The following is a 57671-nucleotide window of genomic DNA, read 5'->3' on the forward strand; positions in this document are numbered from 1 at the left end:
AGGAATGATTATAATAATGAAAAAAATACAATTGATGATCTTGACAAATGCACTTATGCTGACTATGGCTGTATCTGCGGGGACCGCTCTTCTCGCTCCTGTGGAAGTTCGTGCTTCTGAAGTGAGTGAAATGACAATGGAGGTTTCTGAGAAGTCGGTTCCTGCTATGGAAAATTTCATGAAAAGCAGAAGGCATGAGTATCACAAAGCGCTTATGATGGGGCAAGATGTACCGGGAAATGGACAAAAAAATGGAATCTACAATTGTCCGATTGAAAACAATCCCAATGTCCACCACTGTCAGATGTAGAGGCTGAAAAAACACAGGATTACTTGAGAAAAAACAAATTTTTGACACAAATGGATCATATGATGTAATCAAAGAACAACCAAAGGAGGAAATAAAAATGAACAAAATCAGTAAGATTATTGCAGGCAGCACATTGGCGGTGGCTATGGGAATCACATCCCTCACAGTATTTGCAGCAGCAAAGTACGACAATCCCTGGGAGGCCCTGGCTGGTATCACAGGAAAGTCCATTGAAGAGATTGAAGAAGAACATTTCGAAGAAGGAAAAATGCTCTATGAAATCGCGGAAGATGAGGGAAAATTGGAGGAATTCAGAAACGAAGTTCTGGAGCAGAAAAAAGATGTCATTGAAGAACGTGTGAAGGAAGGTTCGCTATCCAGAGAACGCGCAGATCAGATTCTTGAGAATATTGAAAATGGTACTGGTCCATGCGGTGGTGGAGTCGCTGGTCAGAACTATGGTCTCGGATTCGGAAGAGGCATGGGACGTGGTATGATGAATGGTGGTTTCGGAGGATTTGGTAGAAACAGATAGTTCATATAAATAAAAGGAGATGCTGATGCATCTCCTTTTATTTATGATGTATCAGAGCTTCTTTCCAGATCTTTTCTAGCATCTCTTCTGAAAATCTTGCATTGGCTGGACTGGTGCTTGGTAACTGAAGCACTTCAATCGCATCCCCTATCAAAGTCTTTTGAAATCTATTATATAGTTTGTAAGCGGTTGTGCCATTACATAGAATGCGCCGGATGTCCAAGTTTTCGAGAAGGAAGGTCAGGTCATTGGGGACAGCATCTTTGATGCTGCTGTCTGAGGAACCTTCTATCGTGCAGGAATGAAGAACATCCCAAAGTGCGATTCTCCGTTCCAGTAAAAACTGAGTTTTCTCCTCGTTCGTCTCCAGCGTCTTATGATAGTTAAAAATTCTTGGCAAGATCCTCCAGAATCGATTCTGAGGATGCGCGTAATAAAACATGGATGCTCTAGACTTCACCGAAGGAAAACTGCCAAGAATGAGAGTCTTAGAATATTCATTATAGATTGGTGAAAGTGGATGTATTTGATTTTCCGTGATTTGAACCCTCGTTTCCGTGTTTATTTACTCTTCACAAGGTATTGAAACCTTGATATAATGGTTTAAAATAACGTTTGATAGGAGATTATTATGGAAAACACCTTGGTACTGATCAAACCTGATGCGGTGGAAAGAAACCTCATCGGCAACATTATAGCACTTTATGAGGCAAACAGCCTGAAAGTCACTAAACTTCGTATGGTTCATGCGGATGTGGAGACTGCGACGGAGCATTATAAGGAACATGAGGGAAGAGACTACTTTGAGCCTCTTATTACCTACATCACAAGAAGTCCTTTGGTAGCCATGGTGCTTGAAGGTGAGAATGCCATCCAAAAAGTGAGAGAACTGAACGGAAAAACCAATCCTGCAGATGCAGAAACTGGTACGGTCAGAAAGCTCTACGGTGTCAGCTATCGTGAGAATACAGTTCATGCTTCAGACTCTAAGGAAAGTGCAGAAAAAGAAATCAATATCTGGTTTTAGAAGACCATGAGAAAAGACCGCTTTAAGTTTTAGAACTTGAAGCGGTCTTTTGATCTTTAGCTATTTCTTATTTCTGCGAAGTACTTGTGACAGCCTTGTTTCGGTACCCAGTTTTATTCTTCTGTAATTTTTAAGGTGAAGAGACATACTAAGGAATGCTCCTAGGATTGACAGAACCAGCGGACCTGGCCCAAAATCTTTCAGATAAGTCAGCACTACCACATAAGTGGTCAGTGCTGCTGTTCCTAGCACAATATAGTCTGTTAGCAAAGTGGTGGATGCAATAAGAAGGATACCGATGAGACCATATATAGGATTCAAACCAAGCAGGATGCCTATGAGGGTTGCTGTACCCTTCCCTCCCTTAAAATTCATATAAAATGGATAGATATGTCCTAAAATCGCTGTATAGCCAGCTAAATAAAGGATAAAGGCGCCTTCTGAGTTCAGCTCCACATCAAAGAGCAGCTTGACTAGAAAAATGGATGCTGCACCTTTTAGCACATCAATGAAAGCAACAAGTGCCCCGAACTTCCAGCCAAGAGATTCTACGGCGTTGGATGCCCCTGCGTTTCCCTGGCCCATGGTCCTGATATCCACTTTCTTGATCAGTTTTCCAAGTATATAGGCAGCTTGGATGTTGCCAAGCAAATATCCGATGACAGCGGAAATAATAAATTCTTTCATGTGTCTCCTAAGGAACTATGTCCGATTCATATATTCTGTGTTGAGGTGATGGTGTTTTAACAGTCTAGTAATCTAATGCACTAGAGCAGTCTAAAGTTTTATGGACTGTTTTCTGCAGTGGTCTTAAAACTTACTCGTCCAAAAACAGTTCGGGTTCAAGATCCTCATCAGAAATCTGATGACCGCTCATGAGAAAATCTATAAGGTCCAGATTCCGGTATCCTTCCTTATATCGTTTCAAAGTTTTTGTGACCGTTCTGAGAAGGCTTGCAGAGAGATGGATGGTGGATTTAATCTCCTCTTCCTGATAATATGGTTTTTCAAAAAGAAGATGCAGTTTCTCATAGAGCATTTTTTTATAGGAAGCATCCACCTGAGGATCTTTATGGGGACCGTGAGGTCCCCGGTGATGCTCATCACACAGATAGATCCTGTTCAGCGGATAGTCAAGCCCACCCTCTTCTTTATGAATGATGTGATGCCTGTCTCCTTTTTTTCCACAAACATAGCAAGGATTCAAAACTTTAGTTCTCACCCTTTGTTTCATCAGCTTTTTTAGCAAAATGATAGTTGAACTTGTTTTCATCTTCCATGACAATTCGGTTGATGAAATCTTCCATGGAAACCTTGCCTTCATCACCCTTTTCTCTGCTGGTTACAGATAATGTACCGTCTTGCTGTTCCTGTTCTCCAATGACTACAAAATATGGAATCTTTTCATTTCTAGCCTCTCGAATTTTGTAGCCGATCTTTTCATTTCTTTCATCCATTTCTGCGCGTATTCCCTTTTTCTTCATGAGCGCCAGCACTTCTTCCACATAATCATGATATTTTTCTGAGATGGGGAGAAGTCTTACCTGGACTGGAGCAAGCCAAAGTGGCATTGCGCCCGCATACTTTTCAATGAGGATGGCCAAAGTTCTTTCATAACATCCGATGGAGGTTCTGTGAATGACGATGGGGTGTTTCTTCTGCCCGTCTTTATCCACATAAGTCATGTTGAATCTGCCAGGAAGAGCAAAGTCGATCTGTACTGTGATGATGGTATCTTCCTTACCATGTACATTTTTCATCTGCAGGTCCAGCTTTGGACCATAGAAGGCCGCTTCCCCTTCTGCTTCCACATAGTTCACGCCCGCATGGTCGAGAATCTCTCTCATGGTATTTTGTGTCGCTTCCCAAGCTTCAGGGTTATTGATGTATTTGTGTGTATCCTTTGGATCCCATTTGGAGAATCTATAGGTAATGTCATCTTTAATACCCAGGACTTCCATGACATAATTGGTAAGATCAAGAACCCCTTTGAACTCTTCTTCCAGCTGATCCGGTCTTACGATGAGATGACCTTCTGAAATGGTGAACTGGCGGACTCTTGTTAAACCGTGCATCTCACCTGAGGATTCATTTCTGAACAGTGTCGAGGTTTCTCCCATTCTTACGGGAAGGTCTCTATAGCTGTGCTGATCAGAATTATAAATGGCAAATTGGAAAGGACAGGTCATAGGTCTTAAAGCCATGACTTCCCCTTCAACGTCATCACCGAACAGGTCTCCATGACCATGAGGGTCCTGACACATGATGAACATGCCATCCTTGTAATGATCCCAGTGTCCGGAAATTTTAAACAGATCAGACTTAGACATCAGGGGTGTTTGAGTAAATTCATAGCCTCTGCTTTCTTCCAGATCCTCGATGAATCTCTTCATGACCTGGAGAATCTTGGTTCCGTTTTTCTTGAATAGAGGAAGGCCCTGACCAATGAGCTCAGAAGAAGTGAAGATACCGAGCTCTCTTCCAATCTTGTTGTGGTCTCTTTTCTTTGCTTCTTCTACTCTCAAAAGGTATTCATCCAGGTCTGCTTTCTTAGGGAATGAGGTGCCGTAGATTCTTGTCAGCATTTTGTTCTTTTCAGAACCTCTCCAATAAGCTCCTGCCACCTGGGTCAGCTTAAATGCTTTCACCAGCTTTGTGGATGTGATATGAGGTCCAGCGCACAGATCCACGAACTCTCCCATCTTGTAGAAGGACAATACTTCATCTTCAGGAAGATCTTCAATGAGCTCCACTTTATAAGGCTCATCGATCTCCTTCATGAGCGCGATGGCTTCTTCTCTAGAAAGAGTATATCTTTCCAGTTTCAGATCTTCTTTTACGATTTTCTTCATTTCTTCTTCGATCTTCAGCAGATCCTCCGCAGAGAAACTGCCTTCTTTATCGAAGTCATAGTAGTATCCGTCTGCGATGGCTGGTCCAATGGCCAGTTTCACTTCTGGATATAGTCTCTTCACTGCTAGCGCAAGTATATGAGAAGAGGTATGCCGGAACGCATGCTGTCCGTCTTCATCATCAAAAGTTCTGATTTCAAGAGTACAGTCTTCTTCCAGCGGGAACCGAAGGTCTACACGCTCCCCGTTGACCCTTCCTGCCATGGCAGCTCTGCCGAGGCCAGATGAGATTGCAAATGCGGCATCTTTTACTGTGGAGCCTTTTTCAAGCTCTATGACATTTCCGTCTTTTAATGTAATGTTGATCATTTCCATTCCTCCTGTATAAATAAAAATAGACCCGTCCCAAAGAAAGGGACGAGTCGTCGCGGTTCCACCCTAATTAAAATAAAGATATACTTTATTATCACTCTACGCCTTAACGCGGCAAACGGAAGCACTTATATAAAAAGTATCCTCGTGCTCCACTCCCAGGGGGTCTTCGTTAGTAGAACTCACTGGAAACTTCCAGCCTAGGTTTCCTTCTCTTTGAGAGTTCTAATAAGTACTCGTCCTGTTCATCATGTTGATGGTATTGAATTTCCTTTATTATAGCGGATAAAAAAAGCATCGTCAACGGAAGAAGTCATCTAATGCAAGGATTTAGGTGTCTTTCTTTTTTGGAAAACTTCAGCACCGTAATCTTCTTTGGAACCAAGAAAAAATAAACGTTTACAGTCTTTTTTTAGGACACTTTTCAAAGTATAATGAAGGAGTATAAGGAGGTTTTCAGATGCTTACTATTTCACTTCATTTTCCGCGGTGCAGTGGCCATGAAAGAAAAAACCGGCTCATTAAAAGCATCGTCTTTCGTGTGGCAGGACGCTTTTCCTTGCCCGATCAGGACGTTCGTGTCATTTTTTATGAATCGGAGTTCCGATCTGATATGGAGCCTAATTTAGGAGATTTCATTCACATTGATGTGGTTTCCTGTCCTCCACTAGTGCTGGAGGAGAAAAAAGCTTTGGCAGAGATTCTGAAAGATGAAATCAATATTTTTTCTGGCACCAAAGTAGATGATGTATCCATCTTTATCATGAACAGCGATTGTGAATCTTTTTTCGAATAATAGCAGACAGAACAGGTAGGACTTCTGGAGTGGATGATGGTACTTCTCGGAGAGTTCCCGCCTGTTTTTGTTTATGAAAACCGTTGAAAATGCTGGATTTCTTAGTGTTTTAGTAGGAAATAAAAATCGTGTTTGCCCCATTTCTCATAGCTTCCACTGACAACAAATGCTTTTTTCTGAATTAAAATGACAATAATTTGACAATAATGTAAATTGTACTGAATTGAAGCGCTTTCCATTGATTTGATGATACTCTCGGGCTATAATTAATATTGTTTGGCAATTATTTAACAAGGGGGAGAATTAATGTGTAGTTTACTTGAAAATCCAAAAATCCAGGAGCTGGACACTTTTATTGATGAAATTCATGCAAAAGAATCTGACCTCATCGAAGTGCTTCATAAGGCCCAAAACCTCTTCGGATACATTTCGGAAGAGCTGGTAGCCCATATCAGTGATAAGCTTGGGGTCCCAAGAGCCAAGATCTATGGCGTGGTGAGCTTCTATTCCTATTTTACAACGGAACCTAGAGGCAAAAATGTCATCAATGTCTGTATGGGTACCGCCTGCTTTGTACGTGGTGCAGATAAGATTCTGAGAGAACTGGAATCCCAGTTGAGATTGAAATCAGGAGAAACCTCCATTGACGGTCTCTATACCATTGATTCCTTACGCTGTGTAGGAGCTTGTGGATTGGCTCCAGTTGTCATGGTCAATGATAAAGTCTACGGAAGAGTTGAAAGCGCTGATGTAGCTAAGATCATCAGTGAGTGTGAGGTGTAATATGCTAAGAAGTATTGAAGATCTACAGAAAGTAAGAGAGCAAAGCCAAGGCCTTCTCTTCCTGAGAAAGAATGTGGAAGCGGTCACTGGAAAAAGAGAAATCCTTGTATGTGCAGGAACTGGCTGCCACAGCGCCATGAGTAAAGAAATCGTACAGGAGTTCAATGACGAGCTGAAAAAGCGCAACATGTCGGATAAAGCGACTTGCCATATAACCGGCTGCTTCGGTTTCTGTGAAAAAGGTCCCATTGTTAAAGTATATCCTGATGATGTTTTTTATACTGAAGTTAAGGTGTCCGATGTGGATGAGATCATCTCCAACCATCTTATGGAAGGTGAGATTGTAGAGCGTCTTCTCTATGTGGATCCAAAGACCAAGAAGAAAATCGATACTCAGCATCATATGGACTTCTACGGCAAGCAGAATCGAATTGCTTTAAGAAACTGCGGTCTCATCGATCCTGAAAGAATTGAGGAGTATATCGCCAATGATGGATATGTTGCTTTGGCAGACATTCTTTCAAACAAGCAGCCCATCGATGTGGTGAACCATCTTAAAGATTCAGGACTGCGTGGACGTGGAGGCGGCGGATACCCTACAGGATCCAAATGGGGTATGACCTTAAGAAGCCCGGGTTCAGAAAAGTATATGGTTTGTAATGCTGATGAAGGAGATCCAGGAGCTTTTATGGACCGTTCCATTCTGGAAGGAGATCCGCACAGTATCATCGAAGCCATGGCCATTGGCGGGTTTGCTATAGGGGCGAACAAGGGTATTGTTTATATCAGAGCAGAATATCCCCTGGCCATTAAGAGACTCAAGATTGCCATAGCACAGGCGAAAGAATATAATCTTCTCGGCAAAAACATACTGAATACCGGATTTGATTTTGATCTTGAGATCAAGTATGGCGCAGGTGCTTTTGTATGTGGTGAAGAAACTGCTCTCATACAGAGTATAGAAGGTCACCGTGGAGAACCTGTATCAAAGCCTCCCTACCCTTCTGAGTCAGGTCTTTTCGGAAAGCCTACCTGTGTAAACAATGTAGAGACTCTTGCGAATGTTCCTGTGATTTTCCAGAAAGGTGCAGAGTGGTATGCTTCCATCGGAACAGAGTTCTCAAAAGGAACCAAAGTATTTGCTTTAGCAGGAAAGATCAACAATGTAGGTCTTGTGGAAGTTCCTATGGGCATCACCTTGAGAGAAATCATCTATGAAATCGGTGGTGGCATTAAAGGTGGACATGCTTTCAAGGCGGTCCAGACAGGAGGACCTTCAGGTGGTTGTATCACAGAGAAAGATCTGGATACTCCGATTGACTATGAGTCTTTGAACCGCATCGGATCCATGATGGGTTCAGGTGGAATGATTGTCATGGATGAAGAGAACTGCATGGTGGATATCGCTAAATTCTATCTGGACTTTACAGTAGAAGAATCTTGCGGTAAATGTACTGCATGTAGAGTTGGTAACAAGAGACTTCTTGAAATCCTCGAAAGAATCACTCAAGGAAAAGGTGAAGAAGCGGATCTTGAGAAGCTTAAGAACCTCTCGGAAACCATTAAGGACACCTCATTGTGTGGACTTGGACAGACCGCGCCAAATCCAATCTTAAGCACGATTAAGTTTTTTGAGGATGAATACCGTGCTCATATTATAGAGAAACGATGTCCTTCAGGAGTATGTAGAGACCTGATGCGCTATGTGATTTCAGATGCATGTATCGGCTGTACAAAATGCGCTAGAGCATGTCCAGTAGATGCAATTTCAGGAAAAGTCAGAGAGAAACATGTTATCGATCAGGAAAAATGCATCAAATGTGGTGCTTGTTACACCGCTTGTCCAGTGAAGCCTATTAAGGCAGTTCAAATTGTTTAGGAGGAATCGTTATGGTCAATATCACCATTAATAATAAGGAGATTCAGGTTCCTGCAAATTTCACCATTTTGCAGGCAGCAGAAACTCTGAATATCAAAATCCCTACCCTTTGCCATTTGGACCTTCACAACATCAAGATGGTGAACAAAGTGGCATCCTGCAGAGCTTGTGTTGTGGAAGTGGAAGGAAGAAGAAATCTTGCTCCAGCTTGTTCCACGCCAGTATATGAAGGCATGAAGATCAAGACAGATACCATCCGTTCCATTAAAGCCAGAAGAACCATGGTGGAGCTTCTCATATCCGATCATCCAAAGGATTGTCTGGTGTGCTTGAAGAATCAGGAATGTGAGCTGCAGAAGATTTCAGCAGATTTGGGCATAAAGCAGGTTCATTTCGAAGGCGAGATGTCTCTGTTCCCTGTGGATATGTCTTCTAAAGCCATTTATCGTGACTCTTCCAAATGTATCCTTTGCAGAAGATGTGAAACCATGTGTAATGAAGTGCAGACGGTACATGCGCTTTCCGGTCTTGACCGTGGGTTTGATACTGTTGTCGGTCCTGCTTTCCACGCACCGCTTGGAGAAACGGTCTGTACATTCTGTGGTCAGTGTGTAGCTGTATGCCCTACTGGCGCACTTGTTGAAATTGACAATGTGTCCAAAGTATGGAATGCACTGGCGGACAAGTCAAAAACAGTGGTTGTGCAAGTGGCTCCTGCTGTGCGTGTAGCCATTGGAGAGCTGTTCGGTCTCGAGCCCGGAGCTGTAGTGACTGGAAAGATGGTCACAGCCCTCAAGAATCTTGGATTCAGTTATGTTTTTGATACGAATTTCGCTGCGGATTTGACCATTATGGAAGAAGCCCATGAGATGATCAATAGGATCCAGAACAATAAAAAGCTGCCAATCCTTACCAGCTGCTGCCCTGCCTGGGTCAAGTTCTTTGAACATCAGTTCCCAGATCTGCTGGATATTCCATCCAGCTGCAAGTCCCCTCACGAGATGTTTGGGGCCATCACAAAACATTACTTCGCGAAGAAGATGAACATCGATCCCAAAGATGTTGTGGTGGTTTCAGTCATGCCTTGTGTAGCGAAGAAATATGAGGCAGAAAGACCAGAACTTGAGTATGACGGAGTAAAGGACGTGGATGTCGTTATCACCACCAGAGAGCTTGGAAGAATGATCAAAGAAGCTGGAATGAATTTCCTCATGCTGGAAGACTCCGAATATGACAATCCACTAGGAGAATCTTCAGGTGCAGCGCAGATCTTCGGCACCACAGGTGGCGTTATTGAAGCGGCGCTAAGAACCGCAGCAGTTCAGCTCACAGGAGGCGCAATTGATAAGATTGACTACAATGAAGTGCGTGGAATGGAAGGACTCCGTGAGGCAACCGTTGAAATCGGAGACCTCAAACTGAACATCGCCATTGCCAATGGCCTTGGAAACGCCAGAACGCTTCTGGAGAACATCAGAAAAGGAAAGAGCAACTACCATGCCATTGAGATTATGGCTTGTCCTGGAGGCTGTATAGGCGGTGGTGGACAGCCCTACCATCATGGAGACCTGGAGATTCTCAAAGAGAGAGCAAAAGGAATCTATGCCATCGACCAGAGTCAGAGCATCAGAATGTCCCATGAAAATCCATACATTCAGGATCTTTATAAAGAATTCCTCGGAGAACCTGGTGGAGAGATGGCGCACAAGCTCCTTCACACCAAGTACTTTGAAAGAGAAAAGTAAAATAACCCAAGCAAAAAGAGCAGCAACCGCTGCTCTTTTACTTTGAATTACTTTTTACTTGTTGATGATATCCTTGAGGTCTTTGCCTGCTCTGAATGCTGGCTGCTTGAACTCTGGAATCTGAATTTCTTCGTTGGTCTTAGGATTTCTTCCTACCCTAGCTTTTCTATTCTTAACTTCAAAGGTACCGAATCCGGAAAGCTGTACTTTATCACCTTCTGTTAGAGCTTCTACAATGCTCTCGATGGTAGCTTTCAGAACCTTTTCAGAATCCTTTTTTGTGAAGTTTGTTTTTTCTGCAATTTTGGTTACGAGTTGTGCTTTATTCATTTACATAGTCCTCCTTATTTCTGAACACAAAGATTATTAAAACAGAATTCACCTTAGAAATCAAGTGCTTCACGAGATTTTGTTCCTGAACCGTACTCTTTTTTGAGTTAAAGGGTTTCAAAATACTGTATCAATATTCAGGAACATGGACTCGGTGTTAGTCCTTTCTGATTTCTTTGAGTAGATTTCCAATATCTTCATGAGTGAAATCATACTTTGTGTTACAGAAATGGCAGACCAGTTCTTCTTCTTTGTTTTCGTCATAAAGCTTAGTCAGTTCTTCTTCTCCGATGGAGATGAAGGCTTTTTCAACTCGCTCTCTAGAACAGTCACAATAAAGGACAGGTGTGCCTTCTGTAAGAACCTGAAGGTCCATGTCTTCGAAAATAAACTGAAGTACCTCTAGAATGGAATTCCCATCACGAAGCAGTGTGGTTAAGTTTGGGATTTCTTCCAGGCGGTATGTGATGAGATCTGCCAGCATTTCGTCGGCGCCAGGCATCATCTGTATGATAAAACCTCCGGATTTCATCACACTGCCATCTACATCGACCAGAACCCCCAAAGCTACAGCAGATGGAGTCTGTTCAGAAACCGTATAGTAATAGGCTAGATCTTCTGCGATTTCACCAGTATAGATCGGTACAGAACTCACATAGGGCTCTTTCATTCCTAAATCTGTAATCACCGTGAGTTTGCCATCCAGACCGATGATTCCGGAAACATTGAGCTTTCCAAGATCATTGTGTACCATATCCGCATCCGGATTCACGATATAACCTTTCACCCGCCCTTCGGAGCGTCCGGTGACAAGAATGCCGCCAGAGATGCCCCCACCGTTTATCTGAACGGTGACAGAGTCTTGTTCTCCTTTCAGCATGGAACCCATCATAGCACCAGCTGTAAGCATTCTTCCATAAGCAGCCGTTGCTGTAGGCATCGTGTTGTGGTTTTTTACTGCCTCGTTCACGAGTGCAGTTGTTTCAGCAGCAATGATTCTAACACTGCCTTCTTTAGCCATTGCGTGTATCAGTTTGTCCATTTTATTCCCTCTTTCTTGCAATAATCGTCCATCGTTCTGTGGTTTGCATTGGTTTATTTTTTGAATAATTGTCATATAGTTCGATACTTTTGAACCCAGCAGAGTTCAGCATTGAAACCAAAAGATCTGACTCATAGGCACGTTCCATGTGAAACTCCTCAATACGCTCATAAAGATCTCCATTTTGAATGAAGAAGTTCAAAGACATCTCCACCGTGTCATCATCCAGGAAATTCTCCCAGGTATAGACCAGATCCTCCGTGGTATACACAAAGTCGTGATTTCCAAGGATCTCTTTTATTTTGTACGGAGACTGGACATCAAAGATAAATACACCATCTGGTGTAAGATGGTCAAAAACCTTGTTGAACACCTCTTGTACCTGGTCTTCCTCCAGAAGATAATTAAGCGCATCGATGGAAGAGGTCACAAGATCAAATTCTTTCCGGAAATCAATCTCCTCCATGGACAAGGCATAGGCTTTATGGTGCAATCCAGCTTCAGTGAATTTAGATACTGCTTCCGTAAGCATATCCGGTGACAGGTCCACAAGATAAGTCTCCTGAAAATGCCTGGCGATGAGCATTGATAAAGTGCCAGTTCCGCACCCAAGGTCCAGGTATCGGTTTTTATTTTCTGTGTATTCTAAGATAAAAGATGCGATATCCTCATAGCAGATATCCTCCTGAATCAGCATATCATAAATTCTCGAAAAATCACGATAACTTTCCATTTCATCACAGTTCCTTCCAAATTACTATATGCAGTTATGATTCTAGTATTTTATCATAAATCACCATATTATCCTAGGGCTGAAACAGGTGCAAAAAAAGACTGCTGTTCAGCAGTCTTTACCGGTTGTGCTATTGAGATTTCTTCTTTCTCCCAGTCAGAGAATAAACAAGAAATACAAAACCAATGGCGATGTACAGGATGCCTTGCAGATAAGCCTGATCCAGAATGAAAAGTACAGCTGCGAAAAGCATCAGGAGTATCACTACGCCTTGGATTAGAAGTAAGCTCTTATCCATAAATATCCCTCTATTCATCTATAATATGTAATTATAGGCTCATTAGAAAGGATGTCAATATGAAAATTATGATATATTCAGATTTTTATCATTCTCTTCAGAATCTTCATCATTTCCGAATAAATCGTTTACAGAACTTGCTTTCTGTATCGAAGATGATGAAACCTCATAGGCGACTTTATCTTCTGTCCGTCCATCAGGATAGGTTTTCGTATATCCTCGGGACTGGAGCCTTCCAGTGATTCTCAGCATATCCCCTACCTGCATATTCTTAGTGAACTTCGCGTTACGACCCCAGGCAATTACAGGGATGTAGTCGGTTTTATTGAACTGTCTGTTCACAGCCAACAATAAATCTGTAATTTCTCTGCCGAATGGTGTCATTCTATAAATGGGATCCTTGCAGATATATCCTGTAAGCTCAATAAGATTAGGCTCTTCTGCATGCTCTTCTGGAAACTCAATATCCCTTGCAAAAACGGTAAGGAGCAGCTTGTTTTTTGATCCTACCACTTTATTGTAGCTTCTCAGCTGCCCAGTGATTTTAGTGTATCGTTCCAAGAGGCTTTCGTTCTCAGGCAGCAGCTTTTTGGATATGGTTATGTTTAAAATATCCTTTGAATCACTCAACCGGTTTACAGAGAATAATCCGGTATAGAACTCTTCCCCAAAGAGTTCATGGCTGAATTCAGGTGGTTGTACAAAAAGACCTTCCAGGATGACAATGTTATCATTTGTTGCTTCCAAGTTGCGATTCCCCCCATTTGTTCCATATACATGTCACTTTTGTAAAAGTTCTACATTTAATTATAACAAACTTGTATTCGATTACAAGTCATCTCCGAAATATATCATAAAAATATGGAATTATTTCACAGAGTCTTCTACTGCTTTTTCAGTTGTCATGACCGTGTTTTTTGAGTATCATGGAAATAGTGTTAAGGAGGAGATTATGGACAACGCTTTAGCAGAGAATAAACTATTAATTTTGTATACATTGAATCAGTCCAAGCTGATTCTTACGAAAACTCAGTTTTCCAATATTATTCTGGAATGTATGTACATCAATTATTTTGAACTGCAACAGTACATTGAGGAACTCATAAAGACTGGACTGGTGCTTCTGGATGTTGTTCATGAGAAGGAAGCTGTGGTGATTTCAGATCAGGGAAAGAGTGTTCTTGGCATGTTTCAGGATAGAATACCGGACCGGAAGAAAAAGGTCATTGATACCTATCTCACAGAAAACATCAACCATCTAATCAGAGAGACCACCATTACTCATGAAATCAGTGAGGGTCCTCACGGTACATTCCAGGTGATACTGAGTGCCTTTGAAAACAAAGATGAACTGATACGGATCAGTATGAATGTGCCAACGAAGGAAACTGCGGAAAAATCCGTTCAGACCTGGAAGAAAGAGTCCACTAAGATTTATGAACTTCTTTATAAGGAGCTCAGTAAAAAAGGACAGTAGAAAAGTCCGAAGGAAGCAGTATGGCTGTTTTCCTTCGGACTTTTCTACTATTGAGATTATTTGACGGTTTCTTTTTGAATCTGTTCTGCAGCAGTCCTCATAGCTCCAATGGTATAGAGGGACCCTGTGGAGAGTATGAGATCTCCTTCTGTAAAATCCTCTACAGCTTTACTGTAAGCTTTTGCCACTGTATGACAAAGAAGGTATGGTTTTTCAGATGGCAGGTAGGACGCCAGTTCGTCCTCTGGAAGTGCCCGGAAATCATCTGGTGTGTGAAGATAACATTTTGATGCAGCCTCGGTAAGGAGCTTTGTGACAGCAGATACATCCTTATCTTTCAGCATACCCAGCAATAGAAGTATTTTTTTATTCGGAAAATAGGTCTGGATGCTTTCTATGAGCCGTATTGCCCCATCCTCATTATGAGCCCCATCCATCAGAGTCAAAGGCTCCTCTGCTACAATTTCCATACGACCGATCCAAGTGACTGTTTCTAGTGCTTTTTTTATGGATTCCACAGTGAGGTTCCGGTAGCCCAACTTTTGAAGTGTCAGCAGCGCCAGCACTGAAGTGGCGGCGTTCTCCAGCTGATAGGTGCCAAGAAGATTCAGTCTTGCAGTAAAAAGTGGAATGTCATCCATCTTAAAACGGAGTTTCTGTCTGAACCCTTCCAGTTCAAGAAATTCATACATGGTCGGTTCCACAAAGGTGATGCCTGTTTGTTTTTTAGTCGCTTCACTGCAGAGAACCTCTCGTGCTTCCTGCTTTTGTGTAGAAGAAATCACTGGAGCTGATTTTATGATACCAGCTTTATGGAAGGCGATTTCACGAAGCGTACTTCCAAGCTGACTCACATGATCTATGGAAATGGACGTGATCACCGATAAAATGGGTAACAGCACATTGGTCGCATCATAACGTCCCCCGATCCCAACCTCCATGACACAGACATCCACATTTTTTTCCTTGAAGTACAGGAAGGCCATGGCAGTGACCACTTCAAATTCTGAAGGATGACCGAAGCCTTCCTGAAGAAGCGTTTCGATTCTCTTTTTGACAATGCTGTAGTAGTTTATCACCTCTTCTTCTTTGATGAAGTTTCCGTTCACAGCAATTCTTTCTCTGAACTCAATGATATAAGGTGAGGTGAACAGCCCAACGGTATACCCGCTGGTGGCGAGACTATGGGCAATCATTTTGGAGATGGATCCTTTTCCGTTTGTGCCCGCAACATGAACACATCGGAGAGAGTTCTGAGGATCACCAAGAAGCTCCATAAGCCTTTCCATTCTCTTTAAATCATTTTCTTTTTTTCTTCTAGGAATACTATGCAGATTCTGTAATGTTTCCTGATAATTCAAGGCATTCACCAATTTCCTTCCAGTTTTCTATCTCCATTATAATGAACTCTGCCGTAGAATCAAGAAAAAGGAAGATGTTTCCATCTTCCCTCTCTGTACTTAGCGTAGGGCGCCAATTCTTTCAAGGACAGCATCCAGCATTAACTGATACTTCTCCCCTTTGGCTCTTTCTTCCTGAACCACATCTTCTTTTGCGTTGGCCAGGAATTTTTCATTGTTCAGTTTTTTGCTGACACGTTCGATTTCTGACTGCAGCTTCTGTTTTTCTTTTTCGAGACGTTCCAGCTCTTTTTCTCTGTCCACAAGATCTAGAAGCGGAATATAGATCTTTGCCGTGGATGTGACCAGAGTGACACTGCCCTCTTCTGCAGGTGCTGTCTCAAGCAGAGTGATGTCTTCTGCATAAGCAAGCTTTATAAGGTAGTCTCTGGAATTTTTGAATGCATCTTCCTTTCCGCTGTTTGGCAGAATGTTCAGCATGGTCTTTCTCTTGTTTGGCACATTCATTTCAGCACGGAGATTTCGGATGCTCTTGATGGCTTCAATGATGCCACCCATGGTGTCTTCAATGGCAGGATCCATGAAGGCTTTCTCTGCTTCTGGCCATGGTGCTTTCATGATGGTTTCTTCATCATTCAGGAAGGAATAAATCTCCTCAGTGATAAATGGCATGGTTGGGTGAAGAAGCTTCAGGGACTTGATGAGAACTTCCCGAATCACGCGGTAGCTGACGCCCTTCTCCTCGTCGGTTCCATTATAGAAAACAGGTTTCACCAGTTCTATATACCAATCACAGAGCTCATTCCAGATGAAGTCATAGACTTTTGCCAGAGCAATGCCTAGCTCAAATTTCTCGAAGTTCTCCGTGACTTCTTCGATCAGATGGTTCATCTTGGATAGGATCCAGCGGTCGGCTAAGCTGTAGTTCTCGCTGTCTTTGTAGGTTTCAAGCAAGGTATCATCCAGATTCATAAGTACAAATCTGGAAGCATTCCAGAGCTTGTTGGCAAAGTTTCTTGCTGCTTCTACCCTTTCTGGATAGAATCGGATATCACTTCCTGGAGCATTTCCTGTAATCAGCATGAATCTCAAGGCATCTGCGCCATACTCATCGATGGTGAGAAGCGGATCCACACCGTTGCCTAAGGATTTACTCATCTTTCTGCCCTGGGAATCTCTCACGATACCATGAATAAACACCGTATCAAATGGGATTTCCTTCATGTTGTAAAGACCGGAAAACATCATTCTCATGACCCAGAATGGAATGATATCATAGCCGGTGACCAAAGTGGATGTTGGGTAGAAATATTTGAGATCTTCTGTCTCATTGGGCCATCCCAGAGTGGAAAAAGGCCATAAAGCAGAACTGAACCAGGTATCTAGCACATCTTCCTCTTCTCTCAGATTTGTGCTTCCACACTTTTTGCAGGAGGAAGGAGCATCATTGGACACGTTGATCTCATGACAGTCATCACAGTACCATACGGGTATTCTGTGGCCCCACCAGAGCTGTCTGGATATACACCAGTCTTGAATATTTTCCAGCCAGTGGAAATATGTTTTTTCAAAACGCTCTGGGACAAAGTTTGTTTTCCTGGATTTTACCGCTTCAATGGCAGGTCCTGCCAGTGGCTTCATTTCAACATACCACTGTTTGGACATGATGGGTTCTATGACAGTGCCACATCTGTCATGGGTGTTGACGTTATGGACATGGGGCTGGATTTTATCCAATAGACCAAGCTCTTCCATATCCTTGACAATGGCTTTTCTTGCTTCATATCTGTCCATCCCATGGTACTTTCCACCCAGTTCGTTGACAACACCACGATCATCCAGAACTTTGATGGCTTCCAGATGATGCCTTGCACCCACATGGAAGTCATTTGGATCATGGGCTGGGGTAATCTTTACACAGCCTGTACCAAACTCTTTGTCCACGTAATCATCAGCCACAATGGGAATGATTCGGTTCATGAGGGGCAGTGTCAGCGTTTTTCCAACCAGGTGTTGGAACCTTTCATCTTCAGGGTGAACCGCAACAGCCGTATCACCAAGCATGGTTTCAGGTCTTGTGGTAGCGATGACCAGATATCCGGTTCCATCTGTCAGAGGATATCTGAAATGCCAGAAGTTGCCTTGTGTCTCCACATATTCAATCTCTGCGTCTGAGAGAGCTGTCTGGCACTTTGGACACCAGTTGGTGATTCTGTCACCACGGTAGATCAGTCCATCATTGTATAGTTTTACAAAAACCTCTCGGACAGCTCTGGAAAGATTATCGTCCATGGTGAAAGCCTCTCTTGTGAAATCACAGGAAGAGCCCAGTTTCTTGATCTGATCTCTGATTTTTCCGCGGTATTCTTCGGACCATTCATACACTTTCTCGAGAAAAGCTTCTCGGCCGATTTCTTTTTTTACGATACCTTCCTTCAGAAGCTCATTTTCCACTCGTACCTCTGTGGCGATGGATGCATGATCTTCTCCGGGAAGCCATAATGTCTCAAAACCCTGCATTCTTTTGAATCTGATGAGCATATCCTGAAGTGTGAGATCCAGTGCATGACCCATGTGCAGTTTACCGGTGATATTTGGTGGTGGCATCACGATGGTGTATGGTTTTTTGTCCGGATCCACCTTGGCTGTGAAGTAGTCTTTCTCCAGCCAGTGTTCATAGAGTCTTTTCTCGAAATCCTTTGGGTTGTACGTTGTGTTGAGATTTTTCTTTTCCATAAGTTCCTCCTAGTGAATTGCTCCGTCCCACATGGACAGAAAATGTACAGACATAGCTATATACATACTGAAAAATGTGTAAAAAAAAAGAGTCTTCATCCTGTAAAAGGACGAAGACTCGCGGTACCACCTTTATTCCCACTTCCATGGGCTCTCATAACATAACGGTTGGGAACAACCGTCTGGACTTACAGATAAAAGTTCAGTCCAGAAGCTCAAAAGCTACCTTCTCCACGGTTCAAATGAGAAAACCTTTCAGCCTCGGGGTTTTCCTCTCTGGCACATCCTCATGGATACTCCTCTTTTTCAGCGCATTTCACATATATTCTCATTATATCTGCCTCTTGAGGATTGTCAAGCGGTTTTCCTTGGCATCGATGTCCTGATTCTTTTCCAGGTTCTTGAATGCGATGGAGAGCATAAGCTTGATTCGGTTCAGCTGATTGACCTCGCTGGCGCCTGGGTCATAATCGATGGCGGTGATATTCACGTTCTCATTTTCTTCACGGAGTTTTTTGATGACCCCTTTTCCGGTGATATGATTTGGAAGACACGCAAAGGGCTGCATGCAGATGATGTTCTCTACCCCTTCTTCAATAAGCTCCAGCATTTCACCCGTCAGAAACCATCCTTCACCCGTCTGATTTCCAATCTGTACGATATCTTTTGTGATTGTAGCAAGATGTTCAATTCTGCTGGGTGCATGGAACCTCTTGGATGCCATAAGTGCTTCTTTCATCGGTCTTCGGATACTCTCAATCAGTCCGATGACAGCTTTGCTTGCCATGGCCTTCCCAAGACTGAGATGAAGCTCCTCATGCTTTGCCACATTATTATAGGCACAGTAGAGAAGAAAATCTGTCAGGTCCGGCATTACCGCTTCACACCCATTCTCTTCAATGACCTGAACAACAGAATTATTGGCTGTAGGATGGAATTTCACTAGGATTTCTCCCACAAGACCCACTTTGGGCTTCACAGTCTCTTTCAGCTCTAAGGTATCAAAAAGATCTACGATTCTGCGGACTTGTTTTTTGAAGGACGAGACGGTTGGATTCTTGAGAGCTTCTTCCACTTCTTGGCTCATGGTCTCGTAGAGTGCATTGGCAGAACCTTTGATGACTTCATATGGGCGAACCCGATAAAGCACTCTCATGAGAAGATCGCCATATAGCAGCGCCTGAAGAGCGCCGCTCAGTGTTTTCAGATCCAGCTTCATTCCAGGATGCTTCTCAAACTGCTGGACGGACAGTGGAATCACTGGGATTTGTGAAAATCCGGCATCTTTCAGTGCTTTTCTGAGAAATGCCACATAATTTGTAGCCCGGCAGCCGCCTCCAGTCTGTGTAATAAGACAGGATGTGTTGTTTACATCATATTCCCCGCTTTTCAGTGCTTTGATCATCTGCCCCACCACTAGAATAGAGGGATAACAGGCATCGTTATTAACATATTTCAGTCCTTCATCTACTGCTGCAAAGTCCGTATCCGGAAGCACCACCACATGGAAGCCCTGATTCTTGAGAACAGCTTCCACGAAACGGAAATGTATGGGTGACATCTGTGGGCACAGGATGGTATGTTTTTCTTTCATTTCTTTAGTGAAGAGAGGCCGGTCATAGGTCAGAGGCGCATCAGTTGAATGGATTCCGTTGCGGATCCGTTCTTCCATGGTTGCCTTGAGCGACCTTATTCGGATCCTTGCAGCACCAAGATTGTTGCCCTCATCAATCTTCAGGAGAGTGAACAGTTTGTTTTTGCTTCTGAGTATTTCTTCCACCTGATCACTGGTTACTGCATCAAGACCACAGCCAAAGCTTGTGAGCTGAACGAGCTCCAGATTCTCTTTTTTGCTTACATAGGCAGCCGCACGGTAGAGCCTGTTATGGTAGGTCCACTGATCCACCACACGAAGGGGCCGTTCTACCTGAGACAGATGCGCTACAGAGTCTTCTGTCAGTACAGCCATCCCCTGCTCTATGATCAGATTCGGAATGCCATGATGCACTTCTGGATCCACGTGGTAAGGTCTTCCTGCAAGAACAATACCCTTATGACCAGTTTCATCCAGATAACGGACCACTTCTTCACCTTTCTGTCTCATATCCTTCTTATAGGATTCCACCTCAATATACCCTTTTCGTACAGCTTCCTTTACTTCAGAAAAAGTGATGGAGTAGTGCTTTGAAAGGACATCGTGTAGTTTTTTCGTGAGGTGCTTCTGATCCTGAAGGTTTAGGAATGGATGAAGAAATTTCACGTTGTTCAAGTGAAGAACATCCATATTATTTTTGATCACTTCTGGGTAAGAGGTGACCACAGGACAGTTATAATGGTTGCTGGCACCTGTGTCTTCTTTCTCTTCGTAGGGGATACAGGGATAGAATATAAAATCCACATTCTTCTCCGCCAGTGAAGCGATATGTCCATGGGTAAGCTTACCGGGATAGCACACAGATTCTGATGGTATGCTGCTCATCCCTTTTTCATATAGAGTCTTGGAGGAAGCGGGTGAAAGCACCACCCGGAACTTCAGACTGTCAAAAAAAGCAGCCCAGAACGGATAGTTCTCAAAAAGATTCAGCACCCTTGGGATTCCAACAGTACCTCTGCTCTCCTCCACTTTTGTGGAAGGTTTATAGCGGAAGGTTCTCTGGTATTTGTAGTCATAAAGATTTGGGAGTTTTTCACGTGTGTTTTTGGATGCCAGTGGTCGTTCACAACGGTTTCCAGTAATATACTCCTCTTGTCCTTCTTTAAAGAAGGTGATGGTCAGAGGACAGTGGTTATTGCAAAGTTTACACCTTCTCATTTCAGTTTTGGGATGAAGGGAGTCGAGTTCTTTTAGAGAAAGCAGTGTGGTCTCTTTCCCGGTATAACGATCCCTTGATATTTTTGCTGCGCCAAAGGCACCCATGAGTCCTGCAATATCCGGACGTATGGCTTCCCTTTCAGAAATAAGCTCAAAAGCACGAAGAACGCTGTCATTATAGAAGGTACCACCTTGGACAATGATTTTCTCTCCCATGGATTTGGGGTCTCTGGCTTTAATGACTTTAAAGAGCGCATTTTTGATGACAGAATAAGAAAGTCCAGCACTGATATCAGAAAGACTTGCACCTTCTTTTTGGGCTTGTTTTACTCTGGAGTTCATAAAAACAGTACATCTGGAACCAAGATCCACGGGTTCACTGGAAGATACTGCAGCTTTCGCGAAATTCTTCACAGTGCTTCCCAGGGATTCTGCAAAACTTTCAATAAAGGATCCGCATCCTGAAGAACAAGCTTCGTTCAATAGAATCGAATCGATGGCACCATCTTTGATCCGGAGGCACTTCATATCCTGTCCACCAATGTCCAAGATGAAATCCACTCCCGGAAGAAAGTGGTTTGCTGCCTCGTAGTGGGCTATGGTCTCAATCTCGCCAGTGTCAATCCCCAGTCCAGCCTTCAGGAGTCCTTCGCCGTAACCAGTTACTGTTGAATGGGCGATATAAACATCGTCAGGAAGAAGATGATAAAGCTCCCTCAGAACTTTCAGAATCTCTTGCAGAGGGTCACCCTGATTGCTTCCATAATAGGAGTACAGGATATTGAGGTCCTCATCTGTGAGCACCACCTTGCTTGTGGTGGAGCCGGAATCGATGCCTAGAAAAGCAGCTCCTTTATGAGAGGCAAGGGGCTTTCTGACGGCCTGTGCGCTGTGATGCCTTTCCTGGAATGCTTGGTAGTCCTCCTCGTTCTGAAACAGGGCGGGAAGTCTGTGGACTTCTTTCTGGAACACATCTTTCAGTTTCCCTGCTCTTTCCATCAGGAGATTCAGCTCATGAGGATAGTTTCCTTCTGAGCTTAAAGCAGCCCCTAATGCAACATAGAGCTCTGCATTTTCAGGCTCCAGGATATCCTCCGCCTTCAACTGAAGAGTCTCTATGAAGCGTTTTCGCAGCTCTGGAAGAAAATGCAGTGGCCCTCCAAGAAAAGCAATCTTTCCTTCGATTTTTCTTCCGCAGGCAAGACCAGAGATGGTCTGATTCACCACTGCCTGGAAGATGGAAGCGGCTAGGTCTTCCTTTCTTGCTCCTTCATTGAGCAGCGGCTGAAGATCTGTTTTTGCGAATACACCGCATCGTGCGGCGATGGGATAAATATAGGTGGCATTTTCTGCCAGTTTGTTCAGTCCTTGGGCATTTGTTTTGAGAAGAGAGGACATCTGATCGATGAAAGCACCGGTACCACCTGCACAGGTACCGTTCATTCTCTGTTCTACAGCGCCTTTGAAATAGGTGATTTTCGCATCCTCTCCCCCCAGTTCGATGGCAACATCTGTATCGGGAATCATGGCTTCTACAGCCTTTGTTGATGCAATCACTTCTTGGATGAAGTCAATTTTCAGCCAGGATGAAACAGACAGACCGCCGGAGCCTGTCACAGCCACATGGACTTCTCTGTCTCCAAAGGCACCGTGGATTTTTTGCATAACATTCACCACGGTACTTCTGATATCTGAAAAATGACGTTCATACGAATGATAGATCATCCGATGATTCTTATCTGTAACAACAGCTTTTACTGTTGTGGATCCAACATCCAGCCCTAAATATAATTTATCCAGCATGAAGACTCACCTGCTCCGTCTTTGTTGTAGTTTGAATATAGAAATAATTATAGCACTGACAAAAAATAAAGAAAGAGTGGAAAAGTTAATATTTATTTCTCAATCCTGATTGACTCTAAAAAGAGATTTCAGGTAAAAAAAAGTGGAGCAAACCACCTCTTGCAAGATGCTTTGCTCCCATTAGTATTCCTCATCAGAATCAGCAAGAATTTTTCTCAAGGTGCTGCTGATGAGCTCGTATTCATACCCTTTTCCCGCGAGGAAAGTATAGAGTTTTGATTTCAGTTTAAAAGGGTCCTGTTCTCTTTTGCACAGCTGATCATATTTCTTTTTTGCCAGTTTGAAACAGGTCTCTTCTTCAAGACTGCTGTCTTTCAGAGATTCTAGAGCCTCATTGAGCACTTCTTTGTCCACGCCTTTATGAAGCAGTTCAAACTTTGCTTTTTTCTGGCCTCTGGACCGAAGCTTTTCTTTCAGATAAAGCTCTGCATAACGTGCATCATTTAGAAGATTGTATTCTTTCAAAAGAGAAATCACACGTGCGATGGTGTCATCATCAAACTCTTTCTCCAGGAGTTTCTTCTGAATCTCTTCTTCCGTTTTCATGGTCCGTTCCAAGCTTCTAAGGGCTGTTTCTCTTGCGCGGATAAAGGTATCTTCTTTGGCAATCTCTAAAAGAAGATCCGTGTCAATCTTCATGCCCTTCACTAGACCTCTTTTGAAAATCAGTTCTTTATCACAAGAGAGCAGAAACTCCTCATCCGCATAGATGCTGACCCGGCTGCTGTTTTTCTTGTTTTCAGAAATCTTCGTTATTGTCTTCATGCTCCTCCCCTCTTAACCTGTAAATGGTTGGTGATGTAAAAATTTTCTTTGCAATGGTCATGATGTCCTTCAGTGTCACATCTTTCAGCTTTTCCAGATCCTTCTGGAAGGAAAGCGGATCTTCTTTGCTAAGCACAGCATCCAGCATAAAGGAGGACAGGTCACTGTGATGGTGAAGTGTGCTGAAGATGCTGGTGGTGAGTACCTTCTTCATCAGCAGAAGATCCTCTTCTTTAAAGTACGCGCCCCGTTTGATCTCCTCGAGAATGTGAAGAATCAGTTCCTCAGCTTCTTCGATACGCTCGTCAGGAACCTGAGTGTAAATCATGAGATTCTGCAAAGGTTCTGTCAGCTCCAGGTCCGAATAGACATCATAGGCAAGTCCACGATTCTCTCTAAGCTCTCTAAAAAGAATGGAGTTCCCACTGACGCCAAGCTTATAATTCAGCACCCTAAGGGGAAGTTTCTCTTCTTCTTTGATTTCAAAGGTATAGAGAAAGCCCAGGGCGGACTGTTCCATATCTTTAAAGGAAGTATGAATACCCGGTGTGTTCTTTTCAAAGGCCACGTTTTTCTTTGGCAGCGGACCTCTTTTCCATCTGCCGAAGTGATCTTCTATCATAGAAACAGCCTCAGTATGAGGCAGATCTGATACAAGGACTACGATGGAGTCATTGGGAATATAGTGCTTCTGATGAAAAGAGGAAAGGTCTTCCGCTCTTAAAGAGGAAATGCTCTCTTTGGTTCCAATGACATCATATTTCAGCGGGCTTTTATTGTAGGCTTTCTCATACAGAAGTTTATGTGTGCTGTCTTCCGCATCATCCAGGGAGGCTTTCAGCTCCGAGATGATTACGGTTCTTTCTTTTTCCATTTCGCTTTTATGGAAGGCAGGATGCTGGACCATATCTGAGAGCAGCATCAAGGCATCCTTCAGCTCGCTGGTCATGGCTGAGACTGTAAAAACAGTGGAAATATAATCTGTATAGGCATTGAAGTCGCCGCCCAAATGCTCAATCCTATGATTGAGAGTTTGGTTGTCCAGAGTGTCCGTTCCTTTAAAAAGCATATGCTCGATGAAATGGCAGATTCCTTTCTGAGGGAGGGGTTCGTGGAGTGCACCGATACGGATGCCTAAGTTGAGTGAAAAAAGACTCCCTGGTTTCACCACTGTCAGTACAGTAAGTCCATTTTCAAGTGTACATTGTCTGTAATCGATCATATCTCTTTAATCTCCAATTATGATAGTTTTTTCTTTGCGACAACAATAAGAGGTGTGGAGGATTCTGTATAGGGCTCTTTCTTGAAACTGCCATAAAGATGAATTTCCTCAAAGCCCACTTCCATCAGTAAATGGACGAGCTCCTCTTTTTTCAGGGGAAACAATTGAACTGAAGCTTCTTCCGTTTCACCATGAACACTCAGTTGTGATGAAAAATCAATAAGATGTGCCTCAGCATCATACTTGTAGTTCCGTTTAAAAGTCAGGCCGATATCGGGCACATGGATGGTGGGAAGATGGTCAATATTCTCTTTCAGAATCCGGTCATAATTGATGATCTGGATCATCAGATCTCCTTCATCATGGAGAAGGCTGTACGCAGTAGTGATAAAATTTTTTATCTGGTCCATGGAGTTCAAGTGCACCAGTGAATTTCCGATGATGAATATCCGTCTTAAACCGCCTTCATGCACAAGGTCCATATCCAGCATGTTTGAAACGATGAAATCTCCTTGAATTCCCTGTTCTTCTGCCTTCTTTTCTGCGATCCGAATCATGGACTCCTCCAGATCAAGACCACAGGACAGGATGCCTTCTTTTCGGAGAGCAATGGTATAAGTGCCTGTACCGCAGGCGACATCCAGTACTTTATCCTGGGGATTGAGCCCATCACGGATGAAGTCATAGGTGGATTTCTGAAACGGGAATATAAAGTCATAGTGTTTTTCAAGAATCTCATAAAATTTCATCGGTATCGCTCCTTCAACTACGCATCTCTGTCACCTGTATGACACAATACAATACTATAATACAGTATACAACAAGAGTTCTTAAAATTACAGCTAGAGTGTTCAGATACCTGAACACTCTAGAATTCCCCCAGGGTATAATGATATAATGGGTAAAACTGAACTGGTACACTAAGGGGGATATGATGAATTACAAGTATACAGAAATCATGGATTATTTACGTTCTGAGATTGACAAGGATGTTTATACGGATAAGCTTCCTTCCATCCGTGGTCTTGCGATAAAGTTTGGCTGTTCAAATTCCACGGTGATCAAAGCATACAATGAGCTGGAATCCCTGCAACTGGTTTTTTCAGCACCAAAGAGCGGGTACTATATCAATAAAAATAAAAAGAGAAGCACCACAGAATATGATTTTTTCTCTGGTGTCCCCAACAATAAGAATCTTCCCCTGGCATCTATGAAAAAAATCTATGACCAGGTGTTTGAAGAGAACAACCAGAACCTTCTGAACTACAGCTATCCTATGGGATACAACCTGCTGAGGGAACATCTGCTGATGGAGCTCCATGATCCGGAGGTTTCTCTGGAATCTGTACTCATAACAGAAGGTGCCCAAGGAGCCATAGACCTATTGCTGGGTGCTGATCTTAGAGAGAAAAAGGTTCTGGTGGAAGACCCCACCTACAACATTGTCCTATCATATCTCAGGATCAAGAACATACCCCACGAAACCGTGACCCGCACCAAAGATGGTCTGGATCTCATACAGCTGGAAGAACAGGCTAAAACCGGAGAATTCCAGTTCTTCTACACCATCAGCAGAAACCATAATCCACTGGGAACAGACCTGAAAGAGAAAGAAATGAAAAAAGTTCTGGAACTTGCCCGGAAGTATGATTTTTATATCATTGAAGATGATTATCTCTCAGAATTATCAAAGGGAAACACATTTTTCAGTTTGGGAAAAGACCGTACCATCTATATCCGCAGCTACAGCAAGACCATCAGTCCTTCTTTGAGAATTGCTTCCGTCATCGCACCCATGGAGATTGCAAAAAAGCTGTCCTACAATATCACATATCTCAATGGTGGAGCCCCCCTCTTCAATCAGGCAATTCTACTGAAATACCTGAAATCGGAATTTTATATGAAAGACATGTCTGTACTGAAGGATCGGGTGAAGCAAAATATCATGATTTTCAAAAATGCGCTTCAGGGATTCCCCTTTGACTATTTCATTCCTGAAACGGGATTTTTTGCAAGTCTTTATTTTCCCAAGGACTTCAAGCTGAAAACCCTTCTGGAAGGATTACAGGTGAAAGGATACAGATTCCGTGATCTGCAGGGGTTTACCAAGCAAGAAGACAGGAAGATTCTAAGAATCAGTCTAACGAGGGTGGAACCCAATGCGATGAATACAGCCATTAAGGAACTTGTGAAGGAAGTTCTTCTCATGAAGGGCGACAAGGATGACAAGAACAAGATCTATATTTAGCTATCTGAAAGGATGAAGTGAAAATGGATAAATACATTCTCATTGTGGAAGATGAAAAAAGGCTGAGGGACCTCCTGCGCGATTATTTAGCGAAAGAGGGATATCATGTGGATTTGGCCTCGCATGGGGAGGAAGGCCTTCATATGGCTTTAGAGAAAGACTACGACCTGATTCTTCTGGATGTGATGATGCCGTTTATGAACGGATTCGATATGCTCAAAGAGCTGAGAAAAAAAAAGAGCACCCGGGTGTTTTATATTACAGCCAAAACCATGGATGAGGATTTTGTCAAAGCTTATGAGATTGGTGCAGATGATTTCATCTCAAAGCCCTTTTCGCCAAAGATCCTGGTCATGAAAATCGGGAATCTCTTTAAACGTCTGGAACAAGAAGATACTCTGCAGGAAGAGCTCACCTTTGGCAGACTGACTCTTCATACAGGAGCGCAAAGGGTTTATGTGGATGCATCGGAAGTATTCCTGACCAAGAAAGAATTTGACCTGCTTCTTCTTTTCACTCAGAATAAGGACCTGGTTCTATCTAGAGAGATGATTCTGGAAAAGGTCTGGGGATACGATTATGAGGGGGATCTGAGGGCCATAGATACGAGCATCAAGAGGCTCAGAGAGAAGCTCCAGACAGCTGCAGCCTATGTGGAGACGGTACGGGGATACGGATACAGATTCCGGGTGAGTGATGATGTTTAGATCCATTGCAAACAAGCTGACGTTGATACTGATTGTTCTCATGGGGACACTGCTTCTTGGATCGATGCTCTTTATGTCGTATTCTTTTGAGTCGTACTACACGGTCACGAAAAAAACCGCCCTTGAAGAAAATCTTCTGGCCTTCAGAAATCAGAGTATATCCCAGAGCGACACCTTTATTGAAGCCATCAATAATTTTGAGACCCAGAACAATACACGTCTTTTCATTTTCGGACAGAATGGACAGCTCCAATATATGGCTTATGGAGGCAACAGCATTGAAGGAGATTATATTGAGATCATCAATAGGTTCTTTAACGATCTTATACGAGATCCCTCTCTCCGAGAGAACCTGCTTAAGGGCCGGGAGATCTTAAGCAGAGAATATGAACGTCAAGACGGCAGTATCCGCTATTTCTTAACGGCTGGTTCCATTCAGGTTGGAGAATACGAATCTTTTGCCATTTCCATCAGTTCCATGCTTCCAATTAATGAGTCTGCAAGAACCATTAAAAATTACTTTTTTTATGTTTTCTTAGGTGGCTTTATTGTAGTGGCAATTCTCGCGTTTTTTGTGTCTAAAACTGTAACAAAACCTATCAGAAAACTGATTCAGACATCCAAGGAGCTTGCGAACCTGAATTTCGATGTACCCATAGAGAATAGGCAGAAAGATGAGATTGGAGATTTGGCCCAGAGCCTGGCTACCCTCTCCTATAATCTGAAAGGGTCCTTAATGGAGCTCCAGGAAAAGAACAAACTTCTAGAGGAGGATATTCTGAAAACACAAAGACTGGAGAAAGAGAGAAAGGATTTCATCCGAGATATTTCCCATGAACTGAAGACACCAATCACGCTGATACAAGGTTATACAGAGGGTCTCATTGATGGTGTGGCATCTGAAAGCAAAGATGAATATCTCTCGATCATTTTGGATGAGACCAAAAATATGGAAAAACTTGTGAAAGATATGATAGAACTGAACTATACAGAATCCGAATCTTTTACGGTGTCCATAGAACCGGTTCATCTCAACAGACTCGTGGTGAATTGCGCCTCACCATTTTTAGAAATCTATGGGAACAAGATTCATTTTGAGTTCAGGATGCCCGTCAGTTACATGATTTTTGGGGACAGCAGCAAGCTGTCTACTGCCTTGAGAAATATCATGAAAAATGCCATTACTTACACGGAAGAGAAACCTGAAGCCACGGTGATGATTTCCTTGGAGGAAACACAGAATGGTTTATCTCTTAAAGTGAAGAACTTCCCAGCACATATTGAAGAAACAGAACTTCAGAATCTATGGATCCAGTTCTATAAAAAAGATCAGTCCAGACAAAGAAAAGAAGGAAGTTCAGGACTGGGCCTTTCCATTGTGAAGAATATTCTGGAGAAGCACAAGTATCACTACAGCCTCTCTAACGATCATGAAGGTGTTGTTTTTGAAATTATTTTCAGTGAGTATAGAGAATTTGATGCAAATCCCCACGTATGATCCATGACAGTTTTTTAGATCATCGAATCCTGCAGGAAAACATCCCTGTGAACTCGGCGCACTCGCTGCACCAGGTTCACAGGGATGTTTTATGTATTATAAATATAAAGCTATAATGTGAATCCGCCATCAATGGTCAAAATTTGGCCCGTGATGTAGGTGCCTTTCAGCACCAGAAAAGCTGCAAGATCTGCAATCTCCTCCGGAGAAGCCAATCTGCTGAAAGGGATATCTTCCGTAAATGTGCGCATCTCCTCTGGTGTCAGATTGGAAAGAAGTGCTGTGTTAACGCCTCCAGGCGCAATGGCATTCACTCGGATGTTCATATGGGACAGCTCTGCAGCAAGGCTTCGGGTGAACTGCTCCACGGCTCCTTTCGTCATGGAGTACGCCACTTCCATGGAAGCTGCTCTGGACCCCCAGATGGACGATATACTGAGAATAGATCCTTGGCCTTTTGAAATCATCTCAGGGATGATCTCTTTTGTGAGATAAAATAATGGCTTTACATTGATATCAAACAGCTTTTCAAATTCATGCCCTCTCATCTCGTGAAAGAGTGTTCGGCTGGAAATGCCTGCGCTGTGTATGAGTACATCAACCGCACCATGATGGCTTAGAATCTCCCGGAATAAGGTGGTATATCCTTCCGTGTCGCTAAAATCCAAACTATAGATAGAGACAGGCACATGAGATGAAAGCTCTTCCTTCAGAAGATGGGCCTTTTCGAGATTTCTCGAGAAAATAAGGATGAGTTCATAGCCAAGGGATGCAAATTTTCGTGCAATCGCTTCTCCTATTCCCCCTGTTGCTCCAGTAATCACCGCTTTTTTCAAACAATCGCCTCCTTACGTCTTTCTAAATTATAACATTCTTCTTGAGCGAAACGAAGAAGGATCCCCATAATTGGAGATCCTTTCCGAGGATATTTACTGCTGAGATCTTTTCTCCCCAATGATGTCTGCAATGGCTGCAATGCTGCCAAGAGAGTTCAGTGTGTCCACAGGAAGAATGAGTTTGTTCGCTGGATTTGTTGCCATTTCCTTCAAAGCTTCCACTTGTTTCAGGGCAATGATTCTTGCATCTGTGCCTGATTCGATGATGGAGGCGTTCACTTTTCGGATGGCATCCGCCTCCGCGTTGGCGATGGCTTCAATAGCTCGAGCCTTACCTTCTGCTTCCAGAAGCTGAGACTCTTTCATACCTTCAGCCAGTCGGATGTTCTTTTCTTTCTCTGCTTCAGCGCGAAGGATGTTTGAACGCTTCTCTCCTTCCGCTCTGGCGATGCTGGATTCTCTGTCTCCTTCAGCAATGAGAATAGCAGCTCTTTTCTCTCGTTCAGCCTTCATCTGCTTTTCCATAGCGTTCTGAATTTCTTCAGGTGGTACAATGTTCTTGATTTCCACAGACAGAATTTTGATTCCGTATGCATCGGTGATGGAGTCTACGATATCCAGAAGTTTCATGTTGATTCTGTCGCGTCCAGCCAAAACCTCATCCAGTGACATATCACCGATAATGTTACGCATATTTGTGATGGTAGAGTACATGATACCGGATACATAATTTTCGATATTGTAAACTGCATCCTTGGGATTCAGCACCTGATAAAAGATGACGTTATCTACACTGATGTTGACATTGTCTTTCGTGATGACATTTTGAGGCTGGATGTCAAGGATCTGCTGTTTCATGGAAATTTTTCTTCTGACATAATCCACAAAAGGCAGTATGACATGCCACCCAGGCTGAAGGGTTTTATAGTATTGCCCGAACCTTTCAAGTACGTAGACAGAACCGGTATTGACGACTTTGATGGAGCTTAGGAGCACCACCATCAAAAATAGTAGAATGACTGCTGTAATAATAATCCATGGCATGTTAGTTTTCCTCCTTACGAATAATTAATTTGTTGTCTTCAATCTTCAGAACACTGAAACGTTCCCCTGGTTGTACAGGGTCCCCGATGTTTTTCAGGTTCCAATAGATTCCATTGATTTTTTGCTGTACTGATCCTGTAATCTCTTTTTCAGCTATAAAGGTATGTCCAATGATTTTATCTACCAAAATGGGATCATTGGGAATGTTCCTTTTGATATACTTCCTGCTGATTTTATTGCCGATGATGAGGGCAACAAGACCAATCAGAAAAGCTATCAGCATCTGTATCCAAAAATCAACATAGAATCCTGCAAGCCAGGCTGCAAGAAATCCAATGCCAATCCATGAAAACAGAACATTGCTGGTCATGAGATCCAGAACGGCTACAACAATAATCAGAATGAGCCAGATCCAGTTCATATTCATCTCCTCCTTATGTTTTACAGTATAACACACAAATAGTATAAAATAAAGCATTAAATGGTAAATAATAACTTATAATAAAATAATTTAAACTGTTTATAAAAAGTGATGAAGTTGGTGTATAGAGACAGGACGACTTTCATGAAATATGAGTCATAACTTATGTAGAATTATGAATAAAATGTAAATTATTTTCAGAGGGACAACTGCTGGAATATTCTAAACATGATGAAACCCTCATGTTTCAAAGGGTTTCATCATTGATCTCAGAATCTGCATGAAATACTGTCGAAATCGCAATATGAAATCTATTACAAATGAAAGATTGTTCATGTTATGATAAGAGTGAAAATAATGCTTGCTCAAACCTGTGTATCTGTTGATATCTGTGTAGTTGAGCAACATTTAAATTAGGGAGGTCAAAATGAAAGAAGTAGTAATTGTCAGTGCGGTGAGAACTCCGGTAGGAAGCTTCGGCGGAGTTTTCAAAGATGTTCCTGCAGTGGATCTTGGTGTGGTCGCTGTGAAGGAAGCCATCAGACAAGCTGGTATCAAGCCAGAAGATGTCAATGAAGTCTATATGGGGTGTATTCTTCAGTCCGGGTTAGGTCAAGGAGTGGCAAGGCAGATTTCTGTGAAGGCTGGAATTCCCGTGGAAGTCCCTGCTACAACAATCAATATGCTGTGCGGCTCGGGTTTGAGAACTGTTTCATTGGCTGCCCAGACCATCATTGCCGGTGACAATGATGTGGTTGTGGTAGGCGGCGCTGAAAACATGTCCAGAGCGCCCTATGTACTGAACAACGCTCGTTTTGGATCCAGAATGGGCAATGATACCATGGTGGATACGATGATTTATGATGCGCTTACAGATGCATTCCATGGATATCATATGGGGATTACAGCAGAAAATATTGCTGAAAAATACGGAATTACAAGAGAGGAGCAGGATGCATTCGCAGCTGCGAGCCAGAATAAAGCAGAAAGAGCCATGGCGGATGGAAAATTCAAGGATGAAATTGCTCCTGTGATGATACCACAGCGACGAGGCGAACCTCTTGTGGTGGATACAGATGAGTATCCTAAGAAAGGTGTTACGGTAGATTCCTTGGCCAAACTGAGACCTGCATTCAAGAAAGATGGCACAGTTACGGCTGGAAATGCTTCAGGAATCAATGACGGGGCAGCTGCACTTGTGGTAATGAGCAAAGAAAAAGCAGATGAGCTGGGGCTGACGCCGTTAGCGACCATTGTCTCTTATGGAAATGGCGGTGTGGATCCAAGCATCATGGGCATTGGGCCTGTTCCATCCACAAAAACAGCACTTCAGAAGTCTGGACTCACCATTGATGATATGGACCTGATTGAGGCGAATGAAGCTTTTGCTGCTCAGGCTTTGGCAGTAGGCAAGGATCTTAAATGGGATGCGGAAAAGGTTAACGTAAATGGAGGAGCCATAGCATTAGGACACCCTGTGGGTGCTTCTGGAGCAAGAATTCTTGTGACACTTCTACATGAAATGAAGAGAAGAAATTCCACATATGGTCTTGCGACATTATGCATCGGTGGCGGTATGGGTACTTCCGTAGTTGTGAAGAGATAATCTCAAAATTGATATAGATTGGTTTCCCTACCTTTCTTCAAGCCATGGCATCAAAAATGTCATGGCTTTCTTTTTGAAGAAGATTGTTCAAGAAAAATAATCTGGAAAAAATAATAAAGGCTGTCTTCCTTTGAAGACAGCCTTTATGGCTTTTCTTATGCAGTGATATCTTTTGGTTTAGCCTTATGAATCATAAGAAGATTCTCAATGGTTGTTTTTGGACAAACTTCGACGCAGGCATTACACTGAGTACATTTGTCGTAATCAATCTTCGCCAGGTTGTTGTTCACGTGTATTGCATCGTACTCGCAAGCTTTTTCACATTTCTTGCAAGCGATACAGCCAACTTCACAGTTCTGCATGATGTCTCTGGCAGAGTCCAAAGAGTTGCAGGCAACTCTTACTCTGGAATTCAGAGGAACAGATTCAATGATGTTTTTTGGGCATGCTTTTACACAAGCGCCACAGTTGGTGCATTTGTTCTCATCTATGATGGCAATACCGTCACGGATGACGATGGCGTCAAACTCACAGACACCTACACATGTTCCAAGGCCAAGACAGCCATAGGTGCAGGATTTTGCTCCTCCACCTGGAAGTGCTGCAGCACTGACACAATCCATAATACCATGATACTCATATTTGTCTTTTGCTTTATTGCAGTCACCATTGCACTTCACATAGGCGACCATAACCTCCTGAGCGTTCACTTTTACGCCCATGATATCCCCAATCTGATTGGCTACAGGGTTTCCGCCAACGGTACAAAGAGATGGTGAAGCACCTTGAAGAGCAACATCCTTTGCATAGGCTTCACACCCAGCAAATCCGCATCCACCACAGTTTACACCAGGAAGAACCAGAAGGATTTCTTCAACTTTGGGCTCCTGCTTTACAGCAAACACTTCTGCAGCATATCCGAGAAGTACCGCTAAGACGATGCCTAATCCAGCCATAATGGCAATTGGAATTAATATTTCAGTCATTGTTTCATCCCCCCTTCTTTAAATCATACCTTGGAAACCAAGGAATGCGATAGCCATAAGGCCTGCTGTAACAAGTGCGATGGGCAGTCCTTGGAATGCCTGAGGAATGCTGGAAACACGGTCGAGCTTTTCACGGATGCTTGCCATCAGAACGATGGCGAGGAAGTATCCAAGTGCAGCCCCTACTGCGTTGGTTAAGCTTCCCAGCAGGGAAAGCTTCTCCTGCACATTGAGGAAGGTAACTCCGAGAACAGCACAGTTCGTTGTGATGAGAGGTAAAAAGATACCAAGTGCATCATAAAGAGCTGGACTGATTTTTTTGATGACCATTTCCACAAACTGTACAAGAGCTGCGATGACTAGAATGAAGGCAACTGTCTTCAGATAATCCAGATCATAGGGTTCCAGAAGAAAAGTGTAAACAGACCAGGTACCTAAAGAAGCGATCACCATAACAAACAATACGGCAAGGCCCATACCAATGGAAGCGTCTCTTTTCTTGGATACACCCAAGAAACTGCAGATTCCAAGGAATCTTGACAGAACGAAGTTGTTAATGAGCATTGCGTTGATAAATATAATGAGCAGGTCCATTAATTGACACCTCCATTCTGCAGAACTTCTTTATCGAGTTTGATGTTCATCTTTTCTGATTTGGGAAGATCGCAACCCATACCACAGCTCTCGCAGTCATGGATTTTCAGGGAAGCTTTTCCTTTTTTCAGGTTTCTTTTATTAATGAAAGCCATGATCAACCCTAAGGTAAGGAAGGCACCAGGTGCCAGGATCATGATGTTTGCTGGTTCATATGCCGCTGGCATTACTCTGAGACCCAATACAGTGCCTGCACCGAAAATTTCTCTGAAAAATGCCAGAATGCTCAGTGCAAAAGTGAAGCCAAGGCCCATTCCGATGCCGTCGTAGATGGAATGAAGCACGTTGTTCTTGCTTGCATATGCTTCTGCTCTACCGAGGATGACACAGTTTACAACAATCAGCGGAATAAACAGACCAAGAGATTTATAGAGGTCTGGCAGGTATGCTGCAAGGAACATATCGATCATGGATACAAATCCCGCGATGACAACAATGTATGCAGGAATACGGATCTTGTTCGGAATATACTTTCTCAGTACGGATATGATTGCGTTCGACAGTATCAGTACTGCAGTGGAAGACAATCCCATACCCAGCGCATTTTCAACACTGGTGGAAACTGCCAGAGTAGGACACATGGCGAGAACCTGAACGAAAATCGGGTTTTCACTGAAAAGTCCATTTTTCAATCTTTCTATCAATGCCAACATATTAGTTTCCTCCTTGCATCAGAACATCATTGTAATAGAGGATGGCCTGATTTACTGCTTTGAATGCGCCCTTTGAACTTTCGGAAGCGCCTGAGTAGATTTCTACAGTAAGCTCCTGAGCGTCTTTACCCTGGAAGAGCTGTTGGAAGCCTTCCTGCTCAATGACATCTCCAAGACCCTTTGTTTCATTTTGCTCCAGAACGACGATGTTGGAAATTTTCTTAGTGGCGTTGTCAAATCCGACAGCAATGGTCATCGGCATATCCTGATAGTAGCCAGCGTGGGAGGTGATGACAATATATCCTGTGACTTCACCGGCTGTCTTCACTTCGAAGGTTTGGTATTCCCCTTCTATCTCAACCATCTCATCTCCTGTAAGCAGAAGAGTTTCAATGGTGGCCTCAGGTGCTTTTTCTTCAATAACCTCTTCCCCGAGGATGTTCTGTTTATGGAACTTCACTGCCTCATTGATGGCGCTTGCAACTGCGTTGGAGGAAATCGTTGCACCAGAGACAGCAACAATTTCATTCTCACTTGCAGCGGTGCCTTTTACCACCTGAAAATCGGCAGCAGTGGTTTTACCGGTAAACTGTGAGATAAACGCTTCTTCTGCAACCAGAGCACCTAAACCAGGGGTTTCGGAAGACTGTGTTACTTTTGCGGCAACAAGGTTACCGTCTTTATCAATTCCAGCAAGAATGGTGAGACCTGGTTTGTATCCATTTACGGTCATTTTATAAACATGACCGATGACCTCATCCCCACTCTTTGCACGATACATTTCGGTGATGACTTCATTTGCTTCGAACTCACCGGCAAAATCTTCAATGGTTTCTGTTCCAGGCATAATCACAGCCAAGTCATCTGCGTTCACTGCATTGTTCATGGCAATCTGTTCTTTGGTGGTCTCGTAGACGAAGGCAACAAGACCTCCGATGACCACGGAGATGACCATTAGGGTCAGACCCAGTGTAATGAGTTCCTGAAGTAAGCTTTTCTTCTTCATTATGCAGTCGCCCCCTTCTTCGTATCTACTTTTCCTTCAAAGAAAGAATCAATAAATGGTGCAAAAACATTGCCGATGAGAACTGCATAGTAAGCTCCTTCGATATTCTTGGATAATCCAATGAATAAAGATGCAGCCAGCCCTACGAATGCGGCGTAGATCCATTTACCGGGATTGGTGATGGATGAGCTTGCATAATCGTTGGCGAGGAAAAATGCGATTAAATAAATACTGCTGTTTCCTGCAAGGATTGAAATATCTCCGAGGACAACTGCTGAGAATACAAAGGAGACAAGAAGCACCATAAATGGAACTCTAGCGCGGATGATTCCCTTCACTGCAAGGTAGATTCCACCAACAAGGATGGCGATGATGGAAGCTTCTCCTAAGTTTCCGCCTGCGCTTCCTACGAGTCTTTCCTGAATTGAAATCCCTTCAAACCCTTTGTTTACAACGATGTTTCCATAGGATACCACAGCAAAGATCTTCGCTGCAGCAGCAGGATTCATGAAGTTCTGTCCAAGTCCGCCAAAAATCTCCTTAACCAGGGAGATGGCGAAGATGGAAGAAAGTAGTGCAACCCAAAGTGGTGTGTCTACAGGTAAGATGAGTGCGAGGATGAGTCCGGTCACCACTGCGGATAAGTCATTCAGTGAGTGTTTCTTATGAAGAAGTCTCTTGAAGACAACTTCGGTACCCATACTGCCAAGCACCGTAACGGCAATGAGGATTAGACCCTTGATTCCATTGAAGTAGATCCCAGCTGCAGCCACAGGTACTAGGGCAATGATGACATCCAGCATGATTCTGTTGACCCTCAGGTTTGATTTGATATGTGGAGAGGATGCAACGGTTATTTTTCTGTTTTCCATTCTTATTCCCTCCTATCTCTTAACCTTTTTCGCTGTTTTGAAAGATTGAAGCAAGTGTCTCTTGGATGGGCACACATATGAGCATCGGCCACATTCAACACACATACCGCCACGCTTCTTGAAGAACTCATCGAAGTCCCGGACAATGACCAGCTGATTGAGCTCATAGGGCTGTAGGCCCATGGGGCAAACGTCTGCGCATCGACCACACTTAATGCAGTTCACTTCCTCATCAATGGAAACTTCATTCTCGTTGAGGAAAAGCACTTCTCTGATTCCTCTGTTGATGGGTGAATCTGTTGTGAAAACAGCATCACCGGAGAGAATATTCCCTGCCACAATTCTGAATGGGTTTTCCACGCCTGCTTTTTCCATAACAAGGTCCAGAGTTGTACCTGACATTACCTTGTATATACCAGGGTTTTTCACTGCTCCGCCATTGATGAGAAGTAGTTGATAATGGGTGAGTCTCTGATCCATAAGACCTCTAGCCACAGCGGGCAGAAGGAATGCATCAATGACCATGGTATCTTTCATGGCGAAATCACCAAATACGTCTCTTGCTGCAAGGTTCATGTCATGATAAAACTGTGTCGGAATTTTTGAAATCAGGCTTACCCCTGAGTTTTTAAGCAGTTCGGTGAATCCGATGACTGAATCTGCATCTGATGTGGAAAGGACAACAATCTGAGCGTCTTTATAAAGAGACTTCAGAAGTTCGATGCCCCGAAGAAAATCCTGTTTTTCTTTTTCATACAGGTAAGAATCCACTTGTCCATAAAGTCCACTTTCCTGGGCATTGATCAGGATGTTTTTCGCAGTATCTTTGAACGACAGCTGCATCCCTCTTTTTCGGTTGGACAGGTTCTGTGTTTCAATGAGGCCTAATGCTTTTACTTTCTCACGGAGTTCATCCATGGATAACGCACTGTAGCTAAATACTTCACGCTCTTCCTTCTCGTAAAGACCGTCATTTTCCACCAGGACCACATCCACCTTGTTTCCAAGAAGATCCGTTTTCGTGGTGATTTGTTTTACTGTACCAGAAACACTGGAATACACAGGAACAACGCTGTTGTTCTCCCCTACACCAATGACCTGATTGACCAGTACTCTGTCGCCTCGTTTGACTGTCGGTGAGCATTTCATATTATGCTGTTGAGATAGTGAATATACCATGTTCTTCGGTGCATCCACTTCTATGATTTCACTAAAGTGTTCCGCAACCTTGAACTTGGGCACATGCACTGCTTTTGAAATGGAAAACAGTTTCATATACATCCCCCTATTTTTCAATAAAAATATAACAAATACACTACATAGTATAACATTGTAAACGTTCATTAACAATATTTGACAAGAGATTAACAAGTTGTATTTTAAGAAAAACCGTTGATAATCAACGGTTTTTCTGGATTTCTTTTATTTAACAGTTTTTTAAATTATAGTGAAAAAATTAGTACAGTTTAAAAAGCTGGGAAGATGGATCCTTCGTACTTTTCCTCAATAAACTTCTTGGTTTTCTCACTGTTGAGCACGGTGTTCAGTGCTTTTGTTTTTTCTGAATCCTTGTTTTCTTCTTTTACAGCCAGTACGTTCGCATAAGGTGATTCAGCGGATTCAATGACAATGGCATCTTCCAGTGGGTTCAGATCTCCTTCGATGGCATAATTGGTATTGATCACAGCTGCGTCCACATCCACCAGTGTTCTAGGAAGTGCAGGTGCATCGAGTTCTTTGAATTTCAGGTTCTTCTCATTGGAAGTGATGTCAAGCACAGAGGCGATTTCAGTGTCCTTCAGGGTGATGAGACCATTGTCTGCAAGGAGCTTCAATGCTCTGGAACCATTGGTGGCATCATTGGGAATTGCGATGGTAGCACCGTCTTTCAGCTCATCCAGGGAGGAAATTTTGTCAGAATAGAGACCCATTGGCTCTATATGGACTTTAACGGTCCAGGTGATTCCTAAATTTTCCTTGCTGTTCATCTCCTCAAGATAAGGAATGTGCTGGAAGAAGTTCGCATCCAGCTGGCCTTCAGACAGTGCAGTATTGGGCAATACGTAGTCGTTGAAGACTTTTACTTCCAGCTCATATCCCAGTTCCTTCAGATCGTCTTTGACATTTTCCAAGATCTCAGCATGTGGGACTGCAGATGCTCCAACCACGATTTTTTCTGAAGAGCTTTTTTCTCCGCAGGCGGTTAGGATGGATGTGCTAAGCAGTGCGGCAGTTAGTATAGCAAATATTTTTTTCATTTGATTCTTCCTCGCTTTTTTAATCTGTTTTTTTCTACTGTACTATTTTTAATGGAGTCTAAATTTTCGGTTTTGCACGATATGTTAAAAAATTATCGTGATCAGTGTTTTATGTTCAATAATTTTGTCCTGATATGGGTCATTTAACGTGTGAGCTTCTGGAAAATCCTATTTCCAAGAGATTGGAACAGCTGTACTAAAAGGAAAATCATAACCACCACAATGAACATGATGGTGTCTTCCCATCTATAGTAACCGTAGTTGATGGCTACAGCACCGAGTCCCCCACCACCGATGACACCTGCCATGGCAGAATAGCCCACGATGTTGATGAAAATATTCGTGATGCCCTGAACGAGATTCGGTAGTGCTTCCACGAGCATGACTCTGAAGATGATCTGTCTGTTGGTGGCGCCGAATGAACGGGCAGCTTCAATGATTCCTTTGTCTACTGTATCCAGTGACCCTTCGATAACTCTTGCAGCAAATGGTGTGGCTGCAATAGTTAAGGGCACGATGGCAGCCACTGTTCCTATCGAAGTGCCTACAATCACTCTGGATAGAGGGAACAGAAGAAACATCAGGATAATGAATGGGAAACTTCTAAAGACATTGATGACAAAATCCAGTGCATTATAGAGGTTCTTTCTGGGAGAAAGTCCCTTTTCCTTTGTATAAATCAGTACAATGGCCAAGAATAAGCCTAGTACCACAGAAAAAATACCGGATAGTACAATCATAAGTAATGATTCATATAAGGCATTCAGATACCCATTAAGATTCATTCTTTATCACCTCCCATTTCAGGCCTCTTTGTGTCAGGTACTCTCTGATTCGGTGCTCGTCTTCAGGATGGATATGAAGTACAAGACTTCCTAAAACGCTTCCGTTGAAGTTCTCCAGTTTTCCCCAGACAATGGAGAAATTGATGGAAAGATCACGGCTCATGTTGGTGATGATGGCTTCATCACTGAACTCCTTGGTGAAGAAAATACGAAGGTTTGTACCTTTTGGCAGTATTTCAAGATCCTCCTCACCGAGAAGTTTTTTCAAACTGACTTCTGGATTCAGGAAAAGATCTTCCACTTTGCCAAGTGCCGATACTTTACCACTCTCCATGACACAGACACGCTGACAGATTTCTTTGATCACTTCCATCTGGTGTGTTACAACAACCAGTGTCAGTCCCAGGGATTTGTTGATCTCCTTGAGTAGGGAGAGAATCTCCTTGGTTGTCTTCGGGTCCAGTGCTGAGGTTGCCTCATCGCATAGAAGAATCTCTGGATCAAGGGCGAGAGCTCTGGCGATGGCTACACGCTGTTTCTCTCCACCTGAAAGGGATTTTGGTCTGCTGTGGTATTTTTCTTTCAGTCCAACCAAATCCAGAAGAGACATGGCTTTTTCCTTGGAGGGCTGTTTGTCCATCCCCCATACTTCCATGGGAAGCATGACATTTTCAAGAGCAGTTTTCTGATTAAGAAGATTGAAATTCTGAAAAATCATACTGACTTTTCTTCTCAGATTTCGGATGCCATCGCTGTCCAAAGACGCCAGCCTAAAATTGTCAACAACGATATCACCGCTGGTGATGGGCTCCAGTCCATTGATACAGCGAAGAAGTGTCGATTTTCCAACACCGCTCTTTCCGACGATACCAAAAATTTCTCCTTTCATGATATCGAAGCTTACATCATCGATGACAGCTTGCTGATCATAGTTTTTTCGAAGTGATCTGATTTGAATCAACATCCGTATACTCCTTTACTTGGTCTTTTAGGCAATAAAAAAATCGCCTAAGAATAAACTTAGACGATACACATACAAGTTTATTCTCATCTTTCAGCTGTTACGCTGTAGGAATTGGCACCATATACTCTCGTATTGGTTGCCGGGTTTCACAGGGCCTATCCCTCCACCTCTCTGGATAAGAACATAAATTATTGAATTGGTATTATCTTAGCACGAATTTAGCCTATGTCAATGCTATTCTTCATTCTTTTATAAAAGTGATTTTTGTAAAGGTTTGTAATATCAAATCTTTCCAATATCATTTCGATAATAAAGGTTTTCATTGCGAACTTTTTCTAGAAATCTGTAGATCTTATCCGTGGCGACGTCCTTATTGCCACTGGCAACTACTGACAGGACGCGGCCGGAGTCTGAGAGAATACGGCCATCCTCCCATCTGGATTTGTAGGCATACAGAGTAACCCCTTCTGGACAAAGCCTAAAATAATCGGTGATATCAATCCCCTTTTTATAGTCCAGCGGATAACCTGCAGAAGAGAGTACGACACAAGCGGCGCCCTCTTCCTGAAAGGAGAGCGGTGTTTCTTTCAGTTTGCCGGAAAGGAGCGACAGAAAAACCTCGTGAAGGTCAGAGGACAGGACCTGAAGAAGGCTCTGGGTCTCAGGATCGCCAAAACGAAGATTATATTCCAAAAGATAGACCCCTTTTTCGGTCATCATGAGGCCGAAGAAGATGATGCCTTGAAATGTAAGACCATCTTGGGACAATCCTTCTTGGGTAGGCAGCAGAATGTTTCTATTGAAGTCTTCTTCCATGAATGGAGAATAATGAGGATTTGGGGTAATACTCCCCATTCCCCCTGTATTAAGTCCTGTTTCTCCTGGTCCGATTTTCTTGTGGTCCATGGTGGACCATAATGGAACAATGTGATTTCCATCATAAAGAGAAATGATGGAGGCTTCCTTTCCCACAAGATACTCTTCTACTACGATGGTTTTTGAAGCATCCTGGAACTTCTCCTGTATCATGAATTCAGTGAGTATTGTCAAGGCGTTCTCATAGTTCTCAACGATTTCCACCCCTTTCCCCTGAGCCAGGCCGTCTGCTTTGATGACCAGGGGGTAGGAAGCGGTTTTCAGATATTCCTGAGCGGTGCGAAAATCATCAAACACTTCATAGGCAGCTGTTTTGATATGATGTCTTTTCATAAAATCCTTTGCAAAGCTCTTGGAGCCTTCCAGAAGGGCTGCATCTTTGTGCGGACCGACAATGCTCAGGTTATGCTGTTGAAAGAGATCCACAATCCCTTCCATGAGATTTTTTTCAGGACCGACCACGGTATAGGCGATGCCTGTTTTCTTTGAAAAATCAAGAAGCTCCTCTTGGGTCATGGGAGGTAAGTTTTCACATTTGCTTATATAATGGGTTCCTCCGTTCCCAGGACAAAGATAAATCTCTTCCACGCTGGGAGACAGGGACAGTTTATGGGCAATGGACTGTTCTCTCGCCCCATCACCTACAATCAGTATTTTCATAGAATCCCTCCTAATGCTTGAAATGCCTCATTCCAGTGAATACCATGGCAATGCCATGCGCATCGCAGGCCTGTATGGAGGCTTCATCTTTTAATGAACCACCAGGCTGAATGATGGCAGTAATTCCATGGGCAGCAGATTCCTCTACCACATCAGGGAAAGGGAAAAATGCATCCGATGCAAGTACTACAGCTTGTCCTTTTGCCTTTAACAGTGCAAATTTAGCTGCATCAATCCGGTTGACCTGACCTCCTCCGATGCCTAAGGTCATTTTATCCTTTGTCACGACAATGGCATTGGACTTCACATATTTGACGACTTTAAAGGCAAAGATCATTTCCTCCATCATCTCTTTTGTCGGATTCGTCCTGGTTACGGTCTTTAGCTGATCAAAGATTTTCTGGTCTTCCTCCTGGACAAGCAGGAGTCCATCCAGAGAAACCATGGTGTTTGTGGCAGAGGGCTTTTGGCTGCAGGTGAGGATCCGGAGATTTTTCTTGGTTTTCAGCACTTCCAGTGCGTCATCTGTGTAGGATGGCGCAATGATTACCTCCAAAAAGATCTCATTCATTTTTTCCGCACAATCCTTGGTCACCTCCACATTAAAGCCGATGACGCCACCAAAGATGGAAACAGGATCCGCCGCATAAGCTTTTTCATAACAGTCCAATGCGTTCTCGCCCAGTGCGACTCCGCAGGGTGTGTTATGCTTCAGCGCACAGCAGCAGGGCTCGGAAAATTCATGGACGACCTTCCAAGCGATATCAAGATCTTTGTAGTTATTGTAGGAAAGCTCTTTTCCACTTAGAATTCTGATGCTTTTTAGTGCGCCATGTCCATCGATTTCTTCATATACAGAGGCTTTCTGATGTGGATTCTCTCCATAGCGCAGTGTCTGCAGTTTTCTGTAGGAAAAGCTTCCGTAAGTTTTCTCTTCTTCTCTTAGGAGAAAATTGGCTACAGCGCTGTCATAGGCACCCATGAGATTATAGACAAGCCCTGCGCTCTTTCTGCGGAAAGCGTGTTTCTCCTCTTCTGTGCCCTCTTTATACACGTTCATGAAGGTGCTGTATTCTTTCGGATCACTGAGAACATAGACAAAGGGGTAGTTTTTGGCGGCTGCACGAAGCATGGTGGGTCCTCCGATATCAATAAACTCCACCTGTGCCAGCTCAGAAAGGTTTTCCTCCAGTTTTTCAAAGAATGGATAAAGATTTACGCAGACAAAATCGATGCTCGAAAGTCCGTTTTCCGACACATCTCTTAAATCATCTTCCTGATCCCTTCTGTAGAGGATTCCTCCATGGACCTTCGGATGAAGGGTTTTCACCCGACCATGAAGGATTTCAGGACTGTTTGTGAACTCTTCCAGTTTGGTTACAGAGTACCCTAATGCTTTTAGATGGGTATAGGTTCCTCCTGTGGAGAGTATTTCAATCCCCTCCTTCACAAAAAAATCTGCGAGTTTTTCAATGCCTTCTTTATTATAGACACTCAGTAACGCTTTCATTGATCCGTTCCTCCTTTGCAAGCAGTCGAATGGCATCAATCAATGCGCCTTTCTCCACTGCTGACACTTTCTTCATAACATCATCGCTGGTATGGCACTCTCTGATGCCAACAATTCTCTGAAGCAGGATGGAGCCTCCATCCACCACCTCGCTGACATAATGGACTGTACAGCCTGATATGGGAAGTTTGGACTCCAGTACTTTTTCATGCACTCTCATTCCATACATACCCTTGCCACCGAATTTTGGCAGCAGCGAGGGATGAAGATTGATGATTCTGCTGGACATTTGTGTTAAAACCGGTCCTTCAAGAATGGACAAAAATCCTGCCAGGACCACCAGATCGAAGGCGCAAACCTCTTCGAGAATCCTTCCGGATAAATTCTGATCCCTGGGGAGAATTTTCGTTCTGATTCCTTCCATTTCTGCATAGCGCAAGCCTTCACAGGGACGGTCTGCGAGAACAAGAGACACCTCATAAAGAGAATCCCTCTTCTGGTCCTTTAAAATAGCCTCCAGGGTTGATCCTTTACCGGAGATGAGTACAGCTACCTGAAACATAGTTCTTCGTCTCCTTCATCCACATAACCCAGAAGAACCGGTTCTTCACCTTCTGCTTTGAGAAATTCCAGGAAAGATTCTTTCAAAGCGTTGCTTACACAGAACACGTATCCGATCCCAGTGTTGAAGGTTTTGTAAAAACTCTCTCTGTCCACACCTCTTGAAGCAAGGACATCATAGATGGCAGGCAGCCTGTAGGAATCCTTGTATATGTTCAGTCGAAGGTGCTCTTTCTGAGTGATTCGGGGAAGATTCTCGATAAAGCCTCCTCCGGTGATATGGGCCATTCCTTTGATTTCAAAGTGCCCTAATGCTTTCATGACAATGGATGTATAAATTCGAGTAGGTGTTAGAAGCAGATCCCCAATTCTTTCTTCAAGGACCATTTCCTCGAAATCAGGAAACACCTTGCGAAGCAGTGAAAATCCATTGGAATGAAAGCCAGAGGAAGGCAAGCCGATGAGCACATCTCCTGATTCAATGGTTTCTCCGGTGATGATCTGATCTTTCTCACAGACCCCTACAGCAAATCCTGCCATGTCATAATCCCCTTCTTCGTAAAAACCTGGCATTTCAGCGGTTTCTCCCCCAATGAGTGACATAGAGCCCTCTATGCATCCTTCCGCGATGCCTTTCACAAGTTCTGAAGATACATCTGCATCCAGTTTTCCGCAGGCGATATAATCCAGAAAAAAGAGCGGTTTTGCCCCGTGGCACAGAATGTCGTTGACACACATAGCAACGCAGTCAATCCCAACAGTGTCGTATTTTTTCAAATCCAGTGCAATACGGAGCTTCGTGCCCACGCCATCTGTACCTGAAATCAGCACTGGTTTTCTGTAGCCTTCCGGCAGCTCCATCATTCCCGCAAAGGAACCTAATCCATTCAGAACCAGAGGGCTTAAGGTTTTTTTCGCATAGCCTTTGATTTTCTCTACGGAACGGTAGCCTTCCTCGATATTCACGCCTGAAGATTTGTAATCCATCATCTTTATTCAAGACCTCCTAAGAATTCGTTTGGTGCACCCAAGGGGTATATCCCCGTAAAGCAGCCGATGCAGAAAGACGTGTCTTCAAGACAGGAAAGGAGTCCTTCTGTAGACAAATAAGTGAGACTGGTGCTGCCTATATAATCATTGATTTCTTTTTTGGACATATTTGCAGCGATGAGATTTTCTCTGTAAGGGGTATCAATGCCAAAATAGCAGGGAAACATCACCATGGGCGAAGATACTTTAAAATGAACTTCTTTAGCGCCAGCTCTATAGAGAAGATCCACGAGATATTTGGACGTTGTTCCTCTTACGATGGAGTCATCGATGAGAACTACACGTTTTCCAGCCACCACATCTTTCTGTGCATTGAGTTTTAAGGATACTACTTTTTCTCGTGTTTCCTGATTTGGTGTAATGAAGCTTCGGCCAATATACTTATTTTTAGAGAACCCGATGTCAAAGGGAATACCGGAGGCTCTGGAGTAACCGATGGCCGCTGCCAGACCAGAATCAGGCACACCAATGACTACATCTGCTTCTACAGGAGATTCTTCATAGAGTTTTTCTCCGGTTTTCACTCGCACATCATGAACGCTGATTCCATCGATGACAGAATCAGGTCTGGCGAAATAAATATACTCAAAAGAACAGGTCTGTTTTTTGGTTTTTTCGGAGTATATATAAGAGGTGAGCTCGCCATTTTCAATGACGACCATTTCTCCGGGAAGCACATCCCGAAGCACTGTTCCTTGTACGGTATCGATGGCGCAGCTTTCTGAGGAAAGAATATAGTCCTCCCCTCTTTTTCCGATGATGAGGGGCCGTATGCCGAAGGGATCCCTGATACCGATGAGTTTGGAGCCGAATGCAATGACCAGTGCGAAACTGCCCTTTACGGTCTGAACCGCATTAAGTACAGCGTTTTCCAGACCCTTATGAATCCCTCTGGAGATGAGATTCACCACAATCTCAGAATCTGTATCTGTCTGAAACAGAACACCACTGTCTTCCAGAAGACTGCGGATGAGATTGGTGTTGATCAGTGTACCGTTATGGGCAACTGCCAGAGAACCGAATTTGCTTTTGGCTGTCAGGGGCTGCGCATTCAGTACATTGGAATCTCCTTTAGTGGAATAACGCACATGTCCCACAGAAATATTTCCTTTCAGTTGAGCCAAATCTTCTTCACTGATTGCAGCGTTCACAAGTCCCATTCTTTTTCGGACCAGAAGTTCCCCCTGATGAATGGATGCGATCCCTGCGCTTTCCTGTCCTCTGTGCTGCAGAGCGTAAAGGCCATCGTAGACATCATAGGCCGCACTGCTGGAATCTGAGTAGATTCCGAAGACACCGCACTCCTCTTTAAACTTATCGATGATTTCAATCATGCTTTTTATCCTCTTTTCATACGGGACACAACTTCTTCGTATGCGCCCTTCACATTATCAAGATTTCTTCTGAAACGGTCTTTGTCCATTTTTTCCAGGGTTACTTCATCCCAGAGTCTGCAAGTGTCCGGGCTTATTTCATCTGCAAGCAGCAGAGCTCCCTCCTGATCCTTCCCGAACTCCAGCTTGAAATCCACAAGGATCAGACCTAATTTCTGAAAGAATGACTTCAGAAGCACGTTGATTTTTGCTGTTGCATCATAAATCTCTTTCAGCTCGTCAAAGGTGGACAGACCTAGAGCCACGGCGTGGGTATCGTTGATGAGAGGATCGCCGAAGTCGTCATTCTTATAGCAGATTTCAAATATTGTTGTGTTCAGCGCTGTGCCCTCTTCAACACCAAGTCTTTTGGAAAAGGACCCTGCCGCGACGTTTCTCACAATGACTTCAAGTGGTACGATGGTTACCTTTTTCACCCTCTGCTCTCTTTCAGAAAGCTTCTCAATGAAGTGTGTTTTAATGCCATTTTCTTCAAGATATGTATAAATCATGGATGAAATCTCATTGTTCATGACACCTTTGTCAGAGATACTGCCCTTTTTTTCTCCGTTGAATGCAGTAGCATCGTCCTTATAGTAGACAATGACTTCACTCTCCTTTTCTGTGCTGTAGATGATTTTTGCTTTTCCTTCATATAGCTTATTCATGAATACATTACCTCCATTGTGTTATTCTTTCTTATGGTTTCTTTCATGGTCTCTCGGTACGCTTTCAGTTTTTCTTTCAGTTCCGGATACTTGATGGAGAGGATTTCCACAGCCAGCATGGCAGCGTTGAATGAATTGTTGATCCCCACCGTAGCCACTGGAATTTCTTTCGGCATCTGAACGATGGATAAGAGAGCATCCAATCCTTCCAAAGCCCCGTTGAGGGGAACACCTATGACAGGCAAAGCTGTCTTAGAGGCGACAACACCGGGAAGATGTGCGGCAAGACCTGCCCCGGCAATGATGATTTCAAAGCCCTCTTCCTCCTTTTTGTGGAGAACCTCTCCCAGCAGTTCAGGTGCGCGGTGTGCTGAAATGGCATAGGATTCATTGTGCACACCAAACTGATCCAGCAGGTCCTTTGCTTTTTTCATGATGGTCTGATCGTTGGGACTTCCAAATAGAATAAGTACTTTCATAAGATCCTCCTAATATAACTACATTTGAACATGTTTTATTTTTTGAAGTAATCCACACCGGCTTTGAAAAAATCCTCATAATATGAGCCCGTGTAGTTTTTGTATAATCCATCCTGATAACGCTCTGTATGACCCATTTTCCCGAATACACGTCCGTCCTTGGAGGCGATTCCTTCGATGGCATACATGGATCCGTTGGGGTTAAAGGGAGCTTCCATGGTGATGTTATGTTGAAGATCCACATACTGCGTGATGATCTGTCCATTCTCAAGAAGTGTTTTGAGCATCTCAGGAGTCGCTGCAAATCTCCCCTCCCCATGGGAGACTGGTACATCATGGACATCACCCAGTGCACAATACTGCATCCAGGGAGTATTTCTGGAGACTACTTTGGTTTTTACCAGTCTGGACATATGTTTTCCAGCAGTATTGTATGTGAGAATCGGCATATCTTCTTTAGGACTGATGATTCTGCCATAGGGCAGAAGACCTGATTTCACAAGGCCCTGGAAGCCGTTGCAGATGCCAAGAATCAGCCCGTCCCTCTCATTTATGAGCCTTTCCACCGCTTCTTTCACAGGTGTGCTCCTGAGCACATTGGCGATGTATTTTCCTGAACCCTCTGGTTCGTCTGCTGCACTGAATCCGCCAGCCAGCATCAGTATTTGACAGCTGTCGATTTTATCAGCTAAGGTTTTAAGACCATTCTCCAGGGCATCTTTTCCGCTGGGCAGAACAAAGGAATGCACTTCCGCTCCTTCCTTTCTGAAGGCGAACTCCAGGTCCAATTCACAATTGGTGCCGAAGAAAACTGGAATAAGGACCTTCGGTTTTTCTGTCAGCTTTCCATGATATGTATCCGGTGTCTTGTGTGAAAAAACTGCGGGAAGGTTCTCTCCTTCTTTCCGGAAAGACGGGAAAACATTTTTCAGTGGTGACTCCAGATGGGTAAGCGCTTCCTCATAGGGAATGAACGCCTCGCCGTACTTTACACCATCGGAGTCCGTGGTTTTACCAACCACCAGCAGTGAATGGTCCTGACCTTCTCTCAGAATCCCACACACATCTTCATAGGCCACTTCCAGGAGAAAGCTTCCGGGATCTTTTTCAGCCCAGCCACTGGGGATTCTTGTGAGCTCCATGCCCACTCTGTTGCCCAGGGCCATGTTCAGCGCTGTGGGAAAGAATCCTTTCTTCAATGTGTCAACGGATATAATTTTTCCTTGTTCTGTCAAGGTCTTCAGGAAAGCTGCATTTTCTTTGAATGAGGTCTTTTCATACATCCCATTGTTTCTTTCCGTTCGCAGCAAGAGAAGACTGGTCTTTCCACCTTTCATTGTGTTCACAAGAATCTTCTCTTTTTCTGCTGTCTGTACAGCAAAGGAAATCAGTGTGTTTGGTACGTGAATCTCTTCAAAACTGCCGGACATGGAATCTTTGCCGCCAATTGCAGGCACCTCAAAATCCAGCTGCGCTTGAAGTGCTCCGAGCAGTGCGGAAAAAGGCTTTCCCCAGTTGCGCGCATCGGTGCCCAGTTTACGGAAGTATTCTTGAAAACTCAGTCGTATGCCGGTGAGATCTCCCCCCATGGCAATGATTTTTGCGATGCTTTCCACCACGGCCTCATAGGCGCCCTCATACGGTGCGCGGTCTGTTACTTCCGGGTCAAATCCATAGGTCATAAGAGAAGCATCCAGAGTGGTCAGGTTTTTCAGAGGAATCACCGCAGCCATACCGGGGCTTTTGGTGTCCTGATACAGTCCCCCATAAGGGAGCAGGAGGGTACCTCTTCCGATGGTGGTATCGAAATTTTCCAGGAGCCCTTTCTGGGAGGCGTTGTTCAGCTGCTGCAGCATACTGAACACTGTTTCTTTCGATGGCAGTTTATCAGCTGGCGCATCCTCAGCGGATGTTGCCGCTTCTACGAAAACATCTGTCTCCTGATGGGCACCGTTGGTATCAAGAAATGATCGCTTCAGTCGGACCACAATCTGATCTCCATGGTACATTTCCATATAACCCGTATCTGTTACTTCTGCCACAAAAGTAGCTTCCACATTTTCTTCCAGGCAGATCCTTTGTACAAAGTCCAAATCTTCTTTACGGATGACAACAGCCATTCTTTCCTGTGATTCCGAAATGGCAATTTCAGTAGGATCTAGTCCCTGGTATTTTTTAGGTACCCGGTGGAGATAGATCTTAAGGGAAGGTGCAAGCTCACCGATGGCTACAGAAACACCTCCTGCACCAAAGTCATTGGATTTTTTGATGCATTTTGTCAGGTCTTCTCTTCGGAAGAGTCTTTGAAGTTTCCGTTCCTCAACGGCATTTCCTTTTTGCACCTCCTGTCCGGAGATTTCCACGGAGTTCTCATCATGCTCCTTGGAAGAGCCCGTCGCACCACCAATGCCGTCCCTGCCTGTCTTGCCACCAAGAAGAAGAATCAGATCTCCTGGGACGGGTGTCTTCCGTATGACGTTTTCCTTCAGGTTGGCAGAAATGACAGCACCAGTCTCCATTCGTTTCGCTTCATATCCAGGGTGATAGATTTCTTCCACAAATCCAGTAGTCAGCCCTATCTGATTTCCATAGGAGGAGAATCCTTTTGCAGCACCTTTCGTAATGGTCCGCTGCGGAAGTTTTCCTTTCCTGGTCTGAGCTATGGTTTTTCTAGGGTCGGCAGCTCCTGTGATTCTCATACCCTGATAGACGTAGGTTCTTCCACTGAGCGGATCTCTGATGGCTCCTCCCAGACAGGTAGCGGCTCCACCAAAAGGCTCGATTTCAGTAGGATGGTTGTGTGTTTCGTTTTTGAACATGATGAGTGCTTCTTTCAGGCCATCTGTGGTTCTGACGGTTCTCTCAATACTGCAGGCATTGATTTCCTCCGATTCATCCAGATCCTGGACCTTTCCGGTTTTTTTCAGGTATCTGGCCCCTACCGTTGCCAAATCCATCAAAGTGACAGGTTTATGATCTCTGCCCAGAATCCCTTTGATTTCTAGATACCGTTCAAAGCTCTCTTTTTCTTTCCTTGCCTCCTCGCTGAATCTGATGTTTTTGATTTCTGTAAGGAAGGTGGTATGTCTGCAGTGATCGGACCAATAGGTGTCCAGCACTTTCAGTTCTGTGATGGAGGGGTCGCGCTTTTCTTCGGTAAAGTAGGTTTGTATAAGAGCAAGATCATCCACGGTCATGGCAAGCTGATGCTCTTTCTGGAATTCTTCCAGTGAACCAGGATCAAGCTTTGTGAAACCCTTCATGGTCTCCACAAGGAGAGGCTTTTCCGGAAATTCTGTGAACTTCTCTTCCATCATCCCTTCTCTCATTTCCACAGGATTGAGCAGGTAGTTTTTAATCTCAACCAGCATTTCCGAAGTTGCCTCCGGTATCACATAAAGGGTTTTGTAACGTACCTCTATATCAGAAAGACCCAGGGTAAGAAGAATGCACTCTTTTACAGCTTCTGCTCTCTGATCATACTGCCCCGGAAGAAGTTCAAGCAGAAAATGTGGTTCATCTAAAAATGAAAAAGGTTCTTCGTGGACCACATCAATCTGCGGATCACTAAAAACCGTGTTCTTTAGAGCGTTCAACTGTTCGTCCTGAAGTCCTCTCACCTGGTACAGGTGAAGAACTCTTGGCGACAGGTTGAAACCCAGCATTTCATTCAGTTCATTTTTCAGCGCCTCAGCATCCTGCTGAAAACCTAATCTCTTTTCCACAAAAACATTTCTTATAAGTTCCATGACAACCTCCGAACGATTTATAGGTAAATAATAACATTGTACATGGAATAGTCAATAATTTTCGATATTTTTCTTTTTATAATTCGTACAGGTAAGAACAATAAAACACGAGTTGATTTATGTGTTTGCGCATAGAGGACGAAGGTTCTTGTGGGAAGTTAAACGAAGGAACCTTTTTATGTAAGTGCTGGTGCAGTTTCAAGACCCCGCCTGCCCCTGCTGTTTCAAGGAAGAACTGTAGGTGGTATAATATGGTTAATTTCAAAGAAACAAGACTATAGACAGATTGTGAGGGAATCGTATGAATTATATTAAAGCTGCGGCCGTCTCACCTGAGCTTCGGGTAGCAGATGTGGCCTACAACACCAAGGAGATTCTGCATGTTGTGCGAAACAGGCTTTCAGAAGATGTGAGAGCTGTTCTTTTTCCAGAACTCTCCTTAACGGGATATACGCCAGCAGATCTCTTTTTTACGGAAGATTTATTGCATGCTTCAGAAGAAGCGCTTCGTCTCATTGCAGAGGAAACGAAAGAACTGGATCTGATCCTTGTGGTGGGACTTCCCCTTCGTCACAGAAACCGCCTCTACAATACAGGGGCTGTGCTTCATAAGGGCAAAGTGCTGGGGGTTGTACCAAAGCAGCATTTGCCAAATTATAATGAGTTTTATGAGAGCAGATGGTTTACTGCATACGAAAAGAGCCATGGAAACGAGATTTACCTGAGAGGGTTTGGTGCAGTGCCTTTTGGACATCTTATTTTTGAAAGCGAGGCTTTCACCTTCGGTGTGGAGATCTGTGAAGATCTGTTTGCGGCGATTCCACCTTCTGCCAGTCTTTCTCTCCAGGGGGCAGAGATTATGTTCAATCTGTCTGCATCCAATGAACTGGTCGGGAAAAAAGAGTTTCGCCGAAGCCTGGTGAACCTGACCAGTGCCAAGAACATCGGAGCCTATGTATATGCTTCTTCTGGACCCAATGAGTCCACAACAGACCTGGTGTTTTCCGGGCACCTTCTCATTAGTGAGTATGGAACCCTCTTAAAAGAAAATAAACGCTTTTCCTTTGAAAGCGACCTGCTGGAAGCCTTTATTGATGTGAGCAGAATCCGTGGGGAACGCTTGAAGAACACCACCTTTCAAAGAGAAGCGCATCAGGCGTCTCATGAGGCTCTTCGAGTGCGTTTTTCTCAGGAACAAACTCCCATAAGGAATTTTGACAGAGAGATTGATCCCCATCCTTTTGTGCCCAAAGCTGAATCAGAGCGGATAGAACGGGCCAAGGAAATTCTTGCGATACAAAGCCATGGTCTTATCAAAAGGCTGAAGCATGTGGGACTTGATAAAACAGTACTGGGCATATCCGGTGGACTGGACTCCACCCTGGCCCTCCTCGTCATTGTGAAGGCCTATCAGGTGCTGAATCTGCCTTTAAAAAACATCATCACTGTGACCATGCCGGGATTTGGCACTACAGACAGAACATATCAGAATGCGCTTTCTCTTTGCAGGGAACTGGGGACAGATCTAAGGGAAATCAGTATCGTGAAAGCCTCTCTTCAGCATTTTGAGGATATCGGCCACGATCCTTCGGTTCATGATGCAACTTATGAAAATGTCCAAGCAAGAGAAAGAACTCAGATTCTGATGGACATCGCCAACAAAGAAGGTGGCATTGTCATCGGTACTGGGGACTTGTCAGAACTTGCCCTTGGCTGGTGCACCTACAATGGTGACCAGATGTCTATGTACAGTGTGAACGGTTCTATTCCAAAGACCCTGGTCCGTTATTTGGTGAAATACTTCTATGAAGTGGAGTTTCATGGAGAACTGTCCAGGATACTGAAAGATATTCTGGAGACTCCTGTCAGTCCCGAGCTTCTTCCCAAAGGAGATCAGGATGAACTGCTGCAGAAAACGGAGGATCTTGTAGGTCCATACGAACTCCATGATTTTTTCCTTTATCATTTCATGAAATACGGTGCAGGAGTGGAGAAAATTCTCTTTATGGCCGAACATGCTTTCCAAGAAAAGTATGACAAAGAAACCATCAGGAAGTGGCTGAAAGTTTTCATCCGCCGTTTTCATACCCAGCAGTTCAAAAGATCAGCCATGCCCGATGGCCCCAAAGTCGGCAGCATCTCTCTCTCTCCGCGAGGAGATCTCCGCATGCCATCAGATGCCGACTACGGAACTTTCACAAAACATTTAGACTAAGTTCATCTGTTTGAACATTTGGGGAATATAATAAAAGAGGTAATTGTTGCTTTATATAATAGATTTAAGAGAGGTGTTGCATATGTGGTTTCAGAAATCACAAGAAGAAGCTTTAACCGAACTTCAGGTTGAAGCTTCAAAAGGTCTCAGTAATGAGGAAGTTCAGAAAAGAAGAGAAAAATATGGCGAAAACAAGCTTCAGGAGAAGAAAAAGAAAACCCTTCTTCAGCTCTTTCTTTCACAGCTTCAGGATGCGCTGATCTATGTGCTTCTGGCAGCTTCCGTGGTCACATTAGTTGTAGGAGAGTATGCCGATACGGTCATCATCCTTGCGGTGGTCTTTCTGAATGCAGCCATTGGTGTCATCCAGGAGAACAAAGCGGAAAAAGCCATTGAGGCGCTGAATAAACTCACCACCCCCCATTCTCTTGTCAGAAGAAATGGTGAGACAACAGAAATCAATTCAACCGATATCGTCCCAGGAGACATCGTCATTTTGGATGCTGGCCGTTATGTTCCAGCGGATCTTCGTCTCATCAGCAGTGTGAACCTTCAGATTGAAGAATCAGCTCTGACAGGAGAATCGGTCCCGTCAGACAAGTTTTTTGACAAAGTGTTCGATGAAAATAAAATTCCGCTGGGAGATCAGGCGAACATGGCATTCATGTCTACCCTGGTCACCTATGGCCGTGGAGAAGGTGTGGTTGTTTCAACCGGTATGGATACTGTGGTGGGTCAGATTGCTAAGAGCCTGAATGAAGAGGTGGATGGAATGACGCCCCTTCAGAAACGTATGGATGAACTGGGTAAAACACTTGGAAAGCTAGCCTTAGGGATCACCATTCTGATGTTTGTCATAGGATTCTTCCAAGGCAGGGATCTTCTGGATATGTTGCTCACATCTATCAGTCTTGCGGTAGCGGCAATTCCTGAAGGACTTCCTGCCATTGTAGCCATTGTTTTAGCTTTGGGCGTCACCAGAATGAGTAAAATCAACGCCATTGTCAAGAAACTGCCTGCAGTGGAAACCCTAGGATCTGTCAATATCATCTGTTCCGACAAAACAGGCACTCTAACCCAAAACAAGATGACCGTTTTGAAATACTATGTTTATGATCAAATCAAAGATGTGGATATCAATGCGAAGTCCATTGAAGTGGAAAGTGAGACTCAGGAAGAGCTCATCAAATCTTTTGTTCTTTGCAGTGACGCCACATCCAACGAACAGGAATCCACCGGTGATCCCACAGAAATCGCGCTGATCGTTCTTGGAAACCGTCATGGGATGGCGAAGGATGAACTCAACAGACTGTATCCCAGAATCGATGAGAAACCTTTCGATTCAGACAGAAAACTCATGTCCACTCTGAATGAGGAAGAATCAGGGTACCGAGTCCATACGAAGGGTGCCATAGATAATATTCTAAAAATCTCAGATAAGATTCTCATCGGTGGAGAGGTAAAGCCGCTGACGGAGGACATGAGAGGAAGCATCATGAAAGCTTCAGAAGAAATGTCCAATGCAGCGCTTAGAGTACTTGGAGTAGCCTACAAGGATACAGAAGAGAGAATCTCTCCAGAGGATATGGAAAGCAACCTTACAGTAATCGGATTTGTCGCAATGATTGATCCACCCCGTATTGAAGTGAAAGACTCCATTGCATCCGCCCATGGTGCGGGAATCACCTCTGTGATGATCACAGGAGACCATAAGAATACCGCTGTGGCCATCGCCAAAGAGCTGGGCATTGCAGAGCGTATTGAGCAGGCTATGACAGGTGCTGAGATTGATGAACTCAGTGATGAGGAGTTTGCAAAGAAAATAAACGAGTATCGTGTTTTTGCAAGAGTTTCTCCTGAACACAAGGTGAAAATCGTGAAAGCCTATAAGGCTCAGGGGAACATTGTATCCATGACGGGTGACGGCGTCAACGACGCTCCTTCCCTGAAGCATGCGGATATCGGTGTAGCCATGGGAATTACGGGTACAGACGTATCCAAAGGCGCTGCGGATATGATCCTGACAGATGATAATTTCACCACCATCGTGGCAGCCATTGAAGAAGGAAGAAACATTTATAACAATATCAAGAAAGCGGTCATATTCCTTCTCTCCTGTAACCTTGGCGAAATTGTTGCTATTTTCATTTCGGTGCTCTTCTCCTTTGCGATTCCGCTCTTGCCAACTCAGATTCTTTGGGTGAATCTGGTGACTGATACATTACCAGCAATTTCCCTTGGCGTAGATCCAGGAGATGATGCTGTGATGAAGAAAAAACCGAGAGATCCAAAGGAAAGTTTCTTCGCTCAAGGAGCTGGAGTTCGCGCCATCATCGGTGGTCTTCTCATTGGTGCGCTGACTTTACTTGCTTTTACCATTGGTTTAGCTGAAAGAGGTGTTTCCTTAAGAGACTCTATGAATGCACCGGATGATGTCATTGTCTATGCAAGAACTATGGCTTTCGTCGTACTGGCGACATCACAGCTCTTCTACAGCCTGACGATGAGAAGCGAAACAAAATCTATTTTCCAGGTTGGCATCTTTAAAAACAAGTATCTCATTCTATCCATCATTGCTGGTGTAGTCCTTCAGTTTGGGGTCATTACAATCCCCTTCCTGGCAAATGCGTTCAAAGTGCATGCACTGCCTTTGAATGATTGGATCATTGTATTTGGATTGTCTCTGCTGCCTTTAATTGCAAATGAGATCATCAAAATATTTATGAGAATGAAAGAAGACTGATTATTCATTTTCGGGCTCAGAACTGGCGGTTCTTCCATCAGTTCTGTGTCTTTTTTTTAGATTCAATAAAATGAATATACCGAAGAATTTTCCCCCATGGTATAATCTTTAAGCAATCAATTTTCATAAGATCGAAAGAATAGTGAGGTTAATATGGAAAGATCAAAAAGATTCTTAGGACTCAAAAAAGAAGCGGTGCTTCTGGACTCTTGGCTCTATATCCTAAAAGCCATGCTTGCCATCGGTACGGGTTATATCTTAGGCAATATGTTTTCCGTCACAAGACTGGATATGATTTCTGTGCTGCTTGG

General features: G+C 43.6%; 50 protein-coding genes, 1 riboswitch and 2 other annotated features (1 of these 53 running past the window's edge). Of the genes, 15 read left to right on the forward strand and 35 right to left on the reverse strand.

Features of this window, described 5'->3' with window-relative positions:
* Together DEF30_RS11415 and DEF30_RS11420 are read left to right on the forward strand one after the other, a co-directional pair.
* Positions 1 to 310: hypothetical protein (locus DEF30_RS11415; RefSeq protein WP_294099445.1), on the forward strand; the 310-nt coding region annotated here is incomplete at its 5' end.
* A 97-nt stretch (positions 311 to 407) separates the two neighbouring features.
* Positions 408 to 845 (forward strand): DUF2680 domain-containing protein, encoded by a 438-nt coding sequence (locus DEF30_RS11420; protein WP_294099448.1) that lies wholly within the window; start codon positions 408 to 410, stop codon positions 843 to 845.
* Positions 846 to 882: 37 nt separating this feature from the next.
* On the opposite strand, the gene DEF30_RS11425 is transcribed toward DEF30_RS11420, so the two are convergent.
* Positions 883 to 1410, reverse strand: coding sequence for a DNA-deoxyinosine glycosylase (locus DEF30_RS11425; protein WP_294099718.1), 528 nt, complete (start codon positions 1408 to 1410; stop codon positions 883 to 885).
* A 66-nt stretch (positions 1411 to 1476) separates the two neighbouring features.
* Here DEF30_RS11425 and ndk point away from each other — a divergent pair, with 66 nt between their 5' ends.
* A complete protein-coding gene (gene ndk, locus DEF30_RS11430; protein WP_294099451.1) occupies positions 1477 to 1872 on the forward strand; it encodes a nucleoside-diphosphate kinase in 396 nt (131 codons plus the stop codon).
* 60 nt (positions 1873 to 1932) lie between these two features.
* On the opposite strand, the gene DEF30_RS11435 is transcribed toward ndk, so the two are convergent.
* The 3 genes from DEF30_RS11435 to thrS form a co-directional block, all read right to left on the reverse strand.
* On the reverse strand, positions 1933 to 2559 hold the full coding sequence (locus DEF30_RS11435) for a glycerol-3-phosphate acyltransferase (protein WP_294099453.1): 627 nt from the start codon (positions 2557 to 2559) through the stop codon (positions 1933 to 1935).
* A gap of 130 nt (positions 2560 to 2689) precedes the next feature.
* Entirely contained in the window at positions 2690 to 3079 is a 390-nt protein-coding gene (locus DEF30_RS11440; RefSeq protein WP_294099456.1) for an HNH endonuclease signature motif containing protein, read from the reverse strand.
* Positions 3080 to 3083: 4 nt separating this feature from the next.
* Positions 3084 to 5093 (reverse strand): threonine--tRNA ligase, encoded by a 2010-nt coding sequence (gene thrS, locus DEF30_RS11445; protein ID WP_294099459.1) that lies wholly within the window; start codon positions 5091 to 5093, stop codon positions 3084 to 3086.
* 41 nt (positions 5094 to 5134) lie between these two features.
* Positions 5135 to 5354: a binding site (T-box leader), on the reverse strand.
* Positions 5355 to 5556: 202 nt separating this feature from the next.
* On the opposite strand from thrS, the gene DEF30_RS11450 reads away from it, so the two are divergent.
* The 4 genes from DEF30_RS11450 to DEF30_RS11465 all read left to right on the forward strand — a co-directional run bounded on the left by DEF30_RS11450 (position 5557) and on the right by DEF30_RS11465 (position 10299).
* Positions 5557 to 5892 carry a hypothetical protein gene (locus DEF30_RS11450; RefSeq protein WP_294099463.1) on the forward strand — a complete coding sequence of 112 codons (336 nt, stop codon included), beginning with the start codon at positions 5557 to 5559 and terminating at the stop codon, positions 5890 to 5892.
* Between the two features lie 306 nt (positions 5893 to 6198).
* Positions 6199 to 6675, forward strand: a complete 477-nt coding sequence (locus DEF30_RS11455) for an NAD(P)H-dependent oxidoreductase subunit E (RefSeq protein ID WP_074909387.1) — start codon at positions 6199 to 6201, stop codon at positions 6673 to 6675.
* Between the two features lies 1 nt (position 6676).
* The gene (locus DEF30_RS11460; RefSeq protein WP_294099470.1) at positions 6677 to 8554 is read left to right on the forward strand and encodes an NADH-quinone oxidoreductase subunit NuoF; all 1878 of its coding nucleotides are present in this window, start codon (positions 6677 to 6679) and stop codon (positions 8552 to 8554) included.
* A gap of 5 nt (positions 8555 to 8559) precedes the next feature.
* Positions 8560 to 10299, forward strand: a complete 1740-nt coding sequence (locus DEF30_RS11465; RefSeq protein WP_294099719.1) for an NADH-dependent [FeFe] hydrogenase, group A6 — start codon at positions 8560 to 8562, stop codon at positions 10297 to 10299.
* A gap of 54 nt (positions 10300 to 10353) precedes the next feature.
* Here DEF30_RS11465 and DEF30_RS11470 read toward each other — a convergent pair whose 3' ends face one another.
* From DEF30_RS11470 to DEF30_RS11490, 5 genes are all read right to left on the reverse strand, one after another.
* Positions 10354 to 10629, reverse strand: a complete 276-nt coding sequence (locus DEF30_RS11470; protein ID WP_031576063.1) for an HU family DNA-binding protein — start codon at positions 10627 to 10629, stop codon at positions 10354 to 10356.
* Positions 10630 to 10786: 157 nt separating this feature from the next.
* A complete protein-coding gene (gene hslO / locus DEF30_RS11475) occupies positions 10787 to 11671 on the reverse strand; it encodes an Hsp33 family molecular chaperone HslO (RefSeq protein WP_294099472.1) in 885 nt (294 codons plus the stop codon).
* Between the two features lies 1 nt (position 11672).
* Positions 11673 to 12404 (reverse strand): class I SAM-dependent methyltransferase, encoded by a 732-nt coding sequence (locus DEF30_RS11480; protein ID WP_294099474.1) that lies wholly within the window; start codon positions 12402 to 12404, stop codon positions 11673 to 11675.
* 130 nt (positions 12405 to 12534) lie between these two features.
* The gene (locus tag DEF30_RS11485; protein WP_294099476.1) at positions 12535 to 12702 is read right to left on the reverse strand and encodes a hypothetical protein; all 168 of its coding nucleotides are present in this window, start codon (positions 12700 to 12702) and stop codon (positions 12535 to 12537) included.
* Positions 12703 to 12768: 66 nt separating this feature from the next.
* On the reverse strand, positions 12769 to 13449 hold the full coding sequence (locus DEF30_RS11490) for a single-stranded DNA-binding protein (RefSeq protein ID WP_294099477.1): 681 nt from the start codon (positions 13447 to 13449) through the stop codon (positions 12769 to 12771).
* Between the two features lie 205 nt (positions 13450 to 13654).
* On the opposite strand from DEF30_RS11490, the gene DEF30_RS11495 reads away from it, so the two are divergent.
* A complete protein-coding gene (locus tag DEF30_RS11495) occupies positions 13655 to 14179 on the forward strand; it encodes a DUF4364 family protein (protein WP_294099479.1) in 525 nt (174 codons plus the stop codon).
* Between the two features lie 56 nt (positions 14180 to 14235).
* Here DEF30_RS11495 and DEF30_RS11500 read toward each other — a convergent pair whose 3' ends face one another.
* The 6 genes from DEF30_RS11500 to DEF30_RS11525 form a co-directional block, all read right to left on the reverse strand.
* Positions 14236 to 15468, reverse strand: a complete 1233-nt coding sequence (locus DEF30_RS11500) for a folylpolyglutamate synthase/dihydrofolate synthase family protein (protein ID WP_294099481.1) — start codon at positions 15466 to 15468, stop codon at positions 14236 to 14238.
* A gap of 171 nt (positions 15469 to 15639) precedes the next feature.
* Positions 15640 to 18276, reverse strand: a complete 2637-nt coding sequence (locus DEF30_RS11505; protein WP_294099483.1) for a valine--tRNA ligase — start codon at positions 18274 to 18276, stop codon at positions 15640 to 15642.
* Positions 18277 to 18379: 103 nt separating this feature from the next.
* Positions 18380 to 18595, reverse strand: a binding site (T-box leader).
* Between the two features lie 12 nt (positions 18596 to 18607).
* Positions 18608 to 22891, reverse strand: coding sequence for a 2-hydroxyacyl-CoA dehydratase (locus DEF30_RS11510; protein WP_294099485.1), 4284 nt, complete (start codon positions 22889 to 22891; stop codon positions 18608 to 18610).
* A gap of 180 nt (positions 22892 to 23071) precedes the next feature.
* Positions 23072 to 23716, reverse strand: a complete 645-nt coding sequence (gene recX, locus DEF30_RS11515) for a recombination regulator RecX (RefSeq protein ID WP_294099488.1) — start codon at positions 23714 to 23716, stop codon at positions 23072 to 23074.
* Positions 23691 to 24938 (reverse strand): pitrilysin family protein, encoded by a 1248-nt coding sequence (locus DEF30_RS11520; protein WP_294099491.1) that lies wholly within the window; start codon positions 24936 to 24938, stop codon positions 23691 to 23693. The genes recX and DEF30_RS11520 overlap by 26 nt, the downstream gene beginning before the upstream one ends.
* A gap of 17 nt (positions 24939 to 24955) precedes the next feature.
* On the reverse strand, positions 24956 to 25687 hold the full coding sequence (locus DEF30_RS11525) for a class I SAM-dependent methyltransferase (RefSeq protein WP_294099494.1): 732 nt from the start codon (positions 25685 to 25687) through the stop codon (positions 24956 to 24958).
* A gap of 182 nt (positions 25688 to 25869) precedes the next feature.
* Between DEF30_RS11525 and DEF30_RS11530 the strand changes: the two genes are divergently transcribed.
* Genes DEF30_RS11530 through DEF30_RS11540 form a run of 3 tightly spaced genes read left to right on the forward strand, consistent with a single transcriptional unit; the run spans position 25870 to position 29391 of the window.
* Positions 25870 to 27186, forward strand: coding sequence for a PLP-dependent aminotransferase family protein (locus DEF30_RS11530; RefSeq protein ID WP_294099496.1), 1317 nt, complete (start codon positions 25870 to 25872; stop codon positions 27184 to 27186).
* A 23-nt stretch (positions 27187 to 27209) separates the two neighbouring features.
* Positions 27210 to 27893, forward strand: coding sequence for a response regulator transcription factor (locus DEF30_RS11535; protein WP_294099499.1), 684 nt, complete (start codon positions 27210 to 27212; stop codon positions 27891 to 27893).
* The gene (locus DEF30_RS11540; RefSeq protein WP_294099722.1) at positions 27883 to 29391 is read left to right on the forward strand and encodes a histidine kinase dimerization/phospho-acceptor domain-containing protein; all 1509 of its coding nucleotides are present in this window, start codon (positions 27883 to 27885) and stop codon (positions 29389 to 29391) included. The genes DEF30_RS11535 and DEF30_RS11540 overlap by 11 nt, the downstream gene beginning before the upstream one ends.
* A gap of 110 nt (positions 29392 to 29501) precedes the next feature.
* Here the strand turns inward: DEF30_RS11540 and DEF30_RS11545 are convergent, their stop codons facing one another.
* The 3 genes from DEF30_RS11545 to DEF30_RS11555 form a co-directional block, all read right to left on the reverse strand.
* A complete protein-coding gene (locus DEF30_RS11545; protein WP_294099502.1) occupies positions 29502 to 30227 on the reverse strand; it encodes an SDR family oxidoreductase in 726 nt (241 codons plus the stop codon).
* Between the two features lie 93 nt (positions 30228 to 30320).
* A complete protein-coding gene (locus DEF30_RS11550) occupies positions 30321 to 31271 on the reverse strand; it encodes an SPFH domain-containing protein (protein WP_294099504.1) in 951 nt (316 codons plus the stop codon).
* A gap of 1 nt (position 31272) precedes the next feature.
* Positions 31273 to 31692, reverse strand: a complete 420-nt coding sequence (locus DEF30_RS11555) for an NfeD family protein (RefSeq protein WP_177213433.1) — start codon at positions 31690 to 31692, stop codon at positions 31273 to 31275.
* A gap of 427 nt (positions 31693 to 32119) precedes the next feature.
* Here DEF30_RS11555 and DEF30_RS11560 point away from each other — a divergent pair, with 427 nt between their 5' ends.
* Complete coding sequence (locus DEF30_RS11560) at positions 32120 to 33298, forward strand: acetyl-CoA C-acetyltransferase (protein WP_294099514.1); 1179 nt, start codon at positions 32120 to 32122, stop codon at positions 33296 to 33298.
* 155 nt (positions 33299 to 33453) lie between these two features.
* On the opposite strand, the gene DEF30_RS11565 is transcribed toward DEF30_RS11560, so the two are convergent.
* The 17 genes from DEF30_RS11565 to DEF30_RS11645 form a co-directional block, all read right to left on the reverse strand.
* The gene (locus DEF30_RS11565) at positions 33454 to 34284 is read right to left on the reverse strand and encodes an RnfABCDGE type electron transport complex subunit B (RefSeq protein WP_294099516.1); all 831 of its coding nucleotides are present in this window, start codon (positions 34282 to 34284) and stop codon (positions 33454 to 33456) included.
* 18 nt (positions 34285 to 34302) lie between these two features.
* Entirely contained in the window at positions 34303 to 34878 is a 576-nt protein-coding gene (rsxA, locus tag DEF30_RS11570) for an electron transport complex subunit RsxA (protein ID WP_074909333.1), read from the reverse strand.
* The gene (locus tag DEF30_RS11575; protein WP_294099527.1) at positions 34878 to 35591 is read right to left on the reverse strand and encodes an electron transport complex subunit E; all 714 of its coding nucleotides are present in this window, start codon (positions 35589 to 35591) and stop codon (positions 34878 to 34880) included. Before DEF30_RS11575 ends, rsxA begins: the two co-directional genes overlap by 1 nt.
* Position 35592: 1 nt before the next feature.
* Positions 35593 to 36597, reverse strand: a complete 1005-nt coding sequence (locus DEF30_RS11580) for an RnfABCDGE type electron transport complex subunit G (RefSeq protein WP_294099529.1) — start codon at positions 36595 to 36597, stop codon at positions 35593 to 35595.
* The gene (locus DEF30_RS11585; protein ID WP_294099531.1) at positions 36597 to 37469 is read right to left on the reverse strand and encodes an RnfABCDGE type electron transport complex subunit D; all 873 of its coding nucleotides are present in this window, start codon (positions 37467 to 37469) and stop codon (positions 36597 to 36599) included. The genes DEF30_RS11580 and DEF30_RS11585 overlap by 1 nt, the downstream gene beginning before the upstream one ends.
* Positions 37470 to 37481: 12 nt before the next feature.
* Positions 37482 to 38744 (reverse strand): 4Fe-4S dicluster domain-containing protein, encoded by a 1263-nt coding sequence (locus DEF30_RS11590; protein ID WP_294099533.1) that lies wholly within the window; start codon positions 38742 to 38744, stop codon positions 37482 to 37484.
* A 191-nt stretch (positions 38745 to 38935) separates the two neighbouring features.
* The gene (locus tag DEF30_RS11595) at positions 38936 to 39727 is read right to left on the reverse strand and encodes a MetQ/NlpA family ABC transporter substrate-binding protein (protein WP_294099535.1); all 792 of its coding nucleotides are present in this window, start codon (positions 39725 to 39727) and stop codon (positions 38936 to 38938) included.
* Between the two features lie 143 nt (positions 39728 to 39870).
* Complete coding sequence (locus tag DEF30_RS11600) at positions 39871 to 40512, reverse strand: methionine ABC transporter permease (protein ID WP_294099537.1); 642 nt, start codon at positions 40510 to 40512, stop codon at positions 39871 to 39873.
* A complete protein-coding gene (locus tag DEF30_RS11605; protein ID WP_294099725.1) occupies positions 40502 to 41473 on the reverse strand; it encodes a methionine ABC transporter ATP-binding protein in 972 nt (323 codons plus the stop codon). The genes DEF30_RS11600 and DEF30_RS11605 overlap by 11 nt, the downstream gene beginning before the upstream one ends.
* An 83-nt stretch (positions 41474 to 41556) precedes the next feature.
* A riboswitch (SAM riboswitch) is annotated at positions 41557 to 41658 on the reverse strand.
* A gap of 100 nt (positions 41659 to 41758) precedes the next feature.
* Positions 41759 to 43012 carry a phosphoribosylamine--glycine ligase gene (gene purD, locus DEF30_RS11610; RefSeq protein WP_294099539.1) on the reverse strand — a complete coding sequence of 418 codons (1254 nt, stop codon included), beginning with the start codon at positions 43010 to 43012 and terminating at the stop codon, positions 41759 to 41761.
* A 10-nt stretch (positions 43013 to 43022) separates the two neighbouring features.
* Positions 43023 to 44522: a bifunctional phosphoribosylaminoimidazolecarboxamide formyltransferase/IMP cyclohydrolase gene (gene purH / locus DEF30_RS11615; RefSeq protein ID WP_294099546.1), complete on the reverse strand. Its 1500-nt coding sequence runs from the start codon at positions 44520 to 44522 to the stop codon at positions 43023 to 43025.
* Positions 44497 to 45084, reverse strand: a complete 588-nt coding sequence (locus tag DEF30_RS11620; RefSeq protein ID WP_294099549.1) for a formyltransferase family protein — start codon at positions 45082 to 45084, stop codon at positions 44497 to 44499. The genes purH and DEF30_RS11620 overlap by 26 nt, the downstream gene beginning before the upstream one ends.
* Complete coding sequence (gene purM, locus DEF30_RS11625) at positions 45072 to 46073, reverse strand: phosphoribosylformylglycinamidine cyclo-ligase (RefSeq protein ID WP_294099561.1); 1002 nt, start codon at positions 46071 to 46073, stop codon at positions 45072 to 45074. The genes DEF30_RS11620 and purM overlap by 13 nt, the downstream gene beginning before the upstream one ends.
* Before the next feature lie 2 nt (positions 46074 to 46075).
* On the reverse strand, positions 46076 to 47467 hold the full coding sequence (gene purF / locus DEF30_RS11630) for an amidophosphoribosyltransferase (RefSeq protein ID WP_294099563.1): 1392 nt from the start codon (positions 47465 to 47467) through the stop codon (positions 46076 to 46078).
* 5 nt (positions 47468 to 47472) lie between these two features.
* Positions 47473 to 48174: a phosphoribosylaminoimidazolesuccinocarboxamide synthase gene (gene purC, locus DEF30_RS11635; protein ID WP_294099565.1), complete on the reverse strand. Its 702-nt coding sequence runs from the start codon at positions 48172 to 48174 to the stop codon at positions 47473 to 47475.
* Complete coding sequence (purE, locus tag DEF30_RS11640) at positions 48171 to 48653, reverse strand: 5-(carboxyamino)imidazole ribonucleotide mutase (RefSeq protein ID WP_294099568.1); 483 nt, start codon at positions 48651 to 48653, stop codon at positions 48171 to 48173. The genes purC and purE overlap by 4 nt, the downstream gene beginning before the upstream one ends.
* Before the next feature lie 35 nt (positions 48654 to 48688).
* The gene (locus DEF30_RS11645) at positions 48689 to 52402 is read right to left on the reverse strand and encodes a phosphoribosylformylglycinamidine synthase (protein WP_294099570.1); all 3714 of its coding nucleotides are present in this window, start codon (positions 52400 to 52402) and stop codon (positions 48689 to 48691) included.
* Positions 52403 to 52703: 301 nt separating this feature from the next.
* Between DEF30_RS11645 and DEF30_RS11650 the strand changes: the two genes are divergently transcribed.
* From DEF30_RS11650 to DEF30_RS11660, 3 genes are all read left to right on the forward strand, one after another.
* A complete protein-coding gene (locus DEF30_RS11650; protein WP_294099571.1) occupies positions 52704 to 54617 on the forward strand; it encodes an NAD(+) synthase in 1914 nt (637 codons plus the stop codon).
* An 82-nt stretch (positions 54618 to 54699) separates the two neighbouring features.
* Entirely contained in the window at positions 54700 to 57360 is a 2661-nt protein-coding gene (locus DEF30_RS11655; protein ID WP_294099572.1) for a calcium-translocating P-type ATPase, PMCA-type, read from the forward strand.
* Between the two features lie 153 nt (positions 57361 to 57513).
* Positions 57514 to 57671: the start of an FUSC family protein gene (locus DEF30_RS11660; RefSeq protein ID WP_294099575.1), read on the forward strand. 877 nt of this gene lie beyond the right edge of the window; only the first 158 of its 1035 coding nucleotides appear in the window; it begins with the start codon at positions 57514 to 57516; the stop codon falls past the right edge of the window.

Origin of the sequence: Proteiniclasticum sp. (genome assembly GCF_003514505.1) — a bacterium.
GTDB lineage: Bacteria > Bacillota > Clostridia > Clostridiales > Clostridiaceae > Proteiniclasticum.

Excerpts from the sequence above, each read along its gene's own strand:
- DEF30_RS11420 (WP_294099448.1), top strand. The coding sequence starts at position 408 with ATGAACAAAATCAGTAAGATTATTGCAGGCAGCACATTGGCGGTGGCT.
- ndk (WP_294099451.1), top strand. The coding sequence starts at position 1,477 with ATGGAAAACACCTTGGTACTGATCAAACCTGATGCGGTGGAAAGAAAC.
- DEF30_RS11435 (WP_294099453.1), bottom strand. The coding sequence starts at position 2,559 with ATGAAAGAATTTATTATTTCCGCTGTCATCGGATATTTGCTTGGCAAC.
- thrS (WP_294099459.1), bottom strand. The coding sequence starts at position 5,093 with ATGATCAACATTACATTAAAAGACGGAAATGTCATAGAGCTTGAAAAA.
- DEF30_RS11450 (WP_294099463.1), top strand. The coding sequence starts at position 5,557 with ATGCTTACTATTTCACTTCATTTTCCGCGGTGCAGTGGCCATGAAAGA.
- DEF30_RS11455 (WP_074909387.1), top strand. The coding sequence starts at position 6,199 with ATGTGTAGTTTACTTGAAAATCCAAAAATCCAGGAGCTGGACACTTTT.
- DEF30_RS11460 (WP_294099470.1), top strand. The coding sequence starts at position 6,677 with ATGCTAAGAAGTATTGAAGATCTACAGAAAGTAAGAGAGCAAAGCCAA.
- DEF30_RS11470 (WP_031576063.1), bottom strand. The coding sequence starts at position 10,629 with ATGAATAAAGCACAACTCGTAACCAAAATTGCAGAAAAAACAAACTTC.
- hslO (WP_294099472.1), bottom strand. The coding sequence starts at position 11,671 with ATGGACAAACTGATACACGCAATGGCTAAAGAAGGCAGTGTTAGAATC.
- DEF30_RS11480 (WP_294099474.1), bottom strand. The coding sequence starts at position 12,404 with ATGGAAAGTTATCGTGATTTTTCGAGAATTTATGATATGCTGATTCAG.
- DEF30_RS11485 (WP_294099476.1), bottom strand. The coding sequence starts at position 12,702 with ATGGATAAGAGCTTACTTCTAATCCAAGGCGTAGTGATACTCCTGATG.
- DEF30_RS11495 (WP_294099479.1), top strand. The coding sequence starts at position 13,655 with ATGGACAACGCTTTAGCAGAGAATAAACTATTAATTTTGTATACATTG.
- DEF30_RS11500 (WP_294099481.1), bottom strand. The coding sequence starts at position 15,468 with ATGGAAAGGCTTATGGAGCTTCTTGGTGATCCTCAGAACTCTCTCCGA.
- DEF30_RS11505 (WP_294099483.1), bottom strand. The coding sequence starts at position 18,276 with ATGGAAAAGAAAAATCTCAACACAACGTACAACCCAAAGGATTTCGAG.
- DEF30_RS11510 (WP_294099485.1), bottom strand. The coding sequence starts at position 22,891 with ATGCTGGATAAATTATATTTAGGGCTGGATGTTGGATCCACAACAGTA.
- recX (WP_294099488.1), bottom strand. The coding sequence starts at position 23,716 with ATGAAGACAATAACGAAGATTTCTGAAAACAAGAAAAACAGCAGCCGG.
- DEF30_RS11520 (WP_294099491.1), bottom strand. The coding sequence starts at position 24,938 with ATGATCGATTACAGACAATGTACACTTGAAAATGGACTTACTGTACTG.
- DEF30_RS11525 (WP_294099494.1), bottom strand. The coding sequence starts at position 25,687 with ATGAAATTTTATGAGATTCTTGAAAAACACTATGACTTTATATTCCCG.
- DEF30_RS11530 (WP_294099496.1), top strand. The coding sequence starts at position 25,870 with ATGATGAATTACAAGTATACAGAAATCATGGATTATTTACGTTCTGAG.
- DEF30_RS11535 (WP_294099499.1), top strand. The coding sequence starts at position 27,210 with ATGGATAAATACATTCTCATTGTGGAAGATGAAAAAAGGCTGAGGGAC.
- DEF30_RS11540 (WP_294099722.1), top strand. The coding sequence starts at position 27,883 with ATGATGTTTAGATCCATTGCAAACAAGCTGACGTTGATACTGATTGTT.
- DEF30_RS11550 (WP_294099504.1), bottom strand. The coding sequence starts at position 31,271 with ATGCCATGGATTATTATTACAGCAGTCATTCTACTATTTTTGATGGTG.
- DEF30_RS11555 (WP_177213433.1), bottom strand. The coding sequence starts at position 31,692 with ATGAACTGGATCTGGCTCATTCTGATTATTGTTGTAGCCGTTCTGGAT.
- DEF30_RS11560 (WP_294099514.1), top strand. The coding sequence starts at position 32,120 with ATGAAAGAAGTAGTAATTGTCAGTGCGGTGAGAACTCCGGTAGGAAGC.
- DEF30_RS11565 (WP_294099516.1), bottom strand. The coding sequence starts at position 34,284 with ATGACTGAAATATTAATTCCAATTGCCATTATGGCTGGATTAGGCATC.
- rsxA (WP_074909333.1), bottom strand. The coding sequence starts at position 34,878 with ATGGACCTGCTCATTATATTTATCAACGCAATGCTCATTAACAACTTC.
- DEF30_RS11575 (WP_294099527.1), bottom strand. The coding sequence starts at position 35,591 with ATGTTGGCATTGATAGAAAGATTGAAAAATGGACTTTTCAGTGAAAAC.
- DEF30_RS11580 (WP_294099529.1), bottom strand. The coding sequence starts at position 36,597 with ATGAAGAAGAAAAGCTTACTTCAGGAACTCATTACACTGGGTCTGACC.
- DEF30_RS11585 (WP_294099531.1), bottom strand. The coding sequence starts at position 37,469 with ATGGAAAACAGAAAAATAACCGTTGCATCCTCTCCACATATCAAATCA.
- DEF30_RS11590 (WP_294099533.1), bottom strand. The coding sequence starts at position 38,744 with ATGAAACTGTTTTCCATTTCAAAAGCAGTGCATGTGCCCAAGTTCAAG.
- DEF30_RS11595 (WP_294099535.1), bottom strand. The coding sequence starts at position 39,727 with ATGAAAAAAATATTTGCTATACTAACTGCCGCACTGCTTAGCACATCC.
- DEF30_RS11600 (WP_294099537.1), bottom strand. The coding sequence starts at position 40,512 with ATGAATCTTAATGGGTATCTGAATGCCTTATATGAATCATTACTTATG.
- purD (WP_294099539.1), bottom strand. The coding sequence starts at position 43,012 with ATGAAAATACTGATTGTAGGTGATGGGGCGAGAGAACAGTCCATTGCC.
- purH (WP_294099546.1), bottom strand. The coding sequence starts at position 44,522 with ATGAAAGCGTTACTGAGTGTCTATAATAAAGAAGGCATTGAAAAACTC.
- DEF30_RS11620 (WP_294099549.1), bottom strand. The coding sequence starts at position 45,084 with ATGTTTCAGGTAGCTGTACTCATCTCCGGTAAAGGATCAACCCTGGAG.
- purM (WP_294099561.1), bottom strand. The coding sequence starts at position 46,073 with ATGATGGATTACAAATCTTCAGGCGTGAATATCGAGGAAGGCTACCGT.
- purF (WP_294099563.1), bottom strand. The coding sequence starts at position 47,467 with ATGATTGAAATCATCGATAAGTTTAAAGAGGAGTGCGGTGTCTTCGGA.
- purC (WP_294099565.1), bottom strand. The coding sequence starts at position 48,174 with ATGAATAAGCTATATGAAGGAAAAGCAAAAATCATCTACAGCACAGAA.
- purE (WP_294099568.1), bottom strand. The coding sequence starts at position 48,653 with ATGAAAGTACTTATTCTATTTGGAAGTCCCAACGATCAGACCATCATG.
- DEF30_RS11645 (WP_294099570.1), bottom strand. The coding sequence starts at position 52,402 with ATGGAACTTATAAGAAATGTTTTTGTGGAAAAGAGATTAGGTTTTCAG.
- DEF30_RS11650 (WP_294099571.1), top strand. The coding sequence starts at position 52,704 with ATGAATTATATTAAAGCTGCGGCCGTCTCACCTGAGCTTCGGGTAGCA.
- DEF30_RS11655 (WP_294099572.1), top strand. The coding sequence starts at position 54,700 with ATGTGGTTTCAGAAATCACAAGAAGAAGCTTTAACCGAACTTCAGGTT.